This is a genomic window from Streptomyces sp. NPDC046712, from assembly GCF_040645695.1.
Classification (GTDB): Bacteria; Actinomycetota; Actinomycetes; order Streptomycetales; family Streptomycetaceae; genus Streptomyces.
In genome coordinates, this window is the sequence record NZ_JBEYYW010000004.1 from 229461 (window position 1) to 286482 (window position 57022).

At 72.4% G+C, this 57022-nt stretch carries 48 protein-coding genes (2 of these 48 only partly in view); 21 read left to right on the forward strand and 27 right to left on the reverse strand.

Features of this window, described 5'->3' with window-relative positions; all coding sequences use genetic code 11:
• The 5 genes in view from argC to ABZ939_RS07650 are tightly spaced (at most 50 nt apart) and all read left to right on the forward strand, a layout consistent with a single transcriptional unit that may run on beyond the window.
• Positions 1–157, forward strand: the 3' end of a protein-coding gene (gene argC, locus ABZ939_RS07630) for an N-acetyl-gamma-glutamyl-phosphate reductase (protein WP_361850380.1). Its footprint begins 869 nt before the window's first position; only the last 157 of its 1026 coding nucleotides appear in the window; the start codon falls outside the window, past its left edge; its stop codon occupies positions 155–157.
• 50 nt (positions 158–207) lie between these two features.
• The gene (locus ABZ939_RS07635; protein ID WP_361850382.1) at positions 208–1131 is read left to right on the forward strand and encodes a transketolase; all 924 of its coding nucleotides are present in this window, start codon (positions 208–210) and stop codon (positions 1129–1131) included.
• Positions 1128–2096, forward strand: coding sequence for a transketolase C-terminal domain-containing protein (locus tag ABZ939_RS07640; RefSeq protein WP_361850384.1), 969 nt, complete (start codon positions 1128–1130; stop codon positions 2094–2096). Before ABZ939_RS07635 ends, ABZ939_RS07640 begins: the two co-directional genes overlap by 4 nt.
• Positions 2093–3736 (forward strand): AMP-binding protein, encoded by a 1644-nt coding sequence (locus tag ABZ939_RS07645; protein ID WP_361850386.1) that lies wholly within the window; start codon positions 2093–2095, stop codon positions 3734–3736. The genes ABZ939_RS07640 and ABZ939_RS07645 overlap by 4 nt, the downstream gene beginning before the upstream one ends.
• Complete coding sequence (locus ABZ939_RS07650) at positions 3733–4878, forward strand: acyl-CoA dehydrogenase family protein (protein WP_361850388.1); 1146 nt, start codon at positions 3733–3735, stop codon at positions 4876–4878. The genes ABZ939_RS07645 and ABZ939_RS07650 overlap by 4 nt, the downstream gene beginning before the upstream one ends.
• A gap of 74 nt (positions 4879–4952) precedes the next feature.
• On the opposite strand, the gene ABZ939_RS07655 is transcribed toward ABZ939_RS07650, so the two are convergent.
• Entirely contained in the window at positions 4953–5543 is a 591-nt protein-coding gene (locus tag ABZ939_RS07655) for a CGNR zinc finger domain-containing protein (protein WP_361850390.1), read from the reverse strand.
• 80 nt (positions 5544–5623) lie between these two features.
• Here ABZ939_RS07655 and ABZ939_RS07660 point away from each other — a divergent pair, with 80 nt between their 5' ends.
• Both ABZ939_RS07660 and ABZ939_RS07665 read left to right on the forward strand, forming a co-directional pair.
• Positions 5624–7102, forward strand: coding sequence for an MFS transporter (locus ABZ939_RS07660; protein WP_361850392.1), 1479 nt, complete (start codon positions 5624–5626; stop codon positions 7100–7102).
• An 88-nt stretch (positions 7103–7190) separates the two neighbouring features.
• Positions 7191–8405: an FAD-dependent monooxygenase gene (locus tag ABZ939_RS07665; protein WP_361850394.1), complete on the forward strand. Its 1215-nt coding sequence runs from the start codon at positions 7191–7193 to the stop codon at positions 8403–8405.
• Here ABZ939_RS07665 and ABZ939_RS07670 read toward each other — a convergent pair.
• On the reverse strand, positions 8359–9429 hold the full coding sequence (locus ABZ939_RS07670) for a YafY family protein (RefSeq protein ID WP_361850396.1): 1071 nt from the start codon (positions 9427–9429) through the stop codon (positions 8359–8361). The genes ABZ939_RS07665 and ABZ939_RS07670 overlap by 47 nt on opposite strands.
• A gap of 89 nt (positions 9430–9518) precedes the next feature.
• On the opposite strand from ABZ939_RS07670, the gene ABZ939_RS07675 reads away from it, so the two are divergent.
• Positions 9519–9926 carry a VOC family protein gene (locus ABZ939_RS07675; protein ID WP_361850398.1) on the forward strand — a complete coding sequence of 136 codons (408 nt, stop codon included), beginning with the start codon at positions 9519–9521 and terminating at the stop codon, positions 9924–9926.
• A gap of 132 nt (positions 9927–10058) precedes the next feature.
• Here ABZ939_RS07675 and ABZ939_RS07680 read toward each other — a convergent pair whose 3' ends face one another.
• From ABZ939_RS07680 to ABZ939_RS07735, 12 genes are all read right to left on the reverse strand, one after another.
• Entirely contained in the window at positions 10059–12422 is a 2364-nt protein-coding gene (locus tag ABZ939_RS07680; RefSeq protein ID WP_361850400.1) for an amino acid adenylation domain-containing protein, read from the reverse strand.
• Between the two features lie 188 nt (positions 12423–12610).
• Positions 12611–13714, reverse strand: coding sequence for a 3-deoxy-7-phosphoheptulonate synthase (locus tag ABZ939_RS07685; RefSeq protein ID WP_361850402.1), 1104 nt, complete (start codon positions 13712–13714; stop codon positions 12611–12613).
• A gap of 56 nt (positions 13715–13770) precedes the next feature.
• Positions 13771–14796 carry a ketoacyl-ACP synthase III family protein gene (locus ABZ939_RS07690; protein ID WP_361850404.1) on the reverse strand — a complete coding sequence of 342 codons (1026 nt, stop codon included), beginning with the start codon at positions 14794–14796 and terminating at the stop codon, positions 13771–13773.
• Positions 14797–14884: 88 nt separating this feature from the next.
• Complete coding sequence (locus tag ABZ939_RS07695; protein ID WP_361850406.1) at positions 14885–16846, reverse strand: anthranilate synthase family protein; 1962 nt, start codon at positions 16844–16846, stop codon at positions 14885–14887.
• On the reverse strand, positions 16843–17505 hold the full coding sequence (locus ABZ939_RS07700; RefSeq protein WP_361850408.1) for an isochorismatase family protein: 663 nt from the start codon (positions 17503–17505) through the stop codon (positions 16843–16845). The genes ABZ939_RS07695 and ABZ939_RS07700 overlap by 4 nt, the downstream gene beginning before the upstream one ends.
• Positions 17506–17564: 59 nt before the next feature.
• Positions 17565–18335: a 2,3-dihydro-2,3-dihydroxybenzoate dehydrogenase gene (locus tag ABZ939_RS07705; protein ID WP_361850410.1), complete on the reverse strand. Its 771-nt coding sequence runs from the start codon at positions 18333–18335 to the stop codon at positions 17565–17567.
• A complete protein-coding gene (locus ABZ939_RS07710) occupies positions 18332–19876 on the reverse strand; it encodes an amidohydrolase family protein (protein ID WP_361850412.1) in 1545 nt (514 codons plus the stop codon). The genes ABZ939_RS07705 and ABZ939_RS07710 overlap by 4 nt, the downstream gene beginning before the upstream one ends.
• On the reverse strand, positions 19876–20166 hold the full coding sequence (locus tag ABZ939_RS07715; protein WP_361850414.1) for a phosphopantetheine-binding protein: 291 nt from the start codon (positions 20164–20166) through the stop codon (positions 19876–19878). The genes ABZ939_RS07710 and ABZ939_RS07715 overlap by 1 nt, the downstream gene beginning before the upstream one ends.
• 6 nt (positions 20167–20172) lie before the next feature.
• A complete protein-coding gene (locus ABZ939_RS07720; protein WP_361850416.1) occupies positions 20173–21888 on the reverse strand; it encodes an AMP-binding protein in 1716 nt (571 codons plus the stop codon).
• Positions 21888–22958 (reverse strand): ketoacyl-ACP synthase III family protein, encoded by a 1071-nt coding sequence (locus ABZ939_RS07725; protein ID WP_361850418.1) that lies wholly within the window; start codon positions 22956–22958, stop codon positions 21888–21890. Before ABZ939_RS07725 ends, ABZ939_RS07720 begins: the two co-directional genes overlap by 1 nt.
• Positions 22955–24307, reverse strand: a complete 1353-nt coding sequence (locus ABZ939_RS07730) for a salicylate synthase (protein WP_361850420.1) — start codon at positions 24305–24307, stop codon at positions 22955–22957. The genes ABZ939_RS07725 and ABZ939_RS07730 overlap by 4 nt, the downstream gene beginning before the upstream one ends.
• A gap of 200 nt (positions 24308–24507) precedes the next feature.
• Positions 24508–26049: a M4 family metallopeptidase gene (locus tag ABZ939_RS07735; RefSeq protein ID WP_361850714.1), complete on the reverse strand. Its 1542-nt coding sequence runs from the start codon at positions 26047–26049 to the stop codon at positions 24508–24510.
• 241 nt (positions 26050–26290) lie between these two features.
• Here ABZ939_RS07735 and ABZ939_RS07740 point away from each other — a divergent pair, with 241 nt between their 5' ends.
• Complete coding sequence (locus ABZ939_RS07740) at positions 26291–27106, forward strand: hypothetical protein (RefSeq protein WP_361850422.1); 816 nt, start codon at positions 26291–26293, stop codon at positions 27104–27106.
• A 134-nt stretch (positions 27107–27240) separates the two neighbouring features.
• Here ABZ939_RS07740 and ABZ939_RS07745 read toward each other — a convergent pair whose 3' ends face one another.
• The 3 genes from ABZ939_RS07745 to ABZ939_RS07755 all read right to left on the reverse strand — a co-directional run bounded on the left by ABZ939_RS07745 (position 27241) and on the right by ABZ939_RS07755 (position 30869).
• Positions 27241–28860, reverse strand: coding sequence for a cation acetate symporter (locus tag ABZ939_RS07745; RefSeq protein WP_361850424.1), 1620 nt, complete (start codon positions 28858–28860; stop codon positions 27241–27243).
• The gene (locus ABZ939_RS07750) at positions 28857–29459 is read right to left on the reverse strand and encodes a DUF485 domain-containing protein (protein ID WP_361850426.1); all 603 of its coding nucleotides are present in this window, start codon (positions 29457–29459) and stop codon (positions 28857–28859) included. Before ABZ939_RS07750 ends, ABZ939_RS07745 begins: the two co-directional genes overlap by 4 nt.
• A 342-nt stretch (positions 29460–29801) precedes the next feature.
• Entirely contained in the window at positions 29802–30869 is a 1068-nt protein-coding gene (locus tag ABZ939_RS07755) for a Ku protein (protein ID WP_361850428.1), read from the reverse strand.
• Positions 30870–30918: 49 nt separating this feature from the next.
• On the opposite strand from ABZ939_RS07755, the gene ligD reads away from it, so the two are divergent.
• Positions 30919–31803, forward strand: a complete 885-nt coding sequence (gene ligD, locus ABZ939_RS07760) for a non-homologous end-joining DNA ligase (protein WP_361850430.1) — start codon at positions 30919–30921, stop codon at positions 31801–31803.
• A 56-nt stretch (positions 31804–31859) separates the two neighbouring features.
• Here the strand turns inward: ligD and ABZ939_RS07765 are convergent, their stop codons facing one another.
• Entirely contained in the window at positions 31860–32831 is a 972-nt protein-coding gene (locus tag ABZ939_RS07765; protein ID WP_361850432.1) for an ATP-dependent DNA ligase, read from the reverse strand.
• A 263-nt stretch (positions 32832–33094) separates the two neighbouring features.
• Between ABZ939_RS07765 and ABZ939_RS07770 the strand changes: the two genes are divergently transcribed.
• The 5 genes from ABZ939_RS07770 (at position 33095) to ABZ939_RS07790 (ending at position 40374) form a co-directional block, all read left to right on the forward strand.
• The gene (locus ABZ939_RS07770; protein ID WP_361850716.1) at positions 33095–35155 is read left to right on the forward strand and encodes a PBS lyase; all 2061 of its coding nucleotides are present in this window, start codon (positions 33095–33097) and stop codon (positions 35153–35155) included.
• A 242-nt stretch (positions 35156–35397) separates the two neighbouring features.
• The gene (locus ABZ939_RS07775) at positions 35398–36174 is read left to right on the forward strand and encodes a hypothetical protein (protein WP_361850434.1); all 777 of its coding nucleotides are present in this window, start codon (positions 35398–35400) and stop codon (positions 36172–36174) included.
• Positions 36171–37463: a HAMP domain-containing sensor histidine kinase gene (locus ABZ939_RS07780; RefSeq protein WP_361850436.1), complete on the forward strand. Its 1293-nt coding sequence runs from the start codon at positions 36171–36173 to the stop codon at positions 37461–37463. Before ABZ939_RS07775 ends, ABZ939_RS07780 begins: the two co-directional genes overlap by 4 nt.
• A gap of 56 nt (positions 37464–37519) precedes the next feature.
• On the forward strand, positions 37520–38899 hold the full coding sequence (locus ABZ939_RS07785; RefSeq protein WP_361850438.1) for an FtsW/RodA/SpoVE family cell cycle protein: 1380 nt from the start codon (positions 37520–37522) through the stop codon (positions 38897–38899).
• Positions 38896–40374, forward strand: a complete 1479-nt coding sequence (locus tag ABZ939_RS07790) for a penicillin-binding transpeptidase domain-containing protein (protein ID WP_361850440.1) — start codon at positions 38896–38898, stop codon at positions 40372–40374. The genes ABZ939_RS07785 and ABZ939_RS07790 overlap by 4 nt, the downstream gene beginning before the upstream one ends.
• Positions 40375–40461: 87 nt before the next feature.
• Here the strand turns inward: ABZ939_RS07790 and ABZ939_RS07795 are convergent, their stop codons facing one another.
• Positions 40462–41253 carry a hypothetical protein gene (locus ABZ939_RS07795; RefSeq protein ID WP_361850442.1) on the reverse strand — a complete coding sequence of 264 codons (792 nt, stop codon included), beginning with the start codon at positions 41251–41253 and terminating at the stop codon, positions 40462–40464.
• A gap of 97 nt (positions 41254–41350) precedes the next feature.
• Positions 41351–42460, reverse strand: coding sequence for a ferritin-like domain-containing protein (locus tag ABZ939_RS07800; RefSeq protein WP_361850444.1), 1110 nt, complete (start codon positions 42458–42460; stop codon positions 41351–41353).
• Between the two features lie 168 nt (positions 42461–42628).
• Here ABZ939_RS07800 and ABZ939_RS07805 point away from each other — a divergent pair, with 168 nt between their 5' ends.
• The 4 genes from ABZ939_RS07805 to ABZ939_RS07820 all read left to right on the forward strand — a co-directional run bounded on the left by ABZ939_RS07805 (position 42629) and on the right by ABZ939_RS07820 (position 46172).
• Positions 42629–43564, forward strand: coding sequence for a diiron oxygenase (locus ABZ939_RS07805; RefSeq protein WP_361850446.1), 936 nt, complete (start codon positions 42629–42631; stop codon positions 43562–43564).
• 100 nt (positions 43565–43664) lie between these two features.
• A complete protein-coding gene (locus ABZ939_RS07810; protein WP_361850448.1) occupies positions 43665–44387 on the forward strand; it encodes a TetR/AcrR family transcriptional regulator in 723 nt (240 codons plus the stop codon).
• 10 nt (positions 44388–44397) lie between these two features.
• Positions 44398–44667, forward strand: coding sequence for a hypothetical protein (locus tag ABZ939_RS07815; RefSeq protein WP_361850450.1), 270 nt, complete (start codon positions 44398–44400; stop codon positions 44665–44667).
• A 77-nt stretch (positions 44668–44744) separates the two neighbouring features.
• Positions 44745–46172 (forward strand): NlpC/P60 family protein, encoded by a 1428-nt coding sequence (locus ABZ939_RS07820; RefSeq protein WP_361850452.1) that lies wholly within the window; start codon positions 44745–44747, stop codon positions 46170–46172.
• Positions 46173–46244: 72 nt separating this feature from the next.
• Here ABZ939_RS07820 and ABZ939_RS07825 read toward each other — a convergent pair whose 3' ends face one another.
• From ABZ939_RS07825 to ABZ939_RS07850, 6 genes are all read right to left on the reverse strand, one after another.
• The gene (locus ABZ939_RS07825) at positions 46245–48851 is read right to left on the reverse strand and encodes a hypothetical protein (RefSeq protein WP_361850454.1); all 2607 of its coding nucleotides are present in this window, start codon (positions 48849–48851) and stop codon (positions 46245–46247) included.
• Positions 48852–49132: 281 nt separating this feature from the next.
• A complete protein-coding gene (locus ABZ939_RS07830) occupies positions 49133–50368 on the reverse strand; it encodes a styrene monooxygenase/indole monooxygenase family protein (protein ID WP_361850456.1) in 1236 nt (411 codons plus the stop codon).
• A 27-nt stretch (positions 50369–50395) separates the two neighbouring features.
• A complete protein-coding gene (locus ABZ939_RS07835) occupies positions 50396–51109 on the reverse strand; it encodes an ATP/GTP-binding protein (protein ID WP_361850458.1) in 714 nt (237 codons plus the stop codon).
• Complete coding sequence (locus tag ABZ939_RS07840; protein ID WP_361850460.1) at positions 51090–51503, reverse strand: DUF742 domain-containing protein; 414 nt, start codon at positions 51501–51503, stop codon at positions 51090–51092. Before ABZ939_RS07840 ends, ABZ939_RS07835 begins: the two co-directional genes overlap by 20 nt.
• Positions 51500–51994 (reverse strand): roadblock/LC7 domain-containing protein, encoded by a 495-nt coding sequence (locus ABZ939_RS07845; protein WP_361850462.1) that lies wholly within the window; start codon positions 51992–51994, stop codon positions 51500–51502. The genes ABZ939_RS07840 and ABZ939_RS07845 overlap by 4 nt, the downstream gene beginning before the upstream one ends.
• On the reverse strand, positions 51991–55008 hold the full coding sequence (locus tag ABZ939_RS07850) for a nitrate- and nitrite sensing domain-containing protein (protein WP_361850464.1): 3018 nt from the start codon (positions 55006–55008) through the stop codon (positions 51991–51993). The genes ABZ939_RS07845 and ABZ939_RS07850 overlap by 4 nt, the downstream gene beginning before the upstream one ends.
• A 373-nt stretch (positions 55009–55381) precedes the next feature.
• Here ABZ939_RS07850 and ABZ939_RS07855 point away from each other — a divergent pair, with 373 nt between their 5' ends.
• Complete coding sequence (locus ABZ939_RS07855; RefSeq protein ID WP_361850466.1) at positions 55382–56164, forward strand: hypothetical protein; 783 nt, start codon at positions 55382–55384, stop codon at positions 56162–56164.
• 104 nt (positions 56165–56268) lie between these two features.
• On the opposite strand, the gene ABZ939_RS07860 is transcribed toward ABZ939_RS07855, so the two are convergent.
• Entirely contained in the window at positions 56269–56760 is a 492-nt protein-coding gene (locus tag ABZ939_RS07860) for a MarR family transcriptional regulator (protein WP_361850468.1), read from the reverse strand.
• Positions 56761–56970: 210 nt separating this feature from the next.
• Here ABZ939_RS07860 and ABZ939_RS07865 point away from each other — a divergent pair, with 210 nt between their 5' ends.
• On the forward strand, positions 56971–57022 hold the start of the coding sequence (locus tag ABZ939_RS07865) for a lysozyme (protein ID WP_361850470.1). It continues 776 nt past the right edge of the window; 52 of the gene's 828 nt are visible here — the first part of the coding sequence; its start codon is at positions 56971–56973; the stop codon falls past the right edge of the window.

Consider the following 57022-nt stretch of genomic DNA (forward strand, 5'->3'; position numbering starts at 1 on the left):
TTTCGCCCTGGACCGGGGCGCGGCCACCGTCACCGTGATCGCAGCGCTCGACAACCTCGTCAAGGGCGGCGCGGGCAACGCGGTGCAGTGCATGAACGTGCGCTTCGGCGAGCCCGAGGTGCGTGGTCTCGAGTTCACCGGCCTGCACCCCAACTGACCGTCAGGCACCTCCCGTCCCCGTCCCGTACCAGTCGAAAGGACCCAGGCATGAGCAGCCCGCCTCTGCTGCGGGGCGCCCCCGCCCGCACCGATCTCACCGGCACCGACATCTCGAGCCTCGACGCGCACGGCCCCGACGCGGCCGAGCTCGCCGGGATCACCGGCCGGATCAGGGAGCACATCGTCGCCATGTGCGCCGGCCCCGAGGGCGGCCACCTGGGCGGGTCGATGTCGCTCGTCGAGATCCTGTCCGTCCTGTACTTCCGGGTGATGCGGCACGACCCCCGCTTCCCCGGCCTGCCCGAGCGCGACGTCCTGCTGCTCAGCAAGGGACACGGCGGCATCGCCCTGTTCGCGACGCTCTGCGAGGCCGGCTACTTCCCGGCCGAGGCGCTCGACGAGTACGCCAGGCCCGGCAGCCATCTGATGGCCCATCCGCACCCGGAGATCGCCGGTGTGGAGATCGCCTCCGGCTCGCTCGGCCACGGTCTCGCCCTCGGGGTCGGCTACGCGCTGGCCAACCGCCTCGACGGCTCGGACCGCCGCTGCTTCGTGGTGATGGGCGACGGCGAGCTCCAGGAGGGCTCGGTCTGGGAGGCCGCCTCGGTGGCCTCCGCGCACGGGCTGAGCAGCCTGACCGCGATCGTGGACCGCAACGGGCTGCAGATCACCGGCGGGACCGAGACCGTCAACTCCCTGGAGCCGCTGGCCGATCGCTGGCGTGCCTTCGGCTGGCGCGTCCTGGAGGCCGACGGCCACGACGCCGAGGCGCTGACGAGTGCGCTGACGCTGCCGGCGGACCCGCAGCAGCCCACCGTGATCATCGCCCACACCGTCAAGGGCAAGGGCGTGCCGTTCATCGAGGGCCAGGCCAAGAGCCACTACGCGCGGCTGAGCGGCCGGCAGCACCAGCGGGCGCTCAACGCCGTGCGCGCCTCCTCCGGCACCCCGGCGGGCGGTGACCGTCGATGACCACGGCTCCCGCCCCCGCCCCGCCCCGCGCCGCCCGCGAGGTCTACCGCGACACCGTCGCCGAGCTGCTCCCCGGCGAGCCGCGGCTGGTCGTCCTGGACAGCGACACCGGACTGTTCGGCGGGGTGGACTTCGGTTCCGCCGCCGACCGCTACCTCAACCTCGGCATCGCCGAGCACACCCTGATGGGCACGGCCGCCGGCCTCGCCCGGGAGGGCCGTATCCCGCTGGTGAACACCATGGCGGCGTTCGCCTCCTCCCGCGCGGTGGAGGCGGTGAAGATCGACATCGCGATGGGCAACCTGCCGGTGCTGATCGCGGCCACCCACTCCGGGGTGTCGGCCGGGCATCTCGGCCCGACCCACCACGCCCTGGAGGACCTCGCGGTGATGCGGGCGCTGCCCCACATGACCGTGGTGGTCCCGGGCGACGCCGCCGGCACCGGGGAACTGCTGCGTCAGGCGCTCTCCCTGGGCGGCCCGGTGTACTTCCGCCTCGGCCGGGGCGCCACCCCCGACCTGCCCGCCGGTCCGCCGCTGCGGCTCGGCAAGGCCCAGCAGCTGCGGCACGGTACGGACATCACCCTGGCCACCTGCGGTCCCTACCCCACGCTCGCCGCCCTGGAAGCGGCCGACCTGCTGGAGTCCGAGGGCATCACCGCGAACGTGCTCCACCTGCACACCGTCAAGCCGCTCGACACCCCGGCGCTGCTGAGCTCGCTCGGCGTACGCGACACGGTGATCACCGTGGAGGAGCACTGGAGCTCCGGCGGCTTCGGCTCCGCGGTCGCCGAGGCGCTCAGCGCCGTGCGCCCGGTGCGGGTGCACCGGATGGCTCTGCCGGACGAGTTCGTCCCGGTCGCCGGAAGCCAGCGCTATCTGCTCGAACGGGGCGGGGTGAGCGCGCGGGCGATCGCCGACCGCGCCCGTACCTCTCTCGAATCACGCCGTGGAGGCACCCGGTGACCACCGCCGACACCTACCGCGCCGCCGGCTGGTGGCGGAACGAGACCGTCCTGCACGATCTGCGCCGCTGGGCCCGTGAGCAGCCGGAGAAGCCCGCCCTGGTCTGCTACCAGGGGGACGCCTTCCAGTCCCTGAGCTACGCCGAGCTGGCCCGCCGGGTCGACCGGCTCGCGGTCGGACTGCTCCGGCTCGGGGTCCGCCGCGGCGACGTGGTGACCTTGCAGCTGCCCAACTCCTGGGAGCTGGTGGCGCTCTGTCTGGCCGCCGCCCGGGTCGGCGCGATCGCGGGCCCGGTGGTTCCGGTGATGCGCCGCCGCGAGGTGGAGTTCATGACCCGGCTCACCGCGAGCCCGGTCTACATCGGCGCCGCCGAGCTGCGCGGCTTCTCCTACGCGGAGATGAGCGCGGAGATCGCCGAGGCCGTCCCGACCCTGCGCCACCGGGTGCTGCTCGGCGCCGGGGCCGGCGACACCGCCGCCGGTGCCCTGGACTTCGTACGCGATCTGTACGAGCCGGAGCCGGACCCGGAGCTGCTCGCCACCCTCGACACGATCGAGGCCGGCCCCGACGACGCCGCCCAGATCATGTTCACCTCCGGGACCACCGGCGAGCCCAAGGGTGTGCTGCACAGCCACAACACCCTGTACTCGATGAACAAGGCGCAGGCCGACGTGCTCGGGCTGACCGGTGCCGAGGTCACCGCGATGGGGTCGCCGACCACCCATCAGGCCGGTTTCACCTGGAACTTCGTGATGCCGCTGCTGCTCGGCGCCACCGCCGTACAGGTGGACCGCTGGGATCCGAAGCAGATGCTGCGGACGCTCCAGGAGCAGCGGGTGACCTTCTTCATGGGCGCCCCCACCTTCCTCTCCGACCTGATCCACGCCCAGCGCGAGACGCCCCACGACCTGTCGGCGCTCCGGAGCTTCGCCACCGGCAGCGCGCCGATAGCGCCGCTGCTCGTGGAGGACGCGGACGAGGTGCTCGGCTGCCGGGTGTACGCGCTGTGGGGCATGACGGAGAACGGCTGCGTCACCGTCACCCGCCCCGAGCAGCCGCCGCTGCGCGCCGCCGAGAGCGACGGCACCACCGTGCCCGGCATGGAGGTCCGGATCGTCGGCAAGGACGGCGAGCCGGTGGCGCCGGGCGACCCCGGACTGCTCCAGGTGCGCGGGTCCGCCCAGTGCCTGGGCTACTTCCGGCGCCAGGAGGTGTACGACGCCTGCGTCACCGCCGACGGCTGGTTCGACACCGGCGATCTCGCCCGGGACGACGGCCACGGCGGGATACGGATCACGGGCCGGGTCAAGGACGTGATCATGCGCGGCGCCGAGAACATCCCGGTCGTGGAGGTCGAGGCGGCCCTGCTGCGCCACCCCGTGGTCAGGGACGTGGCCGTGGTCGGCTACCCGGACCAGCGGCTCGGCGAGCGCGCCTGCGCGTTCCTCGTCACCAGCGGTGCCCCCGCCCCCGACCTGGAGGGCGTGCGCAGCCACCTCGCCGGGCTCGGCATGGCGCGTACGTACTGGCCCGAGCGCCTGGAACTGGTGCCGGCGCTGCCGAGGACCCCCTCCGGAAAGATCCAGAAATTCGCTCTGCGGGACCGACTCCGGGCCCAGGAAGGACGCACGGCCTCATGAACTACGCCTTCACCGCCCAGCAGGACGAACTGGCCAAGCGGATAGAGGAGTTCGCCGCCGAGAAGATCGCCCCGCACCGCCAGGAGAACGACCGCCGCGGCGCGTACCGCCCGGGTCTCGTCGAGGACATGGCCGCGGCCGGCCTGTTCGCGCTGCGGGTGCCCGAGCAGTACGGCGGGCAGGGTCTGGACGCGGTCAGCGCGGGCATCGCGCTCGAGAAGCTGGCGGCGGCCGATCTGTCCGTGTGCTTCCCGGTGCTCAACGCCGCGCTCATCGGCGGTGTCCTCGCCGCCAACGGCAGCCCGGAGCAGCTGGAGCGCTGGCTGCCGCCGATCGCGCGCGGCGAGGCGGTGGTGGCGCTCGCGCTGACCGAGGCCGGCCACGGTACGGACGCGGCGGGCATCGAGATGCGCGCCGAGCCCGACGGCGACGGCTGGCTGCTCTCCGGCGAGAAGACCTCGATCATGGTCACCGCCTACGCCACCCACGCCCTGGTCTTCGCCCGGACGGGCGGCGAGGGCGCGCACGGCATCAGCGCGTTCTACACCCGGCTGGACGGCGACCGGGTCCGCAAGGAGCGGCTGACCGACCTCGGCTGCCGCTCCGGCGGACGCGGCCGGATCGTCTTCGACGGCCTGCGGGTCGGGCCCGAGGACCTGGTCGGGACGCCCGGCGGGGGCTTCGGCGCGGTGATGCGCGGCTTCGGGGTCTCCCGGGCGTACATCGCGCTGATGGCCATCGCCGTCGGGGACGCCGCCCTCGCCGAGGCGTACTCGCACGCGTCCGGGCGCGTCGCCTTCGGGCAGCCGATCAGCCGGTTCCAGTCGGTGGTGTTCCCGCTCGTCGAGCACACGACGCTGCTGCACGCGGCCCGGCTGGTCAGCTTCGAGGCGCTGTGGAAGGCGGACCGGGGCGAGGATCCCCGTATCCCGTCGAACATGGCGAAGTGGTGGGCGCCGAAGGCGGCCGTGGAGGCGGTGCACCAGGCGCTGCTGACCATGGGTCACCAGGGGTGGAGCGAGGACGGTCCGGTCGCCCAGCGGCTGCGTGACGTCATCGGTCTCCAGCTCGCGGACGGCACCGCGGCGGCCACCAAGCTGACCGTGGCGCGGATGCTGCTCGGCAAGGAGTACGCGCCGTGACCGCCCCGGTCGCGGAGAGTCCGGCCGGTGCGTTACGGCCGGCGGACGCCGTACGGTCCGTGGCCGCGCTGCTGTCAGCGGGCGCCGGCCGGGGTGCGCAGCCCCTGACGGTAGGTCTGCATCTTGGAGCGCGTGCCGCAGACGGCCATGGAGCACCAGCGGCCGCTGCGGTTGCGGGCCCGGTCGTAGAAGGCCCACTCGCAGCGGTGCTCGTGACAGGCCTTCAGGCGCTGCCAGGAGCCGTCGCCGGCCGCCTCGACGACGATCGCCAGAATCTGGCCGATCATGCCCCGGGTGCCGGTGCCGCCTGGGCGCAGGCCGGGGACGCCGTCCTCGTCGAAGGCCAGGACCAACGGGCAGTCGGCGGCGACGCGTTCGACGACGGCGCGGGCCGCCGGGTCGGCGTCGGCGCCGTTGTTCTCCCGCATGAGGGCGCGCAGCGCCTCCCGGACCTCGACCGCCTCCCTGCGGTCGGGCTCGGAGGGGGCGAGGGGCCCCGCGGGGAAGCCCTGCCGCTCCATCCAGCGCGTCAGCCCCGCGACGGACGTGAACTCGTCCGGCCCGAACTCGACATTGACGCTGTTGACGAAGGACTGCACCAGAGCGAGCCGGCCGGGGGCCACCTCACGGTCGCCGGGCTGCCGCACGCGCTTGGGTTCCGTCATCCCCCAGACCCTACCGGCCAACCAGCTTCGCCGGTATCCCCCGCTCCCTCTCCCCGTGACACCCCCCTGAAAGGAATCTCATGACCAGCTCCACCAGCACGGCCGGCACCGCCCGGCCGCCGCTCGGGCTGCTGTGCGCCGCACAGTTCATGCTCGTCCTCGACTTCGCCATCGTGAACGTCGCCCTGGGCGCCATGCAGCGTGACCTCGGGTTCACCGCCAGTGGACTGCAGTGGGTCGTCGGCGCCTACGCGCTCTTCTACGGCGGCTTCCTGCTGCTCGGCGGCCGCGCCGGTGACGTCTTCGGCCGCAAGCGCATGTTCGTGACCGGTCTCGCGGTCTTCACGATCGCCTCGCTCGTCGGCGGCATCGCCAACGAGCCGTGGATCCTCGTCCTCGCCCGCGCGGTCCAGGGCCTGTCGGCCGCGGCCGTCTCCCCCGCGGTCCTCGCGATGATCGCCGGCGGGTTCCCCGAGGGTCCCGAGCGCGTGAAGGCGATGGGCGTCTTCGGCGCGGTCTCCTCGGCCGGCTTCACCGGCGGTGTGGTCGCCGGCGGTCTGCTCACCGAGTTCCTCACCTGGCGTGCCGTGATGCTCGTCAACGTCCCGGTCGGCATCCTGCTCGTGGCGCTGGCCGCCCGCCGGCTCGTCGCGGACCACAAGGTCGCCGGCTCCGCCCGTCTCGACCTGCCGGGCGCGATCCTGGTCACCTCGGCGATGTGCGCCCTCACCTACGGTCTGACCGAGGCCTCCGACGAGGGCTGGGGCGCCACGAGCGTCCTCGTCTCGCTGGGCGGCGGCGCCGCCCTGCTGATCGCCTTCCTGATCGTCCAGACCCGGGTCTCCGGGCCGCTCGTGCCGCTGTCGATCTTCCGTAACCGCGCGCTCTCGGCGGGCAACGGGATCGCGTTCCTCTCCGGTGGCGTGATGTCGGTGTCGACCTTCTTCATCACCATGTACATGCAGCAGGTGCTCGGTTACTCCGCGCTCCGGGCGAGCATGGGCTTCTTCCCGCAGGCCTTCGTGGTCTTCCTGGCGAGCCTCCCGGTCGTCAAGCTCACCCACAAGCTCGGCGCCCGCAACGTGCTGATCGCCGGCGGTGCGCTGCTGGCCCTCGGCGCGGGGCTGCTCGCGCAGGTCACGGCGGAGAGCTCCTACTGGCTCGGCGTGCTGCCGGGCGGTGTGCTGATCGGCCTCGGCGTGACCGTCATGATGATCTCCACCGCCATCGCGGGCACCAGCGGTGTCAGCGGACCGCAGATGGGTCTGGCCTCCGGTCTGTTCAACTCCAGCCGTCAGCTCGGTGTCGGCATCGGCCTCGCGGTGGGCGTCGCCCTCGCCGGCGTCGTCCACGGCGCCAAGGTCGCGACCATTCCGGTCAGCGGCTTCCAGGGGGCGTTCTGGTTCACGACCGGCCTGTCCCTGGCCATCGTCGTGGTCTCGGTCCTCGGCCTGCGGCGCACCGCCGTGGCCTCGGCCGCGCCCGCCGCCGCGGCCCCCTCCGGCGGCGAGAAGAAGGCCACGGTCGGCGCCACCGGCGCACCGGCCACGGCGAAGTAGGTCCCAGCTGTTGATTCCGGCGGCCGGCCCCGTGGTGACGGGGCCGGCCGCCGCATCGTAAGACCGCGTCGTAAGAGAGGAGCAGAGGATGACTCACATACTCGTGGCGGGCGGTGGCATCGGCGGACTCGCCGCGGCTCTGGCCCAGGCCCGGGCCGGGCACCGGGCGACGGTCCTCGAGGGCCGGCCCGAGTTCTCGGAGATCGGTGCCGGAATCCAGCTGGCGCCCAACGCCTTCCACGCGCTCTCCGTCCTGGGGGTGCGCGACCGGGTGGCCGAGCGGGCCGACTTCATCGACGAACTGCGCTTCCTGGACGGCACCTCGGGGCAGCGGGTCGCCGCCATGGAGCTGACCGGCACGTACCGCACCAGGTTCGGCGGCCCGTACGCCGTGGTCCACCGCGGCGATCTGCACCGGGCGCTGCTCGACGGCTGCCGCGCGGCCGGTGTGGAGCTGCTCGCCGGACACCGGGTGACCGGCTACCGGCAGACCGGTGACCGGGTGACTGCGCTCACCTCGGCCGGGGATCGGTTCTCGGCGGACGTGCTGCTCGGTGCCGACGGACTGCGTTCGGCGGTGCGGGCCCAGCTCGTCGGCGACGGCGGTCCGCGGATCTCGGGGCACACCATCTACCGTTCGGTGATCCCGATGGCGGAGGTGCCCGAGGAGCTGCGGTCGAAGGCCGTGACCCTGTGGGCGGGCCCGGGCTGGCACTTCGTGCACTATCCGATCGGTGGCGGCGCGTTCCTCAATCTCGCGGCCACCCGCGACGACGGTGCCCGCGAGGAGATCACCGGGGCCCCCGCGAGCCGTTCCCATGTCATGGGCGAGTTCCCCGGGCTCTGCGAGGAGGCACGACGTCTGCTCGAGCTCGGCCGGGACTGGAAGATCTGGGTGCTCTGCGACCGCGATCCGGTCGACGGGTGGGTGGACGGCCGGGTGGCCCTGCTCGGGGACGCCGCGCATCCGATGCTCCAGTACGCCGCCCAGGGTGCCTGCATGGCCCTGGAGGACGCGGTGGTCCTGGGCGGGCTGCTCGGTGCCCGCGCGTCGGTGGACGCGCCGCGGTGGCTGGTGGAGTACAACACGCTGCGGCGGGGCCGTACCGCCCGCACCACCCTGACCGCGCGCGAGATGGGCGAACGGCTCTACCACGCGGCCGGGGCGGACGTGCCGGCCCGCAACGCGATGCTGGCGGGCCTCTCCCCCGCCGGGCTGCGCGACGCCGTGGCGTGGCTGCACGGCTCCACGTCGTTCACGGAGTCCCGAGAGCCTGCTCTGGCGCTTGCCGAGGCGGCATGACACGCGGCTCCTCCCGCGTACCGGACGACGACCGCCACCCCGCGTCGAGCGAGGGGTGGCGGTCGTTCTCGTGTGCGCGCACCCCGGCGTAGCGACCGGTGAGTTCCGCCCCTATCCGCGCCAACTCGATCTGTACGGAGGCCGGTTCGAGCACCTCGATCAGGGCGCCCCAGCCGGCCAGGTTGCGGGCGAGGTCCAGCGGGGTCGGCGCGGCGAGACGGACCCGGGCGCGCCCGTCGGCCGCCTCGCCCTCGGGGTGGCAGTGGCGTCCGAACCGGTCGCACAGGACGTTCACGTACCGCGTCTCGACGAGCACGGTCGCCCAGGTCCGCGAGCGCTTCTTCTCCACGTCGCCGACGACCTGCTGCCAGGCCGTGGCGAGGGTGAAGTCGTCGGGGCGCTCGGCGGTTTCGCCGGTCTGCTCCGCGGCGGAGATCCGGTCCACGCGGAAGGTGCGCTGCCCCCGCTCGGTCCCGGCGACGAGGTACCAGATGTCGTCCTTGTCGACCAGGCCCCACGGGTCGACGACCCGTTCGGTCCGCTCCCGGGCGCCGTTGGTGTACGTCAGGCGGACCTTGCGCCGGCGGACGACGGCGGCCTGCAGCCGCTCCACCAGCTCGGGCCGGTCGCGGTCGCGGTCTCCCCACGGTGTGGGGTCGACCATCGTGGCGTCGGCGGCCGCCTCGGCATCGGCCCGGAAGGTCTGCGGCAGCGCCCGCAGCAGCTTGTTCAGCGCCGCCTTGGCGTCTCCCGAGGCCGCCGCGGCCGGGCCGACGAGCAGGAAGAGCGCCTGGGCCTCGTTGGCCGACAGACCGCTGAGGTCGGTACGCGCCCCGCCGACGAGCGACCAGCCGCCGCCACGCCCGGGCTGCGGGTAGACGGGGATGCCGGCGGCGGACATGGCCTCCAGGTCGCGGCGGGCGGTGGCGACGGACACGTCGAGCTCTTTCGCCAGCTCGGCGGCGGTCACCCGGCCCCTGCGCTGCATGAGCAGCAGGGCGGAAACGAGTCGGTCAGCGCGCATGTTCCCAGCTTCTCTCGTAAAGTGCTCAGTTGGTGAGCGCTTTAGGTCGGAGGATGGTTACGGATACGGAACGAAGGAAGGAACCACCCATGCTGCGAGGACTTGCCACCGTCAACTTCTTTGCCGACGACGTGGAAGCAGCCAAGACGTGGTACGCGGAACTGCTGGGCGTCGAGCCGTACTTCGAGCGCCCGGGCGACGGCGAGCCCGCCGCCTACTACGAGTTCAGGATCGGTGACCATCAGACCGAACTCGGGCTCATCGACCGGCGCTACGCCCCGCCCGGCCTGCCCGACGTCCCCGGCGGCGCGATCGGCCACTGGCACGTCGACGACGTGGAGGGCACCCTCGCCCGGCTGCTCGCGATGGGCGCCACGCTGTACACGCCGCTGACCGAGTACGGTCCCGGCTTCGTCACCGCGTCCGTCACCGACCCCTTCGGCAACGTCCTGGGCATCATGTACAACGAGCACTACCTGGAGATGCTCGGCGCCTGACGCGCGCCCGACGACCTCGGCGCCCGCACCGCACGTACGACGGTGGCCCCCACGCGGGACGTGGGGGCCACCGGTGTGTGCCGGCCGGTCGGGCCCGGTGAGGGCGCCGGTACGGGCTCGGTCGGGGCGCGGTCAGGCAGCGGTCGCGGCGGTACGGGCCACCAGCTCGGCCATCTTCTCGACCGTCGGCTCGTCGAAGAGGTCGACCAGCTCCAGCTCCACCCCGTGCTCCTCACGGACCAGCTCGGTCAGCCGGGCCGCCCGCAGCGAGTCGCCGCCGAGGTCGAAGAAGTTGTCGAGCACGCCGACCCCGTCCAGCTCCAGGACCTTCGTCCACAGCCCGTGCAGCGACTCCTCGAGGGCACCGGACGGCGCCTGGTACGCGGTGTCGACGTCCGGGCGGGAGCGCGGCGGCTCGGGCAGCGCCGCGCGGTCGATCTTGCCGTTGACGCTGGTGGGCAGTCCGCCGATGACGAAGGCCGCGGGGACCATGAAGGACGGCAGCCGCTGGGCGAGTCCGCGGCGGATGTCCCGTACGGACGGCGTCGCGCCGGTGTCGGGCTCGATGTACGCGGTCAGCTGCACATCGCCCTGGCCGTCCTGCCGGGCCAGGACCGCGGCCTGCTGGACGCCGGGGAGAGTGGTCAGGACGACCTCGATCTCGCCGAGGTGGACGCGGTTGCCGCGCACCTTGACCTGGTTGTCGGTGCGGCCGACGATCTCGATGCTGCCGTCCGGCCAGTACCGGGCGAGGTCTCCCGTGCGGTACATGATCGGGTGGCGGGCCGGGTCGATCGGGTTGGTGATCCACTTCTCGGCGGTGGCCTCCGGGCGGCCCAGGTAGCCGGCCGAGAGGCTGACGCCGGCGATGCAGAGTTCGCCGACCAGGCCCGGCGGCAGCGGGCGGAGGTCCTCGTCGAGGACGTAGATGGTGACGTTGGTGGTGGGCCGGCCGATCGGCGGCAGCCTGCGGGCCCGCCCCTCCTCGCCGAGCCGCTCGCCCATCTCCGTGATGTCGCAGCTCGCGACGACGGTCGCCTCGGCGGAGCCGTACAGGTTGATGAGGCGGAACGGCAGGCCGGCCGGCGGCCAGGACTGGATGCGCTCGCCGCAGACCCGGATGTTCTCCAGCGGGGTGTCCTCGGGCCACTCCAGCCGCCACAGGCGCTCGGCCATCGGCTTCATCAGCAGGGTGGTGGTGATGCCCTCGCGCAGGAACCACTCCTGGAGGCGGTACTCGGAGGCGACCACGGAGACGTCCGGGATGTGCACGGTGCCGCCGACGGCGAGCACCGGGAAGCACTCGACCTCGATCATTCCGTAGCCGGGGGCCGCCAGCCAGGTGCCCTGGGACGCGCTGGACATGCCGCACAGCTCGCTCATGCTGTGGATCAGGTTGCGGGCGGCGCCGAAGCGGACCATGACGGCCTTGGGGGCGCCGGTGGAGCCGGAGGTGTAGCAGATGTGGATGAGGTCGTCCGCGCCGACGGGCTCGCTGACCTCGGTGACCGGCTCGGTCCGCCAGTCGTCGGTGTCGAGCGCCAGGACCGGGGCGAGGCCCTCGACCTTCGACTCGTGGGCGGCCAGGGTCAGTACGGCGGCGGCCGAGGCGTCCTCGATCATGTAGCGGATGCGCTCCGCCGGGAAGTCGCTGTCGAGCAGGATCGCCGCACAGGCCAGCTTGAAGCAGGCCAGCTGGGCGATCAGGCTCTCCGCGCTGCGCGGGAAGCAGACGCCGACCCGTGCGCCGGGCTTCACGCCGCGGGCGGTGAGCCGGTGGGCGAGCTGGTTGGCCTGCTCGTCGAGCTCGCGGTACGTCAGCCGGGCGCCGGGCAGGATCACGGCCAGGGCATCGGGGGTGCGCCGGGCGTGCTCGGCGACCCGCTCGTGGAAGAAGGGCTGCGGGACCGGGCCCGCGGTGTCGTTCCATTCGACCAGGGTGCGGTGGGTCTCCTCCTCGGTGAGCAGCGCGATGTCGTGCACGGTGCCCTCGGGCGCTGCGGCCAGGGCGGCGAGCACGCGCTCCAGGTGGCGGGCGTACTGCTCGGCGGCCTGGGCGTCGAACTCGGCGCTGTCCAGGCTGAGTTCGAAGGTGCCGTCGGCCGGGGAGACGGCCAGGGTCAGGGCGGCGAGCGCCTCGCCCGCAGGGTGGCCGACGGTGGTCACGGCCGCGTGTGCCGGGCGGCCGGCGGGGGCCTCGGCGCCGTCCGCGGTACGGGACCGGGCGGCGGCCTCCAGGAGCTGCGCGGAGGTGGTGTCGCCGGCCACCCGTATCGCGGCGGACTCGACGGAGTCCGGGTGTCGTTGGCGTCCGACGAGGAGTTCCGTCTCTCCCGTGTAGCGGTGGACGAGCGCGGCCAGCGCGGCGGTCGCGTACTCCTCGGGGCGGGCCGCGGCGGGCGCGGGAACGGTGAGGGTGTGCCGGTGCGGCGCGGCGGTCCGCGCACCGTCGAGAACGCGGGCCAGGGGCAGGGTCGAACTCGTGTTGACTGCCACGGTGTTGATTCCTCTCGGGATGTTCACGAAGTCGGAAGGCGTGGGGGGCGCGGGCGGGCCCGGGGCAGGGCCGGGAGGGGGCCGGGCGGGACACCGCGCGCGGAGGGGGTGCGCGCGGCGGTGGGGGGTCCCGGTCGGTGGGGCTCCGGCGGGTGGGGGCTCCCGCGGTGGGGCGGTGGGGGCCGGGGTCAGGCCGCCTCGGTCCGTGCCGCGCGGCGGGCGGTGACCGCGGAGGCGAGTTCCTCGATCATGTGGGCGGTCTGCGACCAGTCCACACAGGCGTCCGTGACGCTCTGCCCGTAGGTGAGCAGGTCGGTACGGCCGATCTTGAGGTCCTGCCGGCCGGCGGCCAGGAAGCTCTCGATCATGACTCCGGCGACTCCCTCCTCACCGGCCGCGATACGCCGGGCGATGTCGCCGGTGACCAGGGGCTGGCGCTCGTGGTCCTTGTTGCTGTTGCCGTGGCTGGCGTCGACGACGAGCCGCTGCGGCAGCCCGGCGGCGGCCAGCTGCGCCAGTACGTCGGCGACCGGCTCGGCCCCGTAGTTGGGGCCCGCGCTGCCGCCGCGCAGCACCACATGGCCGTCGGGGTTGCCCTCGGTGCTGACCACGACGGCCCTGCCGTCGTCGCCGATGCCGGGGTACACGTGCGGGTGCGAGGCGGAGACGATGGCGTCCACCGCGTCCTCGACGCTGCCGCCGGTGGCGTTCTTGAAGCCGATCGGCATGCCGAGGCCGCTGGTGACCTGGCGGTGGACCTGGCTCTGGACCGTACGGGCTCCGATGCAGCCCCAGGAGACCGCGTCGGCGAGGTAGTGCGGTACCAGCGGGTCGAGGAACTCGCAGGCGACCGGCAGGCCGTTGCCCGCGATCTGGGCCATCAGGCCGCGCGCCAGACGCAGCCCGCTGGGCAGGTCCTGCGAGCCGTCCAGGCGCGGGTCGCTGAGCAGGCCCTTCCAGCCGACCCGGGTGCGGGGCTTCTCGACGTACACCCGCATCACCACGAGGAGCCGGTCCCGGAACTCGGCACCGAGCGCGGAGAGCCGCTCGGCGTAGGTGAGGGCGGCGTCCGGGTCGTGCACGGAGCAGGGGCCCGCGATGACGAGCAGGCGGTCGTCCTGGCCGGAGAGCACCCGGGCGATCTCCCGGCGGGCTCTCTGGGTGGTCTTGCGGGCGAGCGGCGGTAGCGGGATCTCCTCACGGAGCTCGGCGGGCGTGGGCAGCCGGGCGGCGGCCGGGGCCGCGACGAAGGTGCCGGCGGGGGCGGTGGCGGACGTGTGGACGAGGCTCATGTGCGGATGTCCCTTCCTGGGGCGGAGGTGGCGAGCTGATGGTGGGGCGGGAGCGGTCAGATCCCGTCGGCGGTGAGGACCGCGGCGGAGAAGGTGAAGCCCATGCCGGTGCCGATGACGAGGACGCGGTCCCCGGGGCTCAGCAGGTCGTTCCTCAGCAGGTGGTCGAGGCCGTACAGCTGGTCGCAGGGGCCGAGGTGACCGATGGTCAGGCCGAGCTCGTGCAGCGAGTTGCGGGGGGCGATGTCCAGGTGCCGTACGAAGCTCTCGCGGTGCAGGGTCCGGCCGACGAAGGGGGTCACCAGCCAGTCGATGCCGTCCGGCGCCACATCCGCCTCGTCGAGGGCGCGGCCGACGACGCTCCGGGTCCGCTCGACCGACCGGGTCTGCACGTCGCGCAGTGACACCTCGCCGGTGGCGAGGAACTCGCGGGTCCTGCGGCGCATGTCCGGCTGCTCCGCGGCGGGCGCGGTGCGGAAGGGCTCGGCGCCGCGGGACAGACCCTCCAGAACGGTGTCGGTCTCGCTGACCAGGGAGCGCAGGCGCAGCCGGCCGGTGTCGCGGGTGACCACCGCGGCCGCGGCGCCGTCGCCGAAGACCATGCCGGGCGAGGTGTACCAGCGGTTCGCGGGCTCCGCGAAGCGGTCCGCGAGGGTGATCAGGGCGGAGGGCACGTCGGGTCGGGCGATCAGGGTGGAGGCGGCGAGGTCGAGCGAGGCGAGCGAACCGTTGGACCAGGCGGCGACGGTCATCGGCATGCTGTTGAGGGTGGGGCCGAGCAGCTCGCGGGCGATCCAGCAGGCGGCCGGCCACATGTCGATGCCCTGGAAGTGGCCGTGGCTGTGCAGGACGAGGGAGTCGGGGTCGATCCGCGCGCCCTTCTCGCCGGCCTCCTTGATCGCCTGGCGGCCCGCGGTGACCGCCATCTCCGGCGGCGCCTCGGCCGAGCGGGAGTAGCTGATCATGCCGGTGCTGGCGGCGGCGTCGGCCGAGTAGGAGCCGTCGGCCACCGCCTCGTCCACCGGCACGGAGTCACCGAGGGTGCCTCCGGTGCCGGCGATCCAGATGTTGTCGAAGCGCATCGGACAGTTCCTTTCTGGGTGGACGCGGGGGGCGGGGCCGGCGGGGTCGAGGCGGTGCGGGCCCGGACTTCTGTTACCGGTTACGACGTTATGCAGGTATCGCAGTGGGGACAACGGCCCCCCGATAAAGCTCCGTTACCTCTCCGAGCAGCCCGGAGAGGACCTCGGCGAGCAGCTCCCCGCCGCGCCGGGTCAGCACCGAGGCGGGGTGGAACTGCACCGAGGCGAACCCCGGACCGCGCAGGGCGTGCACCTCACCCGTCTCCTCGCGGAACACCCGGACCTGCCCGGGCCGGGCCGCGCAGTCGATCAGGTCCCCCTCCGCGTGCGCGGCGAAGGTGTTGTAGAAGCCGACGGGTTCGGTGCGGCCGAAGCACTCGATGTGCCTCTGGAGCCCCTGCGTGGGCATGGGGTGCCGTACGAGCGGGAGGCCGAGCAGGGTGCTCAGCACCTGGTGGCCGAGGCAGACGGAGAGGAACGGGATGCCCCGGTCGAGGAGTTCGGCGGTCACCTGCCGCATCCGCGCGATCTTGGGGTCGGCCGTGTCCCGCGGATCGCCGGGCCCCGGCCCGACGATCACGAGATCGTGCGCGTCGAGCGCGAACTCCTCGTCGTGGCGCTTCACCACGATCCGCAGCCCCTGGGCCTCCAGCAGATGGCGGGCCATCGCCGTGAAGGTGTCCTCGGCGTCGATCACGAGGACCCGCCTACCGGCGAGGCCGTGCACCGGGCGGCTGCGTTCGGCGGGCGGCCGGAACCAGAAGTCCGCCAGCGGCTCGTTGCGGGCGGCCAGGGCCCGGAGCACCTCCGGGTGGGCCGCGAGGGCGGCCGCCGCCCGGGCCTGTCCGGCCGGGGCGCCCGCCGGCGAGCGCAGCGCCTCGATGAGCCCGGCCGCCTTGGCGCGGGTCTCCGCGGCCTCGCCCGCCGGGTCGGAGTCGCGTACGAGGGTCGCGCCCACCGGGATGCGGACCTGTCCGGCCGCGTCGATCTCCGCCGTACGGATGAGGATGGCCGAGTCCATGCTGCGGGCGCCGTGCTCGTCGCGGCCGATGAGCGCGGCGACCCCCGCGTAGTAGCCGCGTCCCTCGGGCTCGTGACGGCTGATCACCTCGCAGGCGCTCTCCAGCGGGCCGCCGGTGACCGTGGGCGCGAAGAGCGTCTCCCGCAGGATGTCCCGCACGTCCAGGGAGCTGTGGCCCTCGATGTGGTACTCGGTGTGGGCGAGCCGGGCCATCTGCTTGAGGGCGGGCCCGGTGACCCGGCCGCCCAGGTCGCAGACCCGGCCCATCATCTTGAGCTCCTCGTCGAGCACCATGTACAGCTCGTTGGCCTCCTTGGGGTCGGCGAGGAAGTCGAGCAGTCCGGCCAGATCGGGGCCGTCCGCCGGATAGCGGTAGGTGCCGCTGATCGGGTTCATCACGACCTGGCCCGCGTCCAGGCTGATGTGGCGCTCCGGGGATGCCCCCACGAAGGTGCGGCCCCCGGTGTGGACGACGAAGGTCCAGTAGCCGCCGGGGTCGCGGCCGGCGAGCCGGCGGAAGAACGACAGCGCGGTCCGGGCCGACCAGTCGTCGATCCGCGCGGTGAAGGAGCGCTTGATGACGAAGTTGGCCCCGGCGCCCCGCCCTATCTCCTCGGTGAGCACCCGGCGCACCCGGGCCGCGTACTCCTCGTCGTCGGCGTCGAAGCACCCCTCGTCCATGGCGATCGGCAGGTCGGGCAGCGCGTCGAGCACCTCGTCGAGCGGCAGCACCGCCTGGTCCTCGACCTCCATCGTCAGGAGCGGCGCCCCGTCGTCGGGGCAGGCGAAGCCGCGCTCGCGGATCTGCCGGTACGGCAGCAGCGCCAGGACCTCGTGCCGGGCACCGCCGCCCGCGGGCGCGGGCGGCAGCGGGATGTCGGCGATCAGCTCCCGCTCGGCGGTCCGGCCGACGATCAGGTCGATCCGGTCGGGCCCGGTGGCGCCGGGCCGGTGCAGCAGGGCGAACGGCGGCGGATCCGCGCCGAGCACCCGGTCGAGCAGCGGGTGGGGGTGTGGCCGGCGGCTCATCGCGCACCTCCGTCCAGTGCGGCGAGGACCGCGCGGGTGGAGACGGTGACCGAGCAGCGGGAGGAGACGTACTCCAGCGTCTCGCGGTGCCGTTCGGCCGAGAAGTCGGCTACGGCGTCGCCCACGACGAAGGTCTGGATGTCGTGGGAGAAGCCCTCGTGGGCGGTCATCAGGATGCCGACGTGCGCGTACACCCCGCAGATCACCAGCTGGTCGCGGCCGGTGTCGCGCAGCAGGGCGAGCAGATCGGTACGGCAGAAGGCGCTGGGCCGCCACTTGGTGAACACCCGGTCGCCGGGGGCCGGCGCGATCCGCTCCGGGATGGCCCGGTGGTCCGGATCGGCGCTCATCCCGGCGCCCCAGAAGTCCTTGAGCAGTCCGCGCTGTTGCTCCGTCATCCCGCCGGGCTGGGCGGTGTAGACGACCGGCGCGCCGACCGCGGCGAAGGCTCCGCGCAGCGCCTCGGTGTGGTCCATCAGATCGGTCAGCGGCTGGCGGCCCTCGTCCGGGCCGCCGTGACCGAAGGGGCTCAGGAAGTAGTTCTGCAGATCGTGGACGAGCAGGACCGCGCGGTCGGGATCGACCGTCCAGGGCGCGGTGTTGCGCGGCAGCTCGTCCTCGGCCGGCATGGGATAGGAGTCGATCAGAGGAATCGCCATCGTGGCTCCAGGGATAAGAAGAGGAGGAGGGGAACAAGGGCGCGGCCGGGGCGCGCGGATCAGACGCCGAGCGCGGCGCCGCCGTCCACCGTCAGGCCGTGCAGGGTGATGTGCGAGGCCCGGTCCGAGAGCAGGAAGAGCACCGCGTGCGCGATGTCCTCGGGCTGGGCGAGCTTGCCGAGCGGAATGCCCAGGCGGTACGTGCCGGGCGAGCCCTCGACGGACGGGCGGGCCGCGTCGCCGTCGGCGTACATCGCGGTGAGCATCGGCGTCTCGGTGGAGCCGGGCGCGACCACGTTGCAGCGGATGCCGTACCGGGCCAGCTCGAGCCCCAGCGTCTTGGTGAAGCTGGTGGCCGCCGCCTTCGACGCCGCGTAGGCCGCCATGTTCCAGCGCGGGATGCCCGCCGCGTTCGAGGCGACCGTGACGATCGCCCCGGACCGGCGCGGCACCATCCGGTTGGCGACCGCCCGGCTGACGTGGAAGACACCGGTGGCGTTGACGGCGAACGTGGTGTCCCAGTCCTCGTCGCTGTAGTCCGCGACCTCGCCGGTACGCAGCACGCCGGCCGCGTTCACCAGATGGTCGAGGGGCCCCAGTTCACGCTCCGTACGGTCGACGGCGGCGTCCACCTCGACGCTGGAGCGCACGTCCACGCCCAGCGGCAGGACCGACGCGCCCGCCGTCCGCAGCTCCTTCGTGAGCGGCTCCAGGGCGAGCGGATCGGCGTCGAGCAGCGCGACGCGCACGCCCTCCGCGGCCAGGGCCCGGGCGACCGCCGCCCCGATCCCGCCCGCCGCCCCGGTGACCAGGGCCGTCTTGGTGTTCATCGCCGTTCCTTCCGGTCGGTGGGGAGGGCCGCCAGGCCGGCCTTGGCGAGCCTGCGGACCGCGAGCGTCTCGGTGCGCTGCCGCAGCCGGGCGGCGACCGCGTCGGCGTCCACTCCGAGGCAGCGGACGGTGAAGGAGCTCAGCGCCTCCAGGTAGTCGGCCTCCAGGACCTCCTCGTCCAGGCCGGTCGACCGGCCGTCCTCGATCAGGACCCGGCCGGCGACGACCACGGTGTCCACGTCCATGGAGCCGCCCAGGGCGAGGAAGCCCTCCAGCGGGCGGGGGTTGAGCAGATAGCGCCAGTCGTCGGCCTTCACCAGGAGCAGATCGGCCTGCTTGCCCGGTTCGAGGCTGCCGATCCGTTCGCCCTGGTCGAGCCCGCGGGCGGGCAGCCGGGTCGCCATCGCCAGCGCGTCGGTGGGCAGCACCTCGGTCGGGTCGGCGTACATCTCGTTGTAGATCTGCCAGGCCACCCGCATCGACTCGGCCATGCCGCCGATCGGCATGGCGGCGCCGTCGGTGGAGAGCGAGACGTCGAGTCCGGCCCGCCGGAACTCCGGGAACAGCCGGGTCTCGGTGAGCGAGGCCTCCCCCGCCGGCCCGTACTTGGCCGGCGAGTGGCTGATGTGCGCGCCCGCGCCGATCAGCAGCGCCCGCTCACCCGCGTCGGCGAAGGCGCAGTGCACCGCCATGAACCGGTCGGAGAGCAGACCGAGGTCGGCGAACCGGCGCACCGGGGTGGACCCGTGGTAGGCGAGCATCACCTCGGCCTCGTTGCGCAGCGCGCCGACGTGCGCGGCGAACGGCACATCGAAGCGGGCGACCAACTCGGCGAATCCGGCGCCGAGTTCGTCGGTCATGTTGGTGCCGTAGACGGCGGTCGGCCAGGCTCGGACGAGTCCCTCGGGATCGGCCTCGCAGTCGATCAGGAGCTTCTCGATGCGCTGGAGCTCGCCGTCGGCGTCGCGGGTGCGGCGGAAGCGGCTGTCCCCGGGGGCGCACACCGCGTCCGACGCCCAGGTGCTCACCGTGAGGCGCATCCCGAGGTCACGGGCGGCGCGGGCGAGCGCCTCCGGCTTGTTGAGGGAGCCCACGTCGCCCAGGGCGGTCACGCCGGAGCGCAGCTGGGTCCACATCGAGTACCGGGCGATGGCGAGCGCCTCGTCGGGCGTCAGCCGGTCCACCTGGCCGTGGAAGGAGTCGAAGATGACGGAGATCTGCGGGACGTCGCCGCCCAGCGCCATGAACACCGGCTTGTCGTCGCGGTCGGAGGCATCGCGCAGCGCGCCCTTGAAGGGGAAGCGCATCGCGAACATCTCGTGCCAGTGCGGGTTGACGAAGCCGGGCAGGATCATCCGGCCCCGGGCGTCGATCGTCCGCAGCGCGGCGCGCTGTTCGGGCCGGATGAAGGCCTCGACCTCGGCCACCGTGCCGACCGCGATCACCACACCGTCCTCGGCGAGGACGGCGCCGTCGGGGACGACGCGGTCGCCGGCGTCCGCCGGGTAGAGGCAGCCGCCCTTGACCAGCAGGGCGCTCATCACGCCACCTCCGTGGTCCGGGCGTTCCAGGCGGCGGTGAGGTGGCGGTGCCAGTCGTCGAGGGTGGGGGCGGCGGCCAGTTCGGCGAACTCGGCGGGCAGGCCCTGCCTGCGCCAGCGGGTGACGAGGCGCATCATCTCCAGGGAGCCGAGCCCGAGGTGGAAGAGGTGGGCGTCACCAGGGACGGCGTCGGGCTGTGCACCGAGGACGGCGGCCACCTCCTGGCGGAGTTCGTCGGCGGAGAGCGGTGAGGTGCGCGGTGCGGTACGTGCGGCACGTATGCCGGCCATGGCGGTTCACCTTTTCTGTGAGGTCGAGAGAGACGGAACGGGCAGGGCCTCGGGCGCCGGGGCGTCCTCGGGCGTGACCTCGGGCTGGGGCGCCGGGGTCCAGCGGCGCGGCAGGGAGGGGTCCGCGGCGGCTGCCGCGAGCACCTTCTTGTCGATCTTTCCGAGGGGTGTCAGCGGCAGATCCGGTACGAACTCGGCGCGGTCCGGCAGCTTGTAGTCGGCGAGCCCGCGCGCGTGCAGCGCGGCCTTGAGGTCGGCCAGTGTCGGCGGCTCGTCGTCGCGGCCGACCAGGAAGGCGTAGATCCGCTCGCCGAGGAACTCGTCCGGGACCGGCACCACGGCCGCCGCCGCGACGCCCGGGCAGCTGAGCAGATGGGCCTCCACCTCGCCCGCCGCGATCTTGTCGCCGCCGCGGATGACGACGTCCTTGAGCCGCCCCTGGACGATCAGGCGACCGTCCTCGGTGAGGCTGGCGAGGTCGCCGGTGCGGTAGAAGCCGTCGTCGGTGAACGCCCTGGCGTTGTGCTCGGGGGCCCGGTAGTAGCCGCGCAGGGTGTACGGCCCCCGGGTGAGCAGCTCCCCGGTGACCCCGGCGGGCACCTCATCGCCCCGCTCGTCGACGATCTTCACCTCGTCGAACGGGGACACGGGCCGCCCCTGGGTGTGCAGGACGGAGTGCGGGTCGTCGTCGGCGCGGGACATCGTCAGAAGCCCCTCCGCCATGCCGAACACCTGCTGGAGCCGGCAGCCGAGTTCGGGGGTGACGCGCGCGGCGAGCTCCGGTTCGAGCCGGGCGCCGCCGATCTGCAGGACCTTGAGGCTGGAGAGGTCCGCGTCGGACCACTCGCGCTCGTCCAGCCAGAGCCTGGCCACGGTGGGGACCACCGAGGTGAGGGTGACGCGTTCCCGCTCGATCAGCGCGAAGCAGTCGTCCGCGGTGGGGTCCGGGGCCAGGACGACGGTGCCGCCGGCCGAGAGCGTGCCGACCACTCCGGGGCAGCCCCAGGTGAAGTTGAACTCCACCGGCAGCGCGGCCAGATAGACGTCGTCGGTGGTCAGCCCGGCGAGGGCGGCGACCGTACGGGTCTGGTAGGCGTAGTCGTCGTGGGTGCGCGGGATCAGCTTGGGCAGTGCGGTCGTCCCCCCGGAGAGCAGGAAGAAGGCCACGTCGGAAGGGTCGTTGGCGGGCAGCGCGACCGGGTCGGCGTCCACCGACTCCAGCGGGACCACCGCGGGTGAGCCGCTCTCCCCCTGGGCGTAGATCCGGCGCAGGGCGGGCAGTTCTGCCGCCATCTCCAGGGCCAGGGCGGTGTGGTCGAAGCCGCGGAAGACGCCGGGGACGACGTACCCGGTGGCCCCCGACAGCTCACACAGGTGCCGGATCTCGTTCGACCGGTGCGAAGTGAGCGAGAACACCGGCTTCGCGCCGGCCCGGAAGAGCGCGAACGCCACCTCCACGAACTCGGGCACGTTGGGCAGCTGGAGCACGATCCGGTCCCCCGGCCGCACCCCCTGCCGTACGAATCCGGCGGCCCGGCGGTCCACACGGTCGGCGAGTTCGGTGTAACTGATCCGGCTCTCGCCGGCGACGAGCGCGGTGGCGCTGCCGTACCGGTCGGCCCAGGCGCGCGGCAGCGACCCGAGGTCGGTGCCGTTCCACAGCCCCTCCCGGCGGTAGCGCTCGGCCGTTTCAGCCGGCCAGGGGGTGCATCCCTCGAGCATCACTGGTCTTCCTCCTGTCGTACGGTGCCGGGCAGATAGGGCGCGGTGATCTCCACGACCGCGCAGGCGACCTCCATGCCGGGGCCCGCCGCGAGCAGCAGCACGCGGTCCCCGGGGGCGACCTCGCCCCGCGTCCACAGGCGTTCGAGCCCGATGAACGGGTCGGCGGCGCCGACGTGCCCGATGTGGCGGGTGAACTCCCAGGTGCCGTCGGCGGCTTCGACCTCCAGCGGATCGAGGTAGATGGTGTGCAGGGCGCCGTCGGCGTAGTTGGTGTGGCAGATCCGCGCCACCTTCTCCAGGTCGGTGTCCGCCTCCACCAGGGCGCGGTCGACGGCCTCGGCGACCACGTCGCCGAGATGGACCTTCGGCGGCGCCGCGCCCTCGGCCCAGCGCCGGCGCCAGTGGTCGCTGCGCTCCTCGAAGTTGAGCGAGCGGCCCACGGTGATGCCGGGCGGGAAGAGCTCCTCGCCGCCGCGGTGCAGTTCCTCCATCGACGGCGCGGAGACCGAGCCGACCGAGAGCAGCCGGGCGAAACCGCCCCGCCGGGAGAGCACGGCGGCCGCGCCGCCGTCCGCGAGCAGGAACAGCCGGGAGGAGTTCCAGCGGTCCACCACGGGTGCGGAGAAGTTGTCGGCCGCGGTGAGCAGGACGGCGTCCGTGCCGTCGTCGGCGGTCAGCCGGTGGGCTGCCATCTCCAGGGCCGTCAGCATGCCGAGGCAGCCGGGGCCGACCTGGGCCGCGCCGATCGGCCGGTCCAGGGTGCGGTGCAGGACGTAGTGCGGGGCGGACCAGCCGTCCGGTCCCTGGTGGTAGGTGGCGCAGTGCAACAGCGCGCCGTAGTCCTCGGGGGTGAGCCCGGTGCGGCCGGCCCGGCGCAGGGCGGTCCGCGCGGCCCGTACGGCCATCTCGGGGGCCGGGAGCTCCCCGGCCACCCGGACGGCGAGCATCCCCGACGCCTCGCGGTGGGCCTCGTCGTACCAGCCGTTGGCCACCGCGTCGGCGGTCGTCACCTCGTCGGGCAGCCAGCTGCCCACTCCGGCGAGATGGAGCTCGGCGGCCACCCTCATCGCGGACCGTCCGCGCCCGCACCGGCCGGGACGAGGAACCGGGCGACGCTGTCGAGCTTCTCGCAGGTCTCCTCGAACTCGCGGTCGGGCGTGGAGTGTCCGACGATGCCGGCGCCGGCCCGCAGCCAGGTGCGCCCGTCCTTGCGGTAGGCGCTGCGCAGCACCAGGGCCGCGTCCATCGCACCGGTGTGGTCGACGGTGAGGACCGCGCCGCTGTAGAGGCCGCGGGACTCCGGCTCGTGCCGGCGTATGGAGTCGTACGCGGCGGACTTCGGCACCCCGGAGGCGGTGACGGCGGGGAAGACCGCGCCGAAGGCGTCCCAGGCCTCGCGGCCGGGGGCGAGCTTGCCGGCGACCCGGGAGGCGAGGTGCTGGACGCTGCCGCGCTCGCGGATGGTCATGAACTCCGGCACCTCGACCGAGCCCTCGACGCACACGTCGACCAGCTCGTCGGCGCCGACCTTGACCGAGATGGCGTGCTCGTAGACCTCCTTGGGGGAGCCGAACAGGTCGGCGCGCAGGCCCTCGTCGGTGAGCAGGTCGCCGGTGAGGGCGCGGGTGCCGGCGAGCGGCTGGCTGACGACATGGCCGTCCTCGGAGACCTGGACGACGATCTCCGGGCTGAAGCCGATGGCCTCGGTGCCGCCGAGGTTGAGCATGAACGAGCGGGCCGGGTTGTTGCCCCGGCGGCCGGCGACATACGTGCCGGTCAGGTCGACGTCGTCGTCGACCTCGACGACGCGGGACAGGATCACCTTGTGCAGCTGCCCGGAGTTGATCTCGTCGACGGCGAGCCGCACCGCCTCGCGGTACTGGGCACCGCCGGTGGCGTACACGTCCAGCGGGCGGGGCTGTCCGTCCACGGCCGGACCGGGGTTGGCGACGGTGGTGAGGAGCGCGTCGAGGGTGGCCTGGTCGGCGGCGCGCAGCAGGGCGTGCCCAGCCTCGAAGCGGACCTCGGCGCGCGGCACGACGAGGTGCATCAGCCGGCCGTCGCCGACGTCGTCCAGGGCGCCGTCCTTGGCGTAGGACAGCTCGAAGGCGGCCCAGCCGTAGGCCCGCCAGTACGGCACGGTGACGGTGTCGAGCAGCTCGGACACCAGGCGCAGGGGCTGGTCGCTCCAGGGGCGGAAGGCGTCCGGGACGTCCTCCTGGGTCAGCCGGGCGCCGGTGCGGTCCAGCGTCAGCTCGGCGCGGACGCCGCCCGCGTAGGCCCAGTTGCCGCCGTTCTCGTAGACGACGTACGACTCGTGCAGCCCCGAGTCGGCGAGGCGGGCCGCGACCAGCAGCGGGTCCTCGGTGAGCTGGAGCTGGGTCTCGAAGTAGTGGCGCGAGGCGATGGGGCTCATCTGAAGTTTCCTCCTCCGTAGCTGTTACCTCCAAAAACGATACGGAGGTAACACCCGCCGCCCCAGGGCTCCTTGATTAGGCCTCCTGATCGGAGTGCGAACCACCGCCCGACCGCCCCTGACCGGCCCCGGACGCGACGAAGGGCCGCACGGCGGCTGCCGCGCGGCCCTTCTGGGGTGGTACTGGGGTGGTGCCGGGACTACTTCACGTTGATCGCGGTCCAGGCGGTGGCGACCGCCGTCTGCTCCGGGCTGCCCGCGCCGTAGAGGTCGGCGGCCGCCTGGAGCGTGGCCGTGCGGGCGCCGGCGTAGTCCGTGGACGAGGTCATGTACGTGGACAGGGCCTTGTACCAGATCTTGTACGCCTTGACCCGGCCGATGCCGGTGACGGTGGACCCGTCGTAGGTCGGGGAGTCGTAGCTGACGCCGTTGAGGGTCTTGGCGCCGCTGCCCTCGGAGAGGAGGTAGAAGAAGTGGTTCGCCGGGCCGGAGGAGTGGTGCACGTCAAGGCGGCCGACGTTCCTCGACCAGTAGTCGGCGGAGCTGCCGTCGCGACTCGGCTTGTCCATGTAGCGCAGCGGGGTGCCGTTGCCGCGGATGTCGATCTTCTCGCCGATGAGGTAGTCGCCGGCGTCCGAGGTGTTGTTCGCGAAGAACTCGACCGAGGTGCCGAGGATGTCCGAGGTCGCCTCGTTGAGTCCGCCCGACTCACGGCTGTAGCGCAGACCGGCGGTGGCGGCGGTCAGGCCGTGGGTCATCTCGTGGCCGGCCACGTCGAGGGAGGTGAGCGGCTTGGCGTTGCCCGCGCCGTCGCCGTACGTCATGCAGAAGCACTGGTCGGACCAGAAGGCGTTGACGTACGCGTTGCCGTAGTGGACGCGGGAGTACGCGGCGACGCCGTCGCCCCGGATGCCGTTGCGGCCGAGCTCGTTCTTGTAGAAGTCCCAGGTGACGGCCGCGCCGTAGTGGGCGTCCACGGCGGCGGTCTGCCGGTTGGCCGGCGTGCCGTCGCCCCAGACGTCGTCGGCGTCGGTGAAGAGGGTGCCGGTGCCGTTGGTGGCGCCGTTCAGGTCGTACGTCTTGTGGCCGCCGCGGGCGGTGTCGGTCAGGGTGTAGGAGGGGGCGGTGCCGAGGGTGACGTCACCGGCGTACTGGCTGTGGCCCGCGCCGGTCTCGATGGCCTCGTAGGCGTACAGCTCCTTGCCGTTGGCCGCGTCGGTGATGACGTGCCGCTCGCTCGGGGTGCCGTCGGCCTGGACGCCGGTGACGACGGTCTCCCAGGCGAGGGTGGGCTTTCCGGTGGCGGCCCAGATCACCTTGCGGGCGGAGGTCGCGGCCGGGGACTTCTCCTCGGAGGCGGCGACCGCCGACCGCTTCGCGGTGGCGGCGGAGACGGCGGCGGCCGTGCTGGGCACGGATATGCGCGCGCCGGTCGCCTTGGTGGTGGAGCGGGCGCCGTTCTTCTTCTGGTGCACGACGAGGTCGCCACCGAGGACGGGGAGACCCTCGTAGGTGCGCTCGAAGCGGGTGTGGACGGTGCCGTCGGCGTCCTTGACGACGTCCCGGACGACGAGGCCCTCCTGGCCGGACAGGCCGATCGCCTTGGCGGTGGTGGCCGCCTCGGCCTGGGCGCCCTTGATCGCGGCGGCGCGCTCGCCGGCGGAGAGCACGAGCGCGGTGGCGCCGTTCTCCCGGTCGACGGCGGCGCCGGCCGGGCCGCTCTGGACACCGACGACGACCATGGCGGCCGAGGCGAGCAGGGCGGCGGCACGCGCGGTCGTACGTGCGGCGGCGCGGTGGTGCGAGGACTGCAGGCGGGTCACGCGGGCTCCTTCGCTGATGCTGTGGGGGTGACGCGGCAGCGAGCGTGCCAGCGAAAGAGCCTTTTTGACAGGTCTGCAACAAGGATTTGACCATCAGTTGTCCGGAGGGCGGCCAACTGTGTCCGTTATGCGACCCATTCGGCCTGCTTAGATGCCCCCCATGGGAACGCTTCTTTACGTCACCGACCTCGGCTATCAGGCACGCGGGCGGCGCTACTGCGACGAGGACATCTGGCTCTCCGGCCGCCTGCGCGAGGAGTTCGGCATCGCGCTGTGCCATCCGCTCGACGCGGCCGCGCTGATGGATCGCTTCGACGCCGTCGTCGTGCGCAACAGCGGCCCCGTCATCCACTACCAGGAGGCGTACGACGCCTTCACCCGCGCCGCGCGCGAGGCCGGGGTGCGGATGTTCAACTCCCTCTCCGGGAAGGGGGACATGGCCGGCAAGGACTATCTCCTCCAGCTGTCGAGGGAGGGTTTTCCGGTCATTCCCACGGCCGGGCGGCGCGAGGAGTTCGCGCTGCTGCCGGAGGCCGCGGAGTACGTCGTGAAGCCGCTGCTCGGCGCGGACTCGGTCGGCCTCAGGTTCGTGGAGCGGGCGCGGCTCGGGGAGGTGGATCCGGCCGGGATGCTCGTCCAGCCGCGGATCCCGTTCGCGTACGAGGTGTCGTTCTACTTCGTGGGCCGCGACTTCCAGTACGCGCTGTACGCGCCGGACCCGGCTGCCCGCTGGAGGCTCGAACCGTACGAACCGACTGCCGCGGACCTGGAGTTCGCGCAGCGGTTCGTCGACTGGAACGACCTGGAGTACGGAATCCAGCGCGTCGACGCCTGCCGGGCCCCGGACGGGGAGCTGCTGCTCGTGGAGCTGGAGGACCTCAACCCGTATCTCTCGCTCGACCTGCTGGGAGAGACGGAGCGGGAGGCGTTCGTCGCCGCCATGAAGGCGTCCCTGCGGGAGCTGCTGCGGGGCTAGGGCCTTTCGTTCGGATCAGGCCGGATCAGTGAGCGGGGTCTGGTGGAACGAGAGTCCCTGGGCACCTCGGAACAGCCGAAAGGGCGCCCGGCCTGGAACATCGAGCCGGGCGCCCTTTCCTCGGGGCGTGCGCGTCAGGACGCGGAGGCGCTGTTCGCCGCGGGTGTGCCGGCCAGGATCGTCTCCTCCACCGCTTCGTACCGCATGCGCTGGTCGGCCGGGTCACGTTCACGGAGCACCGTGCCGAGCCAGCCCGCGAGGAAGCCCAGCGGGGCCGAGAGGATGCCCGACGTGGTGAACGGGAACCAGTTGAAGTCCTGGTCCGGGAAGATCGCCTGGGGCGATCCGGACACCAGGTTACTGCCGGTCATGAGGAGGAACGCGGAGGCGCTGCCCACGATGAGGGTGCAGAGCAGTCCCGTACGGGAGTAGCGGCGCCAGAAGAGGCTGTAGATGAGGGCCGGTGCGACCGCGGACGCGCCGATGCAGAACGACAGGGTGAGCAGTGCCTGAAGGTTCAGATGCCGTGCACCGGCGGCGATCGCGATCGCCACGAGCCCGACGCCCGCCGCGGCGGTCCGGGCGATGGCCATCTCTGCGGAGTCCTTCAGTCGCGCCTTGCGGCGCAGCCCGTGCGTGATGAGGTCGTGCGCCAGGGTGTTGGCGCAGGCGAGGGTGATCCCGGCGACCGAGGCCAGCAGGGTGAGGAAGATGGCTGTCGCCACGGCCGTGAACAGCAGTGTCTCGACGGTCGTCTGGTCCGTGCCCATGACGGCCTGGCTGACCATGAGGAACGCTGTCTTGCCCTGCGGGTCGCCGGCGACGATCCCCTGGTGGCCGACGATCGCCGCCGCGCCGAAGCCGATGACGGCGATCAGCAGACAGGTCACGACGACGGTCGACACGGCCCAGGACATCGAGCGCCGCACGGCTGCCGCGCTGCGCGCGGTGAACATGCGCATGGTGATCTGCGGCAGCACCGCGGCGCCGAGCACGACCGTCAGCTGAGTGCTGATCATGTCGAGTTCGTTGCCGCCGAACTGCAGACCGGAGGCGAGATAGGCGTCTCCCGCCCCGCTGCCGCGCTTGGCGGCGTCCAGCAGCGAGGGCAGGCTGAAGTCGAAGCGGTTGAGGATGAGCGCGGCGATCGCGAGGGACGCGCCGAGCAGGGCGACGGTCTTGACGATCTGGATGAAGGCGGTGCCCTTCATGCCGCCGATCGCCGCGTACGCGATCATCAGCAGGCCCAGGAACACGATCGCGCCGGTCTTGAAGCCGTCGGCGTCGAAGCCGAGGACGACGGAGAGGAGATCGCCGGCGCCCGCGAGCTGGAAGATCACCAGCGGCAGCAGTGCGGTCAGGGTGACCGCGGCCGTGGTGATCCGTACGGCGGGGCCGGGGAGACGCCGGGTGAAGACGTCGCCGATCGTGAACCGGCCGGCGTTACGCAGCGGTTCGGCGAGCAGGAACATCATCAGGACCAGCGAGAGCACGGTGCTCAGGGCGAGCGTGACGCCGTCGTAGCCGACGAGCGCGATGATGCCGATGGTGCCGAGCACGGTGCCGGCGGAGATGTAGTCGCCGGCGATCGCGAGGCCGCTCTGCACGGGGGAGAGCGAGCGGTAGCCGGTGTAGAAATCGCCCAGGTCGTCACGATCGGGTCCGGTCATCACGCACAGCAGCAGCGTGACGGTGATGACCGCGATGAACGCCATCAGCGACATGGTCTGGGCCTCGGAGCTGAAGCTGGTCATGCGCGCGCACCTCCGGTGGGCTGCTGCCACACGGGACGTCCGGAGCGGCTCTGGCGTTCTGTCCGGGGCGCGGCTGCCGCGGCCGCCTGCTCGGCGCGTTCGCGGATCGCCGCGGCGAGCGGGTCGACGCGCTTGCGTGCGATCCGCTCGTACAGCGCGATCGCAGCCAGCGCCACGGGCAGCTGGAGAAGCCCCAGGACCAGACCGGTGGTGAGACCACCGGTGATGTTGCTGGTCATCATCGAGGGGGCGTAGCCGGACAGGAAGAGGAAGATGACGAAGTAGCCGAGCGCGGTGAAGGTGGCGACGCGGCGGAGCCTGCGGTAGGCCGATCCCAGCCGGTGCAGATCATCACGATCGTCGGTGGCGGCCGGCGGTTGCGGCTGCGGGGACGCGTCCCAGGGCTGCTGCGCGGAGCCCCAGCCCTGCGGCGAGGAGTCCCACGCTCGCGGGGACGAGTCCCAGGCCGTCTGTGGATCGGTGTCCCAGGACGGCGATCCACCCTCCCAGGACTGCGACGCCGCCTCTTGGCGGTGCCGCCCGGCATTCCGGTGCTGCGGTACGGGCGGTGGGCCGGGGAAAGGCTGGTGGTACGACATCGATCTTGCTCCTTGCGGCCCCGGGGGACGGGCGGGTGGCGCTGGTGGTCCGCGTACGTTACTCATGGGTATCGCCTCTGCGTAAGAGGGTTTCCGACCGCTCGGTATGTCGGTTCGGTGACGATCCTGTGTGCGCGGCGACGAAACCCGCGGTAACCCCCGCGGTGGATCTTTCCGCAGGTCACGGGTGAGTCTCGGGCCACCCCGCGCACTGGGGGCGGGCGGGCGCGAACGAGGGGCGGGCGGGCGCGAACGAGGGGGCGGGCGGCCGGTACGAGGGCCCGGCCGCCCGCCCACCGCGTCGGTGTCGGCGTCGCGGGCGGGCGGCCGACACCGGACGCGCTACGCCGTGCGCTTGCGCGGGGTCGCCTTCTTCGCCGTCGTCTTCTTCGCCGCCGCCTTCTTCGCGGTGGACTTGGCCGTGGACTTGGCGGTGGACTTCGTCGCCGACTTCCCGGCCCCCGCCTTGCCGCCCGCCGCCGTGGCCTTCGACGTCGACTTGCGGGCGGGTGCCGCCGTCTTCTTCGCGGCCGTCTTCGCCGTGGACTTCCGCGCGCCCGTCTCCTTCGGCGTCCGCGCCGCCCGCTTGCGCGGCGGGAGCTCGGTCACCTCGGCCACCCCGCCCTCCCCACGCGCCTCCTTCGCCGCGCGGACACTGCTCTCCAGGGCCGCCATCAGGTCGATGACCTTGCCGCCGCGCTCCCCCTCGGGCTCCGGGGGCGCCAACCCCTCGCCGCCCTCCGCCTTCGCGGCGATCATCTCCTCGACCGCCTCCCGGTAGTCGTCGTGCAGCGTGGTGATGTCCACCTCGCCGAGCGTGGCCATCAGGGCGTCCGCCAGGTCCAGTTCGGCCTCCCGGATCGACACGGAGGTCTCCGGGGCCACCCCCTCGGGGGCGCGGATCTCGTCCGGCCAGAGCAGCCCGTGCATGGCGATCACATCGTCCACGACCCTGAGCATCCCGAGCCGCTCCCGCCCCCGCAGGGCGTACTTCGCGACCGCGACCTTGTCGCTGCGCTTGAGCGCCTCCCGCAGCAGGGTGTACGGCTTGGCGGCCGGCACACCGCTCGCCGAGAGGTAGTAGGCGGCGTCCATCTGCAGCGGGTCGATCTCCCCGGCCGGCACGAAGGCCACGATCTCGATCGTCTTCGCCGTCGGCAGCGGCAGGGCCGCCAGATCCGCGTCGGTGATCGGGATCATGGTCCCGTCGGCGTCCTCGTACGCCTTGCCGATCTCCGCCTGAGTGACCTCCTCGCCGTCCAGCTCGCACACCTTGCGGTAGCGGATCCGGCCGCCGTCCTCGGCGTGGATCTGGCGGAAGGACACGGACCGGCTCTCGGTGGCGTTCACCAGCTTGATCGGGATGCTGACCAGGCCGAAGGAAATGGCCCCGTTCCAGATGGATCGCACGTTTCATCCCTTTCGCACCAGATTTCCGGAATCGTGGGATTCTCATCGTATGACGCCGATCACAGAGGTGGAGGGGCGGCGCCTGGCGCTCAGCAACCTGGACAAGGTCCTCCACCCCGCCACCGGCACCACCAAGGGCGAGCTGCTGCACTACTACGCCACCGTCGGGGCCGCGCTCCTCCCCCATCTTCGCGACCGCCCGGTGTCCTTCCTGCGCTACCCGGACGGCCCCGAGGGGCAGCTCTTCTTCACCAAGAACCCTCCGCCCGGCACGCCCGCCTGGGTGAAGACCACCCCGGTGCCGCGCTCCGAGGAACCGCGCGCCCGGCAGGTCATGATCCAGGACCTGCCCTCGCTGATGTGGGCGGCGAACCTGGTGGTGGAGTTCCACACCCCACAGTGGCGGGCCGACTCCCCCGCCGTCGCCGACCGGATCGTGTTCGACCTCGACCCCGGCCCGCCCGCGACCGTCGTGGAGTGCTGCCGGGTGGCGCTCTGGTTGCGCGAGCGGCTCGCGGAGGACGGCCTGGAGGCGTTCGCGAAGACGTCCGGCGCCAAGGGCCTGCATCTGCTCGTGCCGGTGGAGCCGACGCCCTCCGAGCAGGTGTCGGCGTACGCGAAGCAGCTCGCCGTCCAGGCCGAGGCGGACCACCCCGCCCTGGTCGTGCACCGGATGACGCGGGCCCTGCGGCCGGGGAAGGTCTTCGTCGACTTCAGCCAGAACGCCGCCGCCAAGACCACCGCCACCCCCTACACCCTCCGGGCCCGGTCGCAGCCGGCCGTCTCCGCGCCGGTGACCTGGGAGGAGGTCGAGGCGTGCGGGGACCCCGGGCAGCTCGTCCTGCTGATGGACGACATCGCGCCACGTCTGGAGCGGTACGGGGACCTCCTCGAGCCGCTCTTCGACCCCGACCGGGCCGGAGCCCTGCCCTGACCCCCGCGCCCGCCCTGCCCCGCCTGTCGCCCCCACGGCCCGGGCCACCAAGCACGTCATTCGAAGTCGGCGGCGGACTCCTCGGGCGTCAGGTCCGGCCGCAGGCGCAGCCACGACGGCTGGCGCAGCAACCCGTTCCGGGTGCGGACGGCGTACCGGACCTCGCCGACCAGGCGCGGCAGGACCCAGTGCGCCCCGGCCACCGGCGGCACCTCGGAGAAGGGGCAGTCCTCGATCTCGGCGGCGTACAGCAGCCGGGTGAGGGCGGCCCGCTCGGATTCGCTCCAGCCGGTGCCCACGCTGCCGACGTAACGCAGTCCGCCGGCGTGGCGCTGCCCCATGAGGACCGATCCGGGCCGCCCGGACAGCTGTCCGGCGCCGGGCAGCCAGCCGCCGACGAGGATGTCCGCGGTGCGCATGTTGCGGATCTTGATCCAGTGCCGTGACCGCACCCCCGGCTCGTACCGGGAGGTGATCCGCTTGCAGACGAGCCCCTCCAGGCCGTGCTCGCGGGTCGCCCTGAGCGCGGCCTCGCCGTGGCCCACCAGGGCGCGCGGCGTCGACCAGGCCGGGCCGTCCAGCGCCAGCCGCTCGAGCTCCTGCCGCCGTTCGGTCCAGGGCAGGCCGGTGAGCACGCGGCCGTCCAGGAACACCAGGTCGAAGACGACCGCGTGCACCGGGTCGCGCGCGGCGAGCCGCCGCGCCCGCGCGGGTGAGCCCGCCAGGCCCATGCGGGGCTGGAGCCGGGCGAAGTCGCTGTGCCCGCGCTCGTCGAGCACGACGATCTCCGCGTCGAGCACCGCCGCCCGGCCGGCGGGCAGCACACGGGCCAGCGGTCCGAGCTCCGGGTAGGCGGCGGAGACGTCCTCGCCGGACCTCGAGCGCACCACCAGCGTGCCGTCCCCGGCGAGATAGAGCATCGCCCTTTGGCCATCTTGCTTGGTCTCGAAGGCCCACTCGGCGTCCCGTCCGGGGGGTGGCAGCGTGCCGGACGTGGCGAGCATCGGGGCGATACGAGGGAGCTCCACGGGTCAGTAATCACCCATGGCGGCCCCCGCCACTCCCGGATCCCGGCCGATTCAGCCATGAGGCACACGGAACCGCCGGTTCGGGTGGCGCGTCGAGGCGAACGCGCCCCGGGGCAACTCCCCACACCTGCCGGGTGCGTGGCGCAAAGCGTGCGCCCCGCGGGCGGTTCGCGGGCCGCGTCCGCTCAGCGGGTCCTGGTTGTCGGGACGGTGGTGCACACTTGCTGCCTGGTACAGCGCTCACGGGGAAGGCGGCGGCCGGCATGCTGACGGGGATCGAGGAGGTCGACTGGGCCTCGCTGGGCCATGCCTACGGCCCCGCGGACGATGTGCCGGGGCTGCTGCGCGGACTCGCCTCGGACGATCCGGCGGAGCGCGAGATCGCCCTCGACGGGATGTACGGCGCGGTGCACCACCAGGGCGACGTGTACGACTCCACGCTCGCCTGCATCCCCTTCCTGCTCGAACTCGTCGCCGACCCCGAGGTCCAGGACCGCGGCGGCATCGTCGAGTTGCTGACCAGCATCGGCGGGATCGACCTCGGCGACGACGACGAGCTGGACCAACTGGACCCGGACGACGAGGAGTTCATCCCCGCCGCCAACTACGCGATGGCGGCGGCCGCCGTCGCCGCCGGCGCCGACGTCTTCCTCGGGCTCGTCGGCGACCCGGATCCCGAGGTGCGGCTCGCCGCCCCGTGCGCGCTCGCCTCGCTGCACCCCGACCCGGCGCGGGTCCTGACCCTGCTGCGGGAGCGGCTGACGGTCGAGTGCGACAGCGAGGTGCGGCTCGCCCTGGTGGAGGCCGTCGGGCGGATCGCGCGGCGGCACGAGTCGCTGTGGGCCGAGACCGTGGAGTGGCTCGGCTGGCTCACCCGCGCGGCCCAGGCGCCCGGGCTGCGGCTCGCGGCCCTCGCCCAGCTGGCCCGGTGCGCGCCGGGCGAGGTCCCGGACGACGTCGTGGAGCAGGTGACGGAGCTGCTCGACGCGGTGCGGAGCGCGCCCGCCGAGCCGGCCGGCCCCGAGAGCGCGCGGCCGTCCACGCCCACCCTCATCGGCCAGGTCCGCGAGCTGTTCGAGGAGTACTCCGCCGCTCGCCCGACCCCGTGGACCGACGAGCTGATGCGCACGCTGCACACCGCGCTCGACGACCGCGTGGAGGACCGCATCGCGCTGGTCCTCGCCCAGCTGCGCAGCCCCGACCGGTCCCAGCGGGCGGACGCCATCTGGCTGTGCGGGGGGCTGATACGAGTGTGGCGCGGGCGGTACGAGGAGGTGGTGCGGCTCGTCGGGGCGCAGCTCGCCGACTCCGAGCCGCGGTTGCGCGACGCCGCCGCCTCGTTCCTGGAGGGTCTGTTCGAACTGACCGGTCCGGCGACCGACGCGCTCGCGGAGCGGCTCGCCGCCCGCGATCCCGGAGCGCCCGACGGGCGCGCCAGAGCGCTGCTCGCCCTCGCCCGGTCCGGGGACCCGCGGGCGGTGCCGCTGCTCGCGCGCGCCCTGAGGGAGCCGGAGGTGCGGCGCGATCTGCTGTACGCGGTTCCCATCCTGGGCCCGGCGGCCGTCCCGCTCGCCCCGGCGCTGCGCCGCCGGCTGGCGCGGGTGGAGCTGGACGACCGGTTGTACGACCACGCGGCGCCGCTGCTGTTCGCGCTGGCCTCGGTCCGGGGCGTCCAGGCCCTGCCCGAGGTGCTGCGGGTGCTGCGCGGGGCGCCGCCGAACCGTAGGGACTGGGTGCAGGAGGCGGCGCTGCGGGCCCTCGCCGCTTTCGGTCCCGCCGCCCGGGAGGCGCTGCCGGACGTACGGGCGCTGCTCGACAGCGACGCGGCCGGGGTGTCGGCGCAGGCGGCGCTGGCGCTCTGGTCGGTGGAGGGCGACCGGGGGGCCGTGCTGCCCGCCCTGGAGGCCCGGCTGCGGCCCGGCCTGCCGGACGCCGACCGGTGCGCGGCCGCCCGGGCCCTGGGCCTGATCGGCCCGGCCGCGGCAGGCGGCGCGCCGGCCCTGCTCCCCGGTCTCACGGCGCGTGACCTGTGGGTGCGGGTGCGGAGCGCGACAGCCCTGTGGCGGGTGTCCGGGGACGCGGCGGCGGCGCTCCCCGTGCTCATGGCGGCCTGGGAGGAGAACCGGCACGCGCGCGTGGACATCGCCGAGTGCCTGGCGGAGATGGGCCCCGCGGCCGCGGCGGCGGAGGGGCTGATCCGTACGGAACTGTCCCGGAGTCGCCGCCACAACGTGCGCGAGAGCGGCTACAGCAGCCATGACGTCCACGAGGACGAGAAGCTGCTCACCTTCTGCCGCGCCGCGCTGGACCGGATGGAGCTGTGACGGCTTCGTCACGGCGCGCTGGGGCCGCCGTGGCGCGTCCTATGGGCCACTGTTACAGGACCGCAATAGCGGACATTTAACCTCGAATCCGTCACCGACCGGTTGCCTCGGCGGCGGGCGCGGACGCCGGTCCTGCCCTGCGGCTCGGGCTCGACGCGGAGCAGGGGCTCCAGGTACCGTCCGTCGACCGGGCCGGCCGACACACGGGGAGCGTGACGCCCCGCCGGCCCCCGAGGAGCAGAGTGAGATCGCGCGGACTGCCGTTCGTCGCCGCCGTGGCCCTGGCCGCGGCGGCGCCGTTCGTGCTCTCCGGCTGCGGTGGCCAGGGCGGACTGGAGAGCGCGGGCCCCACACCCACGGCCGTCGGCCCCGTCCGGCTCTGGCCCGATCTGCCGCCCGCGAGCGCGCCGCCCCTCGACTACGGGGAGACCGACACCCAGCGAGTCCCCGGCATCTCGGCCCCCGACAACGACGTCCACCGCGTCGACGCCGTGGCCGTGGTGCGGGCCGAGGTGAACGCGCACCCCGACACGTACTCCGGCCCGGACGGCATGTACGAGGAGACGGCCCGACTGATCGGCCGCTGTCAGGACCAGCCGAAGACCTGCCCGGTCATGCGGCCGTACTACCGCGATCTGACCGGCAACGGCCGCGACGAGCTGATCGTCGGAATCCGGATGCCCGACCAGCAGCTCGGCGTACGGGTCTATCTCGCCGAGAACGGCGGTCTGACCCGGATCATGTCCACCGTCGACCAGGTGATCAGCGTGGAACTGGCCGGCCGGGACGTGATCGTACGGTCCGCCTCCGCCGGGATCCCCGGATACGAGTACCGCACCGCCTGGTCCTGGGACGAGCAGCAGCGGGCGATGCTGCCGACCCGGGACGAGATCGTCCGCGTCAAGCCATCGGGCCCGTCCCCCTCCCCGACCCCCGCGCCCCGTTTCGTGCAGCCCTCGCCGTCACCCTCCCCCACCCCGTCCCGTACCGCCGACGTCGGCTCCGGAGACCCCCGGTGACCCGGCGCGAGCGGCTGCGTCTGCCCGCCTGGACCGCGACACTCACCTGGAAGTCCGCGGTCTTCATCGCGGTCATGTGCTGCGCCCTGGCGGCACTGCTCGGCGCGCTCGTCCATGTCTCGGTGACCGGGCAGACCGTGAACGACTCGCGCGAGAAGGCGCTGGCCCGGCTCACCGCGGCCACCCGCGCCTACGAGGCGGGCGACCCGCTCCCCCGGTTCTCCGGGATCGACCCCGAGGGCCTGCCGGACTCGCTGCGCGCGCTCGCCCTGCGGGGCGAGCGCGGCACGGTGGTCGAGAACCACGAGGGCCGGCCGACGATGTGGGCGGCGGGCCCGGCGGACGGCCGCGCCCTCGCCGTTCAGGTGGACTACTCGACGAGCGCGGAGACCATCGACGGGCTCGACCGCTCGATCCTCGGCTCCTCGGTCCTGGCGATCGGGGCGACCCTGCTCGTGGGCGCCTTCGCGGTCACCCGGATCACCCGGCGGCTGCACCTGACCGCGCAGGTCGCCCGGCGGATCAGCGCGGGCGACCTCGACGCGCGCGTCAACGATCCCCGTACGAAGGACCCTTCACGCCCCCAGGACGAGGTGGCCACGGTCTCCGGGGCGCTCGACACGATGGCCTCCTCGCTCCAGCGGAAGCTCCAGACCGAGCAGCGCTTCACCGCCGACGTCGCGCACGAGCTGCGCACCCCGCTGACCGGCCTTTCGGCCGCCGCCGAACTGCTGCCGGAGGGCCGCCCCTCGGAGCTCGTACGGGACCGGGTGAAGGCGATGCGCGGGCTGACCGAGGACCTGCTGGAGATCTCACGGCTCGACGCCCGCAACGAGAGGGTGGATCTGGCGGTGCACGACCTCGGGCCGCTCGCGCGGCGGGTGGTGCGCGCGTCGGGGACGGAGACCGAGGTGCGGATCGTCCGGGACGCCACGGTCGAGACGGACAAGCGGCGCCTGGAGCGGGTCCTCGGCAATCTCGTCGCCAACGCGCACAAGCACGGCGCCCCGCCGGTCGTCCTGACCGTGGAGGGCCCCGTCGTCACGGTGCGGGACCACGGCCCCGGATATCCGGAGTACCTGCTGGTGTCCGGGCCGCAGCGGTTCCGTACGGAGAGCGGCGGCAAGGGCCATGGACTCGGTCTCACGATCGCGGTGGGGCAGGCCGAAGTGATCGGCGCGGAACTGGTCTTCGCCCGCGCGCAGGACGACGGGGGCGGGGCGCTGGCACGGCTGACGCTGCCGGAGTACGTGTCGTTCGACGAGGTGGAGGCGGAGCCGCAGCCCTGACGGCGCACCGTCACACATAAGGGATATAAGGCTTATTGCTTGCTACGTTGCGGATTATGACCGCAACGACGGCGGACGCTCCCCCGCCCGGGCCAGGCACCCCGAAGCGCCGCGGCGTGGAACTCTCCCTCCTCGTCTGCGCCGTCCTCATCTCCGTCCTCGGTTACGCCGACGTCGGCCTGGCCAGGAGCGGCGCCGTGCCGCCGGACGCCGCCCGCTACGGCGCCGGGCTCGGCGCGCTCGCGCTCCTGGCCCATCTCGCCGTCCGCTTCCGCGCCCCGTACGCCGACCCCCTGCTGCTGCCGATCGCCGTGCTCCTCAACGGTCTCGGCCTGGTGCTGATCTACCGGCTCGACCTGGAGACGCCCCACGACCCGGCCGCCTTCACCCAGCTGGTCTGGTCGACGCTCGGGGTGGCCCTTTTCACCACGGTCGTCGTGCTGCTGCGCGACCACCGGCTGCTGCAGCGGTACGCGTATCTGTCGGTGGCCACCGCGCTCGCCCTGATGCTCGTACCGATCTTCTACCCGGCCGTGAACGGGGCCAGGATCTGGATCCGGATCGGCGGACTCTCCTTCCAGCCCGGCGAGTTCGCCAAGATCCTGCTGGCCGTGTTCTTCGCCGCGTATCTCGCGGCCAACCGCCACGCGCTGGCGTACACCGGCCGCAGGCTCTGGAAGCTGCAGTTCCCCACCGGCCGGGTGCTCGGGCCGATCGTCGCCATCTGGGTGCTGAGCGTGGGCGTCCTGATCCTGGAGCGGGACCTGGGCACCTCGCTGCTCTTCTTCGGACTCTTCGTGATCATGCTGTACGTGGCGACGGGCCGGACCGGCTGGATCGCGGTCGGGCTGCTCCTGGCGGCCGTCGGGGCCTTCGCCGTCGGCTCCCTCGAACCACATGTGCACAGCCGGGTCGAGGACTGGCTGAACCCCTACGCCTCCATCGAGGCGGGCGACGGACCGGGCCAGCTCGCCCAGTCGCTCTTCTCCTTCGCGGCGGGCGGGATGCTGGGCACCGGGCTCGGACTCGGGCACTCCATCCTGATCGGATTCGCCGCCAAGTCCGACTTCATCCTCGCGACAGCCGGCGAGGAACTCGGCCTGGTCGGCCTGACCGCCCTGTTCCTGCTGTACGCACTGCTCGTCGCGCGCGGCTACCGGGCCGGCCTCGCCCTGCGCGACCCCTTCGGGCGGCTGCTCGCGATCGGCCTCGCCTCCATCCTGGCGCTCCAGGTCTTCGTGATCGCCGGCGGGGTGATGGGCCTGATCCCACTGACCGGCATGGCCATGCCCTTCCTGGCACAGGGCGGTTCATCCGTCGTCACCAACTGGATCATCGTGGCCCTGCTGATCCGGGTGAGCGACTCGGCCCGCGCCCCCCTCCCGGACACCGTCGAGGCCGGGGTCATCGCCCCGATCGTGGAGGAAGCCCGGTGATCCCGTACATCCGGCGCGCGGCCGCGCTCTGTCTCGTCCTCCTGGCGGCGCTCCTGGTGAACGCCGCCCGGGTCATGCTCCTCGAGGCGGACGAGCTGGACGAGAACCCGGCCAACCGGCGTCCGGCGATCGCCCGTTGGGGCCAGCCGCGCGGCGAGATCGTCGTCGACGGGCGCCCGGTGACCGGCTCACGGGACAGCGGCCAGCAGCTGCGCTACGAACGCACCTACAAGCAGGGCCCGTTGTACGCACCGGTGACCGGCTACGCCTCGCAGACGTACGGCACCGCGTTCGTGGAGAGCGCCGAGGACGACGTCCTCGCCGGTACGGATCCGATGCTGGCGCCCCTGCCGTTCTGGAACGACATCAGCAGGGGGCCGCAGCCGGGCGGGGACGTGGTGACGACGCTCCGGGCCCCGATGCAGGAGGCCGCGTACCGGGGCCTCGGCGGGAAGCGCGGGGCGGTCGCGGCGATCGAGCCGTCGAGCGGACGGATCCTGGCCCTGGTCTCCTCCCCCTCGTACGACCCGGCGGAGCTGTCCGGAACGGGTCAGAAGGTCAAGGACGCATGGGCGCGGCTGAACACCTCGCCGAACCAGCCGATGCTGAACCGGGCGATCCGGCAGACCTATCCGCCCGGTTCGACCTTCAAGATCGTGACGGCGGCGGCGGCGCTGGACGCGGGCGTCGTGACGGACGTCGACGCGGCGACGGACACCCCGGACCCGTTCGTGCTGCCGGGCACCCGGCAGGTGCTTCCGAACGCGGCGAAGGGGTGCGGGGGCGCCTCGCTGGCGTACGCGCTCCAGTGGTCGTGCAACACGGTCGTCGCCGGGCTCGGGGTGGAGGTGGGCCTGGCGGGCATGGTGGACGCCGCGAAGCGGTTCGGCTTCGACGACCCCGGTCCGAGGATCCCTTCCTGGGTCGCGAGGTCCAACTTCGACACGGACATGAGCGACGACCAGCTGGCGCTGTCGTCGATCGGCCAGTTCAACACGACGGCGACCCCGCTGCAGATGGCGATGGTGGCGGCGGCGGTCGCCAACAACGGGGAGATCGCGTACCCGTACCTGGTCGAGCGGACGACGACGGCGGGCGGCACGACGGTCGACACCACCGGCCGCCGCAGCTACCGCCAGGCGATGCGCCCCTCGACCGCGACCCAGCTCCAGCGGCTGATGGTCAAGGCGGTCGAGGAGGGCACGGGCACGAACGCCGCCATCCCCGGGGCACGCGTCGGCGGCAAGACGGGCACGGCCCAGCACGGCCTCGGCAACACCGGGATGCCGTACGCCTGGTTCATCGCCTGGGCGCAGGCCGCGGACGCGGCCCAGCCCGCGGTGGCGGTGGCGGTCGTCATCGAGGACGCGGAGGCCAGCCGTACGGACATCAGCGGCGGCGGCAGCGCGGCGCCGATCGCCCGGGCGGTCATGGAGGAAGCGCTGCGCCCGGACCGCTCGGAAGGGGTCAGCTGATCGGCTGCGCCCCTCGGAGGGGGTCAGCTGATCGGCTTGCGCCCCTCGGACGGGGTCAGCCGATCGGCTTGCGCCCCCCGCAGGGCGTCAGCTGATCGGCTTGCGCATCTCCGCGCGGACCTTGGCGGTGGTCTCCGCGAGCTCGGCCAGGTCGACGTCTTTCGGGTCGGCGGTGGCCGACTCGGCGGTGACGACGGCGACGAAGGAGGCGGTGTTGTCGTCGCCCCAGGCGCACATCGGGAGGGTCGAGGTCCCGAAGGTGTCCTTGGACTGGGTGACCTGGCAGCTGACGGTCACCCCGTGGCCGGCCGGGGTGTACTCCTTGGGCGGGACGACGAGCGTGGTGCCCTTGTCCTTCGCCGCGCCGGACAGGATGGCGGCCCGGGTGCCCTCGGGGTCCTTGAGCCGGCCGTGGAAGCCGGAGACGACGAGGACGGCGCTGTCCTTGCCGGTGTACTGGGCGATGGCCGCCTTGGCGTCCTTGACCGTCGGGTCGAAGGTGTCCTCGACCTCCTTGCCCTCGGTCTCGGAGGCGTCCTTGGTCAGCGTGTACTCGCCGAGCAGGGTCTTGGGGACGACGAGCTTGTGCGTCGCCTCGGGGAAGGAGCCGCCGGCACCGGAGATCCCGAGCTTGGCCGCGTAACCGAGACCGCCGACCAGGACCAGGGATCCGAGCACGATGGCGACGATCGCCCCGGCCGACAGCTTCTTCTTCGGCGGCGGCCCCATGGGCGGCTGCCCCCAGGCCCCGGGCCCCGGGTACTGCTGGGGGAAGCCCTGCGCGGGCGGCGGACCGTAAGCCCCGGGCTGCTGCGGGGGCGGCACGGGCCCGCCGTAGGGGTGGTGGGGCGGCTGGTTCGGCGGTGGCGGCATGCTCATGCCGGGCACGCTACGTCACCCGCGTGAACATCCCATCCTCCGGGCCTGGTTTCCGGCTCCGCCGGGCTCGCGACGCGCCCGATCCGACAGACAGGCCCTACCCCTCCGCCGCGCCCTGCGCGATCGCCTGCTCGACCTCCTCCACCCGCTCCTTCTCCTCCGTCGCGAAGCGCTCCCGGTCCAGCGCCTCCGCGATCTCCTCGTCCTGGGTCATCAGCAGGTCGAGGTTGGAGTCGCCCAGGTCGAAGACGCCCATGTCCAGATACGCCTTCTGCAGACGCTCGCCCCACAGACCGATGTCCTTCACACACGGGACGATCCGGCTGAACAGCAGCTTGCGGAAGAGGTGCAGGAACTCGCTCTGCTCGCTGAGCTCCTCGGCCTCCTTCTTCGGGATGCCGAAGTTCTCCAGGACCTCGACCCCGCGCAGCCGGTCCCGCATCAGGTAGCAGCCCTCGATAACGAACTCCTCGCGTTCGCGCAGTTCCGCGTCCGTCAGCTGCTTGTAGTAGTCGCGCAGCGCCATCCGCCCGAAGGCCACGTGCCGGGCCTCGTCCTGCATCACGTACGCCAGGATCTGCTTCGGGAGCGGCTTGTCCGTGGTGTCGCGGATCATGCCGAAGGCGGCGAGCGCCAGGCCCTCGATGAGGACCTGCATGCCGAGGTACGGCATGTCCCAGCGCGAGTCCCTGAGCGTGTCGCCGAGCAGGCCCTGGAGGTTGTCGTTGATCGGGTAGAGCATCCCGATCTTCTCGTGCAGGAAGCGGCCGTAGATCTCCGCGTGCCGTGCCTCGTCCATCGTCTGGGTCGCCGAGTAGAACTTGGCGTCCAGGTCCGGGACGGACTCCACGATCCGGGCGGCGCAGACCATCGCGCCCTGCTCGCCGTGGAGGAACTGGCTGAACTGCCAGGAGGAGTAGTGCCTGCGCAGTTCGCCCTTGTCCCGCTCGGTCATCTTCGCCCAGTGGCGGGTGCCGTACAGCGTCAGGACGTCGTCCGGGGTGCCGAGCGGGTCGTACGGGTCGACCTCCAGCTCCCAGTCGATACGGGTGGCGCCGTCCCACTGCTTGTCCTTGCCCTTCTGGTAGAGGGCGAGGAGACGCTCGCGGCCGTCCTCATACTCCCAGTTGAAGCGGGCCTGACCGGTCGCGGGGACGTTCCAGACGGGTTCCTTCGGGGCCTTCACGTAAAGGTCGTGCGTCGACACTGACGACTCCTTCGCTCGCCGAACGTGCTCCTTCCGGCAGGCTCACACGTTGGTAGACAGAGGGTCAACAAGTAGCGCGCAAGGGATTGACGGTCTTACTGACGAGCAGTCTCATAAGAGGTGACCATTGGTAACTCGACCGCGTGCACAGCGAGGTGTCTCACCGTCATGACCACTCGGACCGAGCACGACATCACCCTCCTCAGGGATGCCCTGGGCCCCCTCCGCGACCGGGAACAGGTCGCCGCGCGGCTGCTCGAGTCCTCCCTCAAGCACTCCTTCGACCCCGAGAGCGAACTCGACTGGGAAGCCCCCGTCGAGGACGGCAAGTGGTTCTGGCCCCCGGAGCTGGTATCCCTCTACGACACTCCGCTGTGGCGGAAGATGTCCGAGGAACAGCGGATGGACCTCGCCCGGCACGAGGCCGCCTCGCTCGCCTCGCTCGGCATCTGGTTCGAGATCATCCTGATGCAGCTGCTCGTCCGGCACATCTACGACAAGTCCCTGACCAGCAACCATGTACGGTACGCGCTCACCGAGATCGCCGACGAGTGCCGGCACTCGATGATGTTCGCCCGCATGATCCAGAAGGGCGGCGCGCCCGCCTACCCCGTGCCGCGGATCTACCACAACCTGGCCCGCGTCCTGAAGACCGTCTCCACCACCCCCGGCTCCTTCGCCGCGACCCTCCTCGGCGAGGAGATCCTCGACTGGATGCAGCGCCTGACCTTCCCGGACGAGCGCGTCCAGACCCTGGTGCGCGGGGTGACCCGCATCCACGTCGTCGAGGAGGCCCGGCATGTGCGGTACGCCCGCGAGGAGCTGCGGCGCCAGATGGTGACCGCGCCCCGCTGGGAGCAGGAGTTCACCCGGCTCAGCTGCGGCGAGGCCGCCCGGGTCTTCTCCACCTGCTTCATCAACCCCAAGGTGTACGAGAACGTCGGCCTGGACCGCCGCCAGGCCGTCGCCCAGGTCCGCGCGAGCGGCCACCGCCGCGAGGTCATGCAGTCGGGCGCGAAGCGGCTGACCGACTTCCTCGACGACATCGGTGTGCTGCGTGGCCCGGGGCGCCGGCTGTGGAAGTCCTCGGGCCTGCTGGCGTGAACGCGGCCGCCCGTGCGGGGCGGCGGATGCGGCCCCGCGGCGGAGCCCCGCATCGACACGGCTCCCCTGCGTGTCACCTGGCGGAGTTACCCTGCGAGGCATGACCAGTGCCGCCTCGCCCGCGTACCGCCGGCTCAGCGTCGAGGAGCGGCGGCTGCAGCTGCTCGCCGCCGCCCTGACGCTCTTCGCCCACCGGCCGCCGGACGAGGTCTCCCTCGACGACGTCGCCGAGGCGGCCGGCGTCTCACGGCCGCTCGTCTACCGCTACTTCCCCGGCGGGAAGCAGCAGCTGTACGAGGCGGCGCTGCGCTCCTCCGCCGACGCGCTGGAGCGGTGCTTCGCCGAGCCGCCCGTCGGTCCGCCGACCGAGCGCCTCGCCCGGGTGCTCGACCGCTACCTTGCCTTCGTCGACCAGCACGACGCGGGCTTCAGCGCCCTGCTCCGGGGCGGCAGTGTCGCCGAGACCTCCCGGACCACCGCCATCGTCGACGAGGTGCGACGGGCCGCGGCCGAGCAGATCCTCGTCCACCTGGGCATGGACGAGCCCGGCCCGCGGCTGCGGATGATGGTCCGCACCTGGATCGCGGCGGTGGAGGCGGCTTCGCTGATCTGGCTCGACGAGGACAAGCAGCCGTCCGCCGCCGGGCTGCGGGACTGGCTCGTCGACCATCTGATCGCGCTGCTCGCGGCCACGGCAGCGACCGACGAGGAGACGTCCTCGGTCGTCAAGCGGCTCCTCGCACAGGAGACCGCGGAGGGGCCGGTCGGCACGCTGGCGCGACGGGTGACCCCCGTGGTGAGCGAGGCGGCACACCTCATATGAGACTGGGGGCGTGAGAAGCGAGAACACCCCCTTTCGCGGCGGACCCCTGGACGGCCAGGTCCTGCCCGTCCTCGTCGGACCGACCGGACATCCGCCGAAGTGGTACGAGGTACCGGTGCCGGACGCCGAAGGCGGACCGCCGACGGTCTACGCGTACCGCCGCGAACCGGCCGGGCACAGCAAGCGGCTCGGGCTCCCGCGCGGCTGGGTGTACGAGTACGCCCCCGAGGGACGGGAACGCCACGAGCTGAAGTGGCCGTGGTCCAAGCCGAACGGGTGAGCCGGTTAGCCCGAATCGCCCCTTCGTGAGCTCATCGCACGACCTGGCCCGCGCATCATCTCCGTGGAGGTGATGACGTGTCAGGAAGGCTGCTGCGCACGGTCTGCACGGGGATGCTCGCCGCGGCGACGGCACTGGCGGGGGTTCCGGCGGCGACCGCCGACGATCCGGTGGACCCGCCGGTGGAGGCGCCGGCCGATGTCTCCGCGGCGGGGCGGGCCGACCCACCGGCGGACGGCTCGGGCGACACGGCCCGGGAAACCCGCGGCGAGCCCCCGGACGAACCGCCGGCCGATGCCAGCGGCACCCCCCTCGACCCGCTCGCGGAGCCCCCTGGCGACGCCGAGGACTCCGGCGACCCGGGCGACGCCGCCGACCCCACGACCGACACCGCCGACGGCAGCGCCGCCGACCCCGGCACCGATCCCGCCGACGGCACCCCGCTGGACGACGCCGCCGAACTCCCGCCCACCGGCGGCGACTCCCTCGCCGGCCTCCTCACCCGGCTCCAGACCCTCTACCGCCAGGCCGAGCAGGCCACCGAGAACTTCAACGCCACCGACGAGGCCCTGCGCCTCCAGACCGCCGACACCAAGAAGGTCACCGCCGCCCTCACCGCCGCCCGCGAGGCGCTCGCCCAGGGCCGCAACGCGGCCGGACGGCTCGCGCGGGAGCAGTACCAGGGCCGCGCCACGGCCTCGTCGTTCTCCTCGTACCTGCGGCTGCTGCTCTCCGACGACCCCCAGCACGCCTTGGACCAGAGCCATCTGATGGCTCGTGCGGTCCGCGACCGGGCCGGTACCATCGCCCGCCTCGCCGACGCGGAGAAGAAGGCGGACGCGCTCGCGACCCGGTCGCGTCACGCCCTGGACCGGCAGCTGACGCTGGCAGCACGGCAGAAGGAACAGCGGAACAACGTCCAGAAGCGGCTGAAGGACGTCCAGAAGCTGCTCGCCTCCCTCTCCACCGACCAGCTCGCCCGGCTGACCGAACTGGAGCGGACCCAGACCGCGGGCGCCCAGCGCGACCTCCTCGACTCCGGTGCCCTGGCCACCGACCGGACCCCCTCCCGGGAGGGCGGGGAGGCACTGCGGTACGCGGTGCGGCAGATCGGCAAGCCGTACGTGTGGGGCGCCGAGGGGCCGGACTCGTACGACTGCTCGGGGCTGACCTCGCAGGCCTGGGCGAGCGCCGGCCGGGAGATCCCCCGAACCAGCCAGGAGCAGTGGCGGACGCTCCCGAAGGTGTCCCTGCGCGAGCTGCGCCCGGGCGATCTGGTGCTCTACTTCCCCGAGGCCACCCATGTGGCGATCTACAGCGGCCACGGCCTGGTCGTCCAGGCCCCGCGCCCGGGCGCCAAGGTGAAGGTGTCCCCGATCGCCGCCAACCCGATCCTGGGAGCCGTCCGCCCCGACCCGTCCGCCAAGGCCCTGGACACCTACGCGCCGCCCGAACTCCCGGCGGGAGCGACGGACGGCACGGACGAGGGCTTCGATCAGCCCTGACCGACCCCGGCGAGCACGGCCCGCGGCGGACGGTCCGGTCGGCCGAGCCTGCGCCGGGAGGGAATCGGGTGGTCAACTGGCGCGATGGAAGCCGGCCGGCACCCTTGTCCTCAGCGTGGCAAGGAGCCGCCACGCCCCATCCGGTTCATGGAGCTGGTGCAGGGCTTTGGCGAAGGCCAGTTCGTCGTCTTCGGGATCGAGCTGGTCACGCAGCGCCCGCCAGGTCGTCTCGTAGTCCGCACACGCCTGTTGGACAGCGGCCTGCATCACGACGTTGGGCAGTGTTCCGCTGTGCTTGACCGCTTCGATCCACTGATCGCTTCGACGGATGGGTGACACCACGCCGGACGGGCCGTCGGACGACCCGTCGATCGCCCGGCTCACGACTCTCAGCCGCTCTTCGATGGACAGCCCGCGTTCGTTGAGGGTCTCCTTCGCCGCCCCCACCCCGAACCATGTCGCCTCGTCCAGGAGATCGTCCAGCTCGGGCAGCTTGGACGGAAGGCCGCACTTCGCCAGCAGCGCCGAGTCGGCGATCGCCCGGACGGTCTGCAGAAGCTTGGCCCGGTCACGCCAGTCCCGGCCTTGATTGGCGGCCACCCGATGGACGCCCTGCCAGACCGCTCTCTCCGTGATGAACCACTGTGAGATCAGGTGCGTCTCGGCGGGCAGGAGCTTCCCGCGCAGGCGCCACGTGTGCTCCATGACCTGTGCGGCGCCTCCCAGCAACTGCTGGTCGTAGGCCATCATTTCAGCCCAGAGGGGACGCTGGGGCCGGACACGGTCGGGGGCGTCGTGCGGATAGGTCTCACGTTCGAAGCGGATGAATCTGGCGTCCGGGCGCAGCCCTTCGAAATCCGGATCTTCCGTGAGCAGCCAGGAGCGCATGATCGGGTTGAAACTGGTCAGATCCGCTCTCGCGGCGGCTTCGAGCTCCTCCACGGCTCGCGCGGCGAGGTCGTCGCGTTCCTGCCCGCACTCATGGCCGGTCATCGCCACCGCGTACACGCATGCCGCGTTGTAACTGTCCTGCCAAGGCCGGGGAGGCCACAGCTTGCAGTTCCTGAACTCTTCCACCATCCGCCGCCAGATCCACCAACCTCTCGCCCGCTCCACTCGCTTCGTGAGTTCCTTCTCCTCCATGGGCCACGAGAGATCGTTCCGCAGCCGCGGTACCCCGCCTGCTTGCTTCACAGCCCATGCCAGACGCAGAGGCGCCCACACGTCCCGATTGAGTCGCAGCGAGGTCCAGGTGAGTCCTCTGCTCCGGCGCCTGCTGGGATTCCTCAGGAATCGGAGGACGGGGTAGTCGCAGGCGAGCTGATACATCTCCTCCACGCAAGCAAGCTGAAATATGAAGCTGACGATCTTCTGGTCGAGGCGACCTTCCCCGAGCTCCCGCTCGAGCCAAGCTCTGGCTCTCTTCTCGCCGAAGATTGGCTCCTCCTCCCCAGGTGGCGTGATGTAGACGACCGTTCGCCAATATCTCTCGACGAGTGCGGGGGTCAGCGACTTACGGATCTCCCTCTGGGTACGTGCTCGTCGCGCGCACTCACTGTAATCAGCAGGATCCACGGTCGGCCTGCACCACTCGGCAGCAGTACGCATGCCCAGGACGACGGCATAGCGGTATCTCGCTTCGAGAAGGCCGTTGCGCCACCATCGGTAACGCCTGGAGAACGAGCGGCGCGGATTCCAGGGTCCCCTGCTCAGGCGGGCGCTCCGCTGCTCCCTGCTCAGCCCGTCCAAGAGGATTGCTCCGTGATAGGTCTCAAGCGCATCGAGATGCAACCACAGCTTCTCCTGCGTTCCCGCGATCTGTGTGCGCAGGTGCACGTTCGTGGGATCGAGCCGTAGCGCCGTGTAATAGCGGTCGAGGGCGTCGTCGAATTGCCGTTCCCGGCAGAGTTCCCTTGCCTCTTGGTAGGCGGCGAACAGCTCGGGCTGCATATTCCGACCGCGCCATTCCTGCCAGGGTGCCTTCCGGCTCGCCTGTGTGACCGGCACCAGTGCTGCCATCACCCAGTACCCGGCAGCCTGCACCGCGTCTTCCCATGTCTTTCGCCAAAGTGTCTCCGTGCGACTGCCCCTCATGGCGTAGGAAGTGACAGTGACGGTGACGCCGAACACTGGCTCCTGGTCCCGCACACGCAGCACTCCGCGCACCGTGTAGGCGACCTTCGGCCTGAGGCGGCTGAACAGGCGCAGAATGCTCGTCCCCAGCTTCTTCGGCTCAAGGTCTATGTCGCCGAGCAGATCAAGGAAGTTTTCTGCCGGCGATTCGGCGGGAAGCGCAGCCGGGGGATAGAGGTTCGTTTCTGACAGCTGCTTACGCAACTGGGCGGTGAGACCCGCGAGACATTTCTCGCCCTCCGTGGTCGAGGAGACAAGTTGCTGCACGTCCACCGGCCCGGGCTTGTACGCGTTTCGCTGGAGCATCCAACGGCGCAACGCCACGAAGGAAAGGATCAGGAGGAACAGGCACAACAGACGGAGGCTCAGGCCGACTCCACCCTTTCCACCTGTCACGATCCGCTCGGCGCCTTCGAAGAACCGCATGAACCACTCGGAGACGGCTTGGAACCAGACAGGCCAGTTCTCCGAGGCCTGCCAGGCCGGCGACACCCAGCCCACACCGCAGACCGCGACGACGAAGAGAACGCTGGAAAGAATCGCCACTGCCCCTGAGCGCATCACGTGAGGTACGGGCAACGACGACGCATCGATGGGCGAGTGTCGCTCGGAACGAGAGGACATGTCGACCTCTGGTGGTCCTAGTCGTCAATCACCAGTCTTCTACGCTTTCCCCCCGGAGCAAGTCGATCAGACTGCCTGCCCGACCGCCCCGAGCAGCCGCTCCACGCCGGCTTTCCTCGGGTGAGCCCGCCGACGCCGACGGGGCGACCCTCCCGCGCTGGAGGGTCGCCCCGTGGCCGTGCCGGGCCGTGCTCGGCGGGCCGTCAGCCCTGAGTGACCGAGGCCAGGTACGCGGACGTCTTCTCCGGGTCGAAGAAGAAGTTCTCGAAGTCGGCCGGGTCGTTGAAGCCGTTCGCGAAGCGGTCGGCGACCGGCTGGAGCTGGCCGGCCGCGCCGATCAGGTTCAGGACGTGCTCCGGCGGGACGCCGAGCATCGCGTTCGTCCACTTCGTGACGTGCTGCGCGGTGTCCCAGTACCGGTCGAACGTGGCCTGCATCCACGCCTCGTCGAAGGGCTTGTCGCCGTTCTCGACGATCGAGGCCAGGTAGGCCGCCGCGCACTTGGACGCCGAGTTCGAACCCTGGCCGGTGATCGGGTCGTTGGCGACCACGACGTCCGCGACGCCGAGGACCAGGCCGCCGCCGGGGAGCCGGCCGATCGGGTTGCGGACGGTCGGGGCGTAGCGTCCGGCCAGCGTGCCGTTCGCGTCCGTCAGCTCGACCTTGGTGGCCCGCGCGTACTCCCAGGGCGTGAACTTCTCCATCAGCTCCAGGGTGAGGGAGAGGTGCTCGGAGGGGTCCTTGACGCCCTGGAAGACGTCGAGCGGGCCGCCGGGGATGCCCTCCCAGAAGAGGATGTCGGCGCGGCCGGAGGTGGTCAGGGTCGGCATGACGAACAGCTCGCCGACGCCGGGGACCAGGTTGCAGCGCACGGCGTCGAAGTCCGGGTGCTCGGGGCGCGGGCCGAGGCCGTGCACGTACGCGACGGCCAGCGCGCGCTGCGGCTCGCTGTACGGGGAGCGGGCGGCGTCCCGGCCGAACATGGAGACCAGCTCGCCCTTGCCGGCGGAGACGAGGACCAGGTCGTACGTACGGGAGAAGTAGTCCAGGTCGGAGACCGCGGCACCGTGGATGACGAGCTGTCCGCCGCGCTGGGCGAAGGTCTCCATCCAGCCGGCCATCTTCACGCGCTGGTCGACGGACTGCGCGTAGCCGTCCAGCTTGCCGATCCAGTCGATGGCGCGCGAGCTGTCGGGGGCGGCGACGGAGACGCCGAGGCCCTCGATCCGCGGGGCCTGGGACTCCCAGAAGTTGATGCCGAGATCGCGCTCGTGCTGGAGCGCGGTGTCGAACATGCACTGGGTGGACATGACCCGGCCGGACCGGATCTCGTCCGCCGTGCGGTTGGACATGAGGGTGACTTCGTACCCCTGCGACTGCAGTCCGAGGGCGAGCTGGAGACCGGACTGGCCGGCCCCGACGATGAGTATCTTCCGCATGACGGGGTTCCTAACGCGTCGATCAGGCTATTCAGGGGAGGCTTCGAGCGCGTGCGCGACCATCGCGAGCAGGGACTCGATCACGCTGTACCGCTTGCGCGCGTCCATGATCACGACTGGTACGTGCGGGGGCACCGTGAGGGCCTCCCGGACGTCCTCGGCCTCGAACAGCTCGGTGCCCTCGAAGTGGTTGACCGCGACGATGTACGGCAGCCCGCAGCTCTCGAAGTAGTCAAGCGCGGGGAAGCAGTCGGTCAGCCGCCGGGTGTCGGCGAGCACGATCGCGCCGATCGCGCCGCGCACGAGGTCGTCCCACATGAACCAGAAGCGCTGCTGTCCCGGCGTACCGAAGACGTACAGCACGAGGTCGTCGTCCAGGGTGATCCGGCCGAAGTCCATCGCCACGGTCGTGGTGAGCTTGTCGGGCGTGGCGGAGAGATCGTCGGTCTCCTCGCTCGCCTGCGTCATCAGGGCCTCGGTCTGGAGCGGAGTGATCTCCGAGACCGCCCGGACGAAGGTCGTCTTGCCGACCCCGAAGCCGCCCGCGACGACGACCTTGGTCGCGATCGGGGCCCGGGTGTGGTCGAGCTGCCAGTCCTGGGCGCCGTCCTCGGTGTCCGCGACGGGGCCGGGGGCGGGACCAGGTGCGGGGCCGGAACCGGGCGCGGTTCCGGGGGCTTCGGGCTGGGCGGGGATTCCGGCGAGGGCCGGGGCAGCGGCTTCAGAGACGGCGGAGTCCACTCAGCACCCTTTCGAGCAGCGCGCGGTCGGGCTGGCCGGTGCCGTGACCGGTCCCGTACACACGGATCTTTCCCTGGTCGGCCAAGTCGCTGAGCAGCACCCGGACGACACCCAACGGCATCTTCAGGAGCGCCGAGATCTCCGCGACGGTGCGCATCCGGCGGCATATCTCGACGATGGCCCGCATCTCCGGCATCAGCCCGCGGGCGGCCGGCCCGCCGTCCGTCAGCACCTTGCGCGCGGCCGGCGCCTCGAGCGCCGCGACGAAGGTCTCGACGAGCAGGACGTGGCCGAAGCGGGTACGGCCGCCCGTCAGCGAGTAGGGGCGCACGCGCGCGGGGCGCCTGCCTTCCCCTCGGACCGGCAGCCGGTGGGCGTGGGATGCGGACGTCACTGGGTGCTCTCCATCGATTTGCGCAGCTCACTGCGGAGTTCGGGGGTGAGTACATGTCCGGCGCGGCCCACGAAGAGCGCCATGTGGTACGCCACGACGCTCATGTCGCAGTCGGGGTCGGCGTGCACCCCGAGCAGCGAGCCGTCACTGATCGACATGACGAAGACGCTGCCCTCCTCCATGGCCACCATGGTCTGCTTGACCCCGCCGCCGTCCATCAGCCGTGCCGCGCCGATGGTGAGGCTGCCGATGCCCGAGACGATCGTGGCCAGGTCGGCGCTGGATCCGCGTGGACCCCGTGGGCCGTCGGAACGGCCCGCGGCGGCGGTGGCGGCGCTCTGCGCTGCCGGGTCGGACGAGAGCAGCAGCAGGCCGTCGGACGAGACGACGGCGACCGAGCGGAGCCCTGGCACCTCCTCGACGAGGTTGCCCAGCAGCCACTGCAGGTTGCGGGCTTCCCTGCTCAGTCCGAATGTTCCGGTCGCAGTCAACTGCGTGCCTCCTCGACTGTGTCCCCCGTCTTCTCCTCGGTACGTGCGGTCTGCGTGTCGTGCGTGGGCTGAGCGGTCTGCCCGGTCTGCGCGGTCTGCGTCTGTGACGCTTCGATCTCCGCCTCCACGTCCCGGCGCCCCTCCTTGGCTCCCCGGTGGAAGCCGCCGAGCCTGCGGCGCAGCGCCTCGGCGTCCACCCCGCCCGCGCGCGGGGCGGCGGGGGTGTCGGCCTGACGGACGACCTGCGGCGTGCGCTTGGGCAGGCCCTTGTCGGTGAGGCGCGGGGCGACCGGTTCGCCGGCCCCGAGCTCGGTCTCCTCCGGTGCGCGCTCGTGGGCGTCCGGCTCCGGCGGCGGGTCGGGGAGGCGGACCTGGAGGGTCGTCTCGGCCACCGACGGCTGCGGGGCGGGCTCGCCCCGGAGCTCGGGCGCCTCGGGTTCGGTCCCGGCCTCGGGCTGGGTCCCGGCCTCGGGCTCGGCCTCGGGTTGGGCTGCCGTGGGAGCGGGCGTGAACTCGGCGTCGGGTGCCGCGGAGTGTTCGGGCGCCGCGGAGGCCCCAGGCGCCACGGATGCCGCAGGCGTCGCGGATGACTCAGAAGTCTCGGATGCCCCAGGCGCCACGGCGGCCTCAGCCGCCTCGGCGGCGGCCCCAGGCGTCTCGGAGGCACCCGCCTCGCCGCTCGCTTCCGCCTCGGGGCCCGGCTCGCCGGTGCCGTGCGCCTCGGCGAACGCCTGCTCCGCGGCCTCCACGAGGGGGTCCCTGGTGCGGGACGGCAGGGTGTTGGAGTTCGCCTCGGCGACCGAGCCGGGAAGGTTCAGCGTGGGCGCCGAGCCGGATACCGGCACGACCGGCGGGACCGCGGTCGGCGGGGCCGTCGGAAGCAGCGGCAGCGGCAGCACGATCACGGCCGCGACGCCGCCCTGCTTCTGCTCGCGCAGCTGAACCCGTACGCCGTGGCGGGCGGCGAGCAGGGCGGTGACCCGGATGCCGAGCCCCTCCCCCTCGACGTCCGCCGGGTCGGCCTCGGCCAGCCGCGCGTTGAGCTCGGCGAGCCGGGACTCGGTCATGCCGATGCCCTCGTCCTGGACGGAGAGCATCACCTCGCCGCTCTCCAGGAGCCAGCCGGAGAGCTGGACCTGCGCGTCGGGCGGCGAGAAGGAGGTGGCGTTCTCGAGGAGTTCGGCGACCAGGTGGCTGAGGTCGTCCGCGGCGAAGCCGGCGATCTGGGCGTGCGGCGGCAGGGACTGGATGGTGACCCGCTCGTACCGCTCGATCTCGCTGACGGCGGCGCGCAGCACGTCGACGAGCGGGACCGCTCCGGGGTGGCCGTGGACGTGCTCGTGGCCGGCGAGGACCAGGAGGTTCTCGCTGTGGCGGCGCATGACGGTCGCCATGTGGTCGAGCTTGAAGAGGGTGGCGAGCCGGTCCGGGTCCTGCTCGCGCTCCTCCAGCTTCTCGATGACCCCGAGCTGACGCTCGACCAGGCCGAGGCTGCGCAGCGACAGGTTCACGAAGGTGTGGTGGACGGTGTGCCGGAGCCGTTCGAGTTCGGCGGTGAGGAGGGCCGTCCGGCCCTGGAGCTCGGCGCGCTGGGCGGCCAGCTCGGCGGCGAGGGAGTCGCGGGCGCCGGCGAGGTCCGCACGCTCGCTGTCGAGCTGCTCGGTGCGCCGGGCGAGGGCGGCCAGCTTGCCCTGGAGGGTGTTGAGGGACCGTACGACCTGGGCGAACTCGTCGTTGCGGCCGGTGAAGCGGACCGGCTCCTCGGTGTCCGGGGCGGCGGCGAGGCGCGCGGCACCGATGCGCAGGACGGCGAGCGGGCGGGTGAGGGTGCGGGCGACGAAGGTGGAGAGGCCGATCGCGAGCAGCAGACAGCCGCCGAGGTAGGCGATGCGCAGTTCGAGGGCGGTGACGTCGTCGTCGCGGAGCTGGGCGAGGCGTTCGACCTGCTCGGTGGAGAGCGCCGACTCGACGCCCCGCATCTGCTCGATACGGGCGGAGAGCGCGGCCTCCAGCTTCTCCGTGTCGGTGCGCCGCTCGCTCTTGGTGAGCGTCGGCTGGTCGGTCAGCGCTGTCAGGTACCGCTCGGCGCTCTTGACGTCCGGACCCGTCACGGTGCCGGCGAGGGAGTCGCGTCCGGCGGCGGTGGCGGCCTGGTCGAAGTCGGCGAGGGAGGCCAGTTCGCGGACCCGGGCCTGCTGGGCGGCGGCCGTCAGGGCGTCCCGGGCACGGTCGGCCTCGTCCGCGCCCTCCGGCTCGTCGGGGACGTAGGTGCCCGTGATCGGGTCGTAGTGCGTACCGGTGGACTCGGGCTGGGGTACGGCGAGGGCGGCCAGGAGCAGCCCGCGGGCGGCCGAGGCCTGCTCGACGGCGCGGCCGAGCGCGGCGGGGGCCCGGGTGGCCTCGGCGGCGCGGGCCGGGGTCTGTTCGGCCAGTTCGTCGGCGAGGTCCTGGAGCTTGGCGATGACGTCCGAGTACGCCTTGTGGGCCTCCAGGGCGGTGCCCTTGCCGGTCAGCGCGGTCCGGCGGACGGCGGAGAGGTCCGCGAGGTCGCGGCGCAGTTCGGCGGGGGCGGCGGGCCGGATCTCGTCGATCTGCCGGTCGACCCGGGTGGAGCGCGCGCTGGTGATCTGCCGCTTCTTCGCGGTGTCGCCCTGCTGCTCGTCCCGGCCCGCGGCGATGTACGCGACGACCTCGTCGCGCTCGTCGGCGAGCGAGTGGGCGAGGGTGACGGCCTGCCGGTCGAGCTCGGCGAGGGTGACCAGACGCTGGGAGTCGGTCAGTTCGCCGGAGGCGGTGAGGACGGCGGGGGCGCCGGCGGCGAGGACGGTGACGCCGACGAGGGCGACACCGGCGACCAGGCGGTTGCGGACGCGCTTGGGACGGCCCGCGGGAACGCCGGAGGCGCCGCCGGCCTCGGGCCCCGTGGCCCCGCCCGCGGTCAGCGGGTCACCGGGGGTCTGGCTCGGCGTGCCGTTGTTGCTCCGAGGCCGCTTCTTCTGCACCGGTGCTCGCATTCTCGACTCGTCCACCCATGAAGCAGAGGTGACGACCGGTCACATGTAAGAGCGCCCCCACCCCTGGTACGGCTTCCGACCATTCCAGCGCTTTTGGGAAGGGGACGCGCATCGGCCGCTCCGCCACCCGAACGAGTGAACAACACTCATGAGTTGGCGAACAACTTCGCGCGAGGGGCCTCACGGGCCCGCGCGGTGCGTCGGTTGGATCTTCCGGGCGGGCTTTGGCAAGATGCCCGCCCGCAGCTCCCCGGAGGTTCCGCTTCCGCCTCACGCGCGCCCCTCGGACGCTTGGTACAGGCCAAATTCGGCCATTTGGAGGCGCTGTGAAGGAGTGATGCAGGCTTCGCGACCCGGGGGCAGACTGGGGATCATGCGCACCGAAGTGGCCACCCTCCCCGGCAGCCCCGAACGCCCCAACGAGGACTGGGCGGCGGCGATCCTCTCCACGTCCGCCGGGGGCGGGTCGATCGTGGTGCTCGACGGGGTGACGCCGCCGGCCGGTGACGACGGCTGTGTGCACGGCGTGCCCTGGTTCACCGCGCATCTCGGTGGCGCTTTGACCGAACTATCCGCTTCGCGACAGGACATGACGCTGTCCGGGATCCTGGCCCTGGCAATCCGGCGCACCGCGGATGCCCACCGGGACTCGTGTGACCTTTCTCACGTACGCACTCCCCAGGCGACCGTCGTGATGGCCCGCTGGGACGCCACCTCGGTGGAGCACCTGGTCCTCTCGGACTCCGCCCTGCTTCTCGAGGCGCCGGACGGGTCGGTACGGGCGGTGCTCGACGACCGTCTCGACCGGATCTCGGACGAGATCCGCCGCTCCCTGGAGGCGACGGACCGTCTGCGGAACCAGGAGGGCGGCTTCTTCACAGCCGCGGCGGACCCGGGGGTGGCGCGGCGCGCGGTGACGGGGACGACGCCCCGGTCGGCGGTACGGGCCCTGGCGGCGCTCACGGACGGGGCGACGCGGTGGGTGGAGCTGTTCGAGGAGGGCGGCTGGGCGGACTGCTTCGCGCTGATCGGGAAGGAGGGGCCGCACGGGCTGCTCGCCCGGGTCCGGGCGCTGGAGGCCGCGAACGAGGAGACCGGCGGACCCCGCCGCTGGAAGCTCCACGACGACGCCACGGCGGTGTACGCCCTCCTTTAGCGGCTCGGTCCACCTCCGTCGGCGGCGCGGTTCACCCTGCGGGTCGCCTGTGGGTCGCCTCGGCCGGGCTCATCGCCCGACGAGACACCCCCGCCGGACACGCCCTAGCCCTCCGCGCGGGTGTTCAGCTGGTGCAGCAGGCGGGCCAGTTCGGCGACCTCGCCCCGGTCCCAGTCCGCGAGCTTGCGGACGTACCGCCCGCGCCGGGCATCCCGTACCCGGCGGAAGCGGTTCCGGCCCTCCTCCGTCAGCCGGACCAGCGAGGCGCGCCCGTCGGCCGGGTCCGGGTCGCGGGCGACAAGCCCGAGGTCCTCCAGGGCGCGCAGCTGGCGGCTCATGGTCGCCTTGCCGACGCCGAAGTACCCGGCGAGTTCGGTGGCGCGCTGCGGCCCCGCGTCCTCGAGCCGTACGAAGAGCCCGTAGGCGGAGGACTCGAGTTCGGGATGGACCTCGCGGGCCATCTCGCCGGACTGGGCGCGGGCGCGGCGCAGAAAGACCGCCAGTTCGCGTTCCAGGGCGAGGAATTCCTGGTCCACACCACTCCGCGACGACGACGTGATGGGCTCGCCTTCACTCCCCGTACCGCTTCCGTGCACGTCAGCACCCCTCGCGCGCTTTCCGGTCGCTGAAAGTTTCTTCCGGCCGCGGCCATCGCCGCAGCTCCCCCAGTATTTCGCAGGAGTAGACCAACGGCAGCACCCGGCCCCCCTTCCGCCGAACCGGTCTACGTGCGTAGCGTCTCCGCTGACATGTCCACACCAGGACGTGTCGACTCGCTCCCCCGCCGAGCCTTTCGGAGGCACGCAATGCCCGTGCACAGATCCGGAAAGACCCTCGCCGGCGCCGCGTTCGCGGCCC

What these genes read in the sequence shown, in the direction of transcription:
- ABZ939_RS07635 (WP_361850382.1), top strand. Translation starts at nt 208, where the DNA reads ATGAGCAGCCCGCCTCTGCTGCGGGGCGCCCCCGCCCGCACCGATCTC.
- ABZ939_RS07640 (WP_361850384.1), top strand. Translation starts at nt 1,128, where the DNA reads ATGACCACGGCTCCCGCCCCCGCCCCGCCCCGCGCCGCCCGCGAGGTC.
- ABZ939_RS07650 (WP_361850388.1), top strand. Translation starts at nt 3,733, where the DNA reads ATGAACTACGCCTTCACCGCCCAGCAGGACGAACTGGCCAAGCGGATA.
- ABZ939_RS07655 (WP_361850390.1), bottom strand. Translation starts at nt 5,543, where the DNA reads ATGACGGAACCCAAGCGCGTGCGGCAGCCCGGCGACCGTGAGGTGGCC.
- ABZ939_RS07660 (WP_361850392.1), top strand. Translation starts at nt 5,624, where the DNA reads ATGACCAGCTCCACCAGCACGGCCGGCACCGCCCGGCCGCCGCTCGGG.
- ABZ939_RS07665 (WP_361850394.1), top strand. Translation starts at nt 7,191, where the DNA reads ATGACTCACATACTCGTGGCGGGCGGTGGCATCGGCGGACTCGCCGCG.
- ABZ939_RS07670 (WP_361850396.1), bottom strand. Translation starts at nt 9,429, where the DNA reads ATGCGCGCTGACCGACTCGTTTCCGCCCTGCTGCTCATGCAGCGCAGG.
- ABZ939_RS07675 (WP_361850398.1), top strand. Translation starts at nt 9,519, where the DNA reads ATGCTGCGAGGACTTGCCACCGTCAACTTCTTTGCCGACGACGTGGAA.
- ABZ939_RS07685 (WP_361850402.1), bottom strand. Translation starts at nt 13,714, where the DNA reads ATGAGCCTCGTCCACACGTCCGCCACCGCCCCCGCCGGCACCTTCGTC.
- ABZ939_RS07690 (WP_361850404.1), bottom strand. Translation starts at nt 14,796, where the DNA reads ATGCGCTTCGACAACATCTGGATCGCCGGCACCGGAGGCACCCTCGGT.
- ABZ939_RS07695 (WP_361850406.1), bottom strand. Translation starts at nt 16,846, where the DNA reads ATGAGCCGCCGGCCACACCCCCACCCGCTGCTCGACCGGGTGCTCGGC.
- ABZ939_RS07700 (WP_361850408.1), bottom strand. Translation starts at nt 17,505, where the DNA reads ATGGCGATTCCTCTGATCGACTCCTATCCCATGCCGGCCGAGGACGAG.
- ABZ939_RS07705 (WP_361850410.1), bottom strand. Translation starts at nt 18,335, where the DNA reads ATGAACACCAAGACGGCCCTGGTCACCGGGGCGGCGGGCGGGATCGGG.
- ABZ939_RS07710 (WP_361850412.1), bottom strand. Translation starts at nt 19,876, where the DNA reads ATGAGCGCCCTGCTGGTCAAGGGCGGCTGCCTCTACCCGGCGGACGCC.
- ABZ939_RS07715 (WP_361850414.1), bottom strand. Translation starts at nt 20,166, where the DNA reads ATGGCCGGCATACGTGCCGCACGTACCGCACCGCGCACCTCACCGCTC.
- ABZ939_RS07720 (WP_361850416.1), bottom strand. Translation starts at nt 21,888, where the DNA reads ATGCTCGAGGGATGCACCCCCTGGCCGGCTGAAACGGCCGAGCGCTAC.
- ABZ939_RS07725 (WP_361850418.1), bottom strand. Translation starts at nt 22,958, where the DNA reads ATGAGGGTGGCCGCCGAGCTCCATCTCGCCGGAGTGGGCAGCTGGCTG.
- ABZ939_RS07730 (WP_361850420.1), bottom strand. Translation starts at nt 24,307, where the DNA reads ATGAGCCCCATCGCCTCGCGCCACTACTTCGAGACCCAGCTCCAGCTC.
- ABZ939_RS07735 (WP_361850714.1), bottom strand. Translation starts at nt 26,049, where the DNA reads ATGGTCGTCGTCGGTGTCCAGAGCGGCCCGGCCGGCGCCGCCGTCGAC.
- ABZ939_RS07740 (WP_361850422.1), top strand. Translation starts at nt 26,291, where the DNA reads ATGGGAACGCTTCTTTACGTCACCGACCTCGGCTATCAGGCACGCGGG.
- ABZ939_RS07745 (WP_361850424.1), bottom strand. Translation starts at nt 28,860, where the DNA reads ATGACCAGCTTCAGCTCCGAGGCCCAGACCATGTCGCTGATGGCGTTC.
- ABZ939_RS07750 (WP_361850426.1), bottom strand. Translation starts at nt 29,459, where the DNA reads ATGTCGTACCACCAGCCTTTCCCCGGCCCACCGCCCGTACCGCAGCAC.
- ligD (WP_361850430.1), top strand. Translation starts at nt 30,919, where the DNA reads ATGACGCCGATCACAGAGGTGGAGGGGCGGCGCCTGGCGCTCAGCAAC.
- ABZ939_RS07770 (WP_361850716.1), top strand. Translation starts at nt 33,095, where the DNA reads ATGCTGACGGGGATCGAGGAGGTCGACTGGGCCTCGCTGGGCCATGCC.
- ABZ939_RS07785 (WP_361850438.1), top strand. Translation starts at nt 37,520, where the DNA reads ATGACCGCAACGACGGCGGACGCTCCCCCGCCCGGGCCAGGCACCCCG.
- ABZ939_RS07795 (WP_361850442.1), bottom strand. Translation starts at nt 41,253, where the DNA reads ATGAGCATGCCGCCACCGCCGAACCAGCCGCCCCACCACCCCTACGGC.
- ABZ939_RS07805 (WP_361850446.1), top strand. Translation starts at nt 42,629, where the DNA reads ATGACCACTCGGACCGAGCACGACATCACCCTCCTCAGGGATGCCCTG.
- ABZ939_RS07810 (WP_361850448.1), top strand. Translation starts at nt 43,665, where the DNA reads ATGACCAGTGCCGCCTCGCCCGCGTACCGCCGGCTCAGCGTCGAGGAG.
- ABZ939_RS07830 (WP_361850456.1), bottom strand. Translation starts at nt 50,368, where the DNA reads ATGCGGAAGATACTCATCGTCGGGGCCGGCCAGTCCGGTCTCCAGCTC.
- ABZ939_RS07850 (WP_361850464.1), bottom strand. Translation starts at nt 55,008, where the DNA reads ATGCGAGCACCGGTGCAGAAGAAGCGGCCTCGGAGCAACAACGGCACG.
- ABZ939_RS07855 (WP_361850466.1), top strand. Translation starts at nt 55,382, where the DNA reads ATGCGCACCGAAGTGGCCACCCTCCCCGGCAGCCCCGAACGCCCCAAC.